Origin of the sequence: Collinsella tanakaei (assembly GCF_016902615.1) — a bacterium.
In the GTDB taxonomy this organism is placed as follows: Bacteria; Actinomycetota; Coriobacteriia; order Coriobacteriales; family Coriobacteriaceae; genus Collinsella; species Collinsella tanakaei_A.
The window spans coordinates 57,672-114,838 of sequence record NZ_JACJMB010000004.1; the positions used below are offsets into that span (position 1 = coordinate 57,672).

The window sequence follows — 57,167 nt, forward strand, 5'->3', positions numbered from 1 at the left end:
GGGCGCACCCTGTTCGGCGCCCCGCCCTGCAAGGGCCAGGAGCTCGAGGAGCACTACTTCGGCGCCATCCGCCCGTCGGTCTCCAAGTACATGAAGGCGCTCGACGACGAGCTGTGGGCGCTCGGCATCCCCGCCAAGACCAAGCACAACGAGGTCGCTCCCTGCCAGCACGAGCTCGCGCCCGTCTACACCGAGCTCAACGAGGGCATCGACAACAACATGCTCGTCATGGAGAAGATGAAGCTCGTGGCGTCGCGCTTCGACCTCACCTGCCTTCTGCACGAGAAGCCGTTCGAGGGCATCAACGGCTCCGGCAAGCACAACAACTGGTCGATCGGGACCGAGGAGGAGAACCTCATGGATCCCGGCGACACGCCGCTGGAGAACCTGCAGTTCGTGGTCTTCCTCACCGCGGTGATCGAGGCGGTCGACAAGTACCAGGACCTGCTGCGCATGTCCGTGGCGAGCTGCGGCAACGACCATCGTCTGGGCGCCAACGAGGCGCCTCCGGCGATCGTCTCCATCTTCTTGGGCGACCAGCTCACCGAGGTCGTGCAGAAGATCATGGACGGCAAGGCGTCCGTTCACGCCACGCACGGCGTGCTCGACCTGGGCGCCGACGTGCTGCCCAACCTGGAGCAGGACAACACCGACCGCAACCGCACCTCGCCGTTCGCCTTCACCGGCAACAAGTTCGAGTTCCGCGCCGTGGGCTCCGAGGCCAACCCGTCCGACTGCAACCTCGTGCTCGACACGGCGGTCGCCGAGTCGCTGAAGGAGTTCGCCGACGCGCTCGAGGGCACGCCCGCCGAAGACTTCCAGCAGGCCGCGCTCGAGTACTGCAAGAAGACGCTTAACGAGCACCGCCGCATCCTGTTCTCCGGCGACGGCTACTCCGAGGAGTGGACCGAGGAGGCCGAGCGCCGCGGCCTGGCAAACCTGCGCACTACGGCCGACGCCCTGCCCGCGATGGTCTCCGAGAAGAACCTCGCCCTGTGGACCGGCATGGGCGTGCTGTCCGAGACCGAGGCGTTCAGCCGCTACGAGGTGAAGCTCGAGAAGTACAACAAGCTCATGAACATCGAGGCCACCACGATGATCCGCGAGGCGCGCCGCACCTACCGCCCGGTCATCACCGCGTACGCCACCAAGGTCGCCAAGGGCTTGGAGGCCATCCGCGCCGCCGGTGCCGAGGCCGCCATGGAGTGCGAGCAGAACACGCTGAACAAGCTGTGCTACGGCATCACCGAGATCAACGATTCCATCAAGTCGCTCGATGCGGTGCACGCGAAGGCCGAGGGCCTGGTCGACGCGCAGGAGCAGGCGAACTGCTATGCGCACGAGGTCGCGCCCGCCATGGAGAAGCTGCGCGCCGCGGTCGACGCCATGGAGGAGATCGTCGCCGCCGACTACTGGCCGGTGCCGACCTACGACGACATTCTCTTCTACGTCTAAACCCGCCGTCGCATCCGATGCATGCACAGAGGGCTCCCGTGCGGGAGCCCTCTTTTTTTGGCTTGGTTGTCCTTGTCTCCCCTGGGGACGGGGCAGTTTGGAGACAAGGGCCGATGCGCGCCTACGCGCGCTCGATCACGAGCTTGCCCTGGCACCACACCTGGCGGATGTTGTCCGGCGTTGCGAGATACAGGATGCGCGCCAGCCTATCGGCCGGCTCGTTGAAGATGCCGAAGCCGGTGAGGTCGGCGAAGGCGCGGCGCGTATCGATGATCTGCGCGTCAAAGGCGCGCCCGACCTCGAAGGAGCCGGTCGGAAGGCCGAGGGCCTCGGCGCCGCCCTTCGTGGCGAGATAGAGGGCCTCGGGTGCGGAGATGCGCGCCGGGTAGCCCGCGCCGCGCCGGGTCGCGTCCACGAGCGCGTCGACGCCCTCTTCGAGCATGCGCGACGCCATGACCGCCTGGCGGATGTTGTCGTACATGCTCGGTGAGAACCCGCCGGAGATGTCGGTTCCCAGGCCGATGTGCACGCCGGCCTCGTGCATCCGACGGACCGGGCAGGCGCTGTTGGCGAAGTACGCGTTGGAGATGGGGCAGTGCGCCACGACGGTGCCCGTCTCGGCGAACAGGCGGGTGTCGCCTTCGCTCATGAACGTGCAGTGCGCCATGATCGACTTGGGCCCGAGCAGACCGAAGGAGGCGAGCGCCTCGGCATCCGTCTTCCCGAAGCGCTCGATGGCTACGCTGTGCTCCCATTCGCCCTCGTTGCAGTGCGACTGGATGTAGGCGTCCCGCGTCCGGGCGATCTCGCCCAGGCCGGCGAGGGCCTCGTCGGTGCAGCTGGGGATGAAGCGCGGGGTGACGGCTCCAAAGGCGCCGGCGAAGCGGGGGTCGTCGGCGCGCCGCGCGGCATCGAGTGCCGCCACGCGGTCGAGGAACGTCTCGGTGTCGGCGAGCGCCTGGTCAGGCGTCGCATCGCGGTAGAAGTCGTGGTTTGCTGCCGGGTCGTCCATCACGACCTTGCCCACGATGGCGCGCTGGCCCGCGTCGGCGCAGGCGCGCGAGACGGCGAAGCTGCCGTCCAGGTGCGCGCTCGCGAAGTAGAGCACCGTCGTGGTGCCGCGGGACAGGAAGGTGCGCGCGAGGTCGTGGCCCACGGCGTAGGCGAACTCGGCGTCGGCGAAGCGCGCTTCGAGCGGGAAGGTGCGCTCGTCGAGCCAGACGTTGAGCGGCTCGTCGAGAGCGACGCCGGCCTGGGGCCACTGCGGCGCGTGGACGTGCAGGTCCACGAAGCCGGGAAGGGCTACCTCGTTGGCCCCGAGCTCGAGATACGCCCCGGGCTCGGCGGCGCCTGCCGCACGCGCGGCGGCGACGCGCTGCTCGAAGTCGGCATCGCCCGCGCGCGTGATGCGGCAGATGGTGCCCGCATCGTCCAGCTCGACAAGAGCGTGCTCGAGCAGCTCGAACGCTCCGTAGGTCGGGGTGTGGAAGAACGATCCCAAGACCGCCTTCAGGTTCGCGATCGTAGTCATGGCAGGTCCTTTCGTGATCTGGGGGTCCGGGGTGCGCGAGCGGGATGCCGCCGCTGCGCCTCGGTCCTCTCAACTCAGGCTGAACGCTCGCGCTACCGCTCTGCGTGCGCCGAGGGGTCCTCGGGCAGCAGCAGATTGAGCACGACGGCGATGATGCCGCCGACGGCGGTGCCGCTGCTCACCAGGTACTGCAGCATGACCGGGAAGGCGGCCTTCACGTCGGCGGACAGCACGAGGCTCGCCACGGTGAAGATGAGCGACAGGCCGATGACGAGCATCTTCTTCTGGTCGAGCTTGGAGTTGACGATGATGCGCAGGCCGTTCACCACGAGGATCTGACACACCACGAGCAGCACGCCGCAGATGGCGGCCTCGGGCACCGAGGAGATGACGGCCATGAGCTTGGGGCACATGCCCAGTACGATCAGGATGACGCCGGCGCACATGACCACCGTGCGGCTCGCGACCTTGGTGATGGAGATGATGCCCGCGTTGGTGGAGTAGCCGGTGAGCGGGGTGCCGCCGAACAGCGAACCCACGAGGCACCCCAGGCCCTCGCCGATGACGGCGCGGTTCAGGCGCTCGTCGGTGAGCTCCTCGTTCGTGACGTCGCCCACCGTGAACCACACGCCGGTGGTCTCGATGAGCACGATGAAGTAGATGAACGTCATGAGGACGATGGAGGGGATATCGAAGACGGGCATGCCGAAGTGGAAGGGCAGGGGCATGCCGAACCAGTCGGCGGTCAGTACGCCGGAGAAGTCGAGGACGCCCACGAGGGCGGCGGCGACGCAGCCCACGGCGAGCGAGCACAGCACCGACAGGACGCTCACGAGGTGATGGCGGTAGCCGGTCTTGTAGGCGATGACGTTCATGATGATGAGGGTGATCATCGCGGCGAGACCAGGCGCGAGGTTCGCGGCGAGCCCGCCATCGATGCTGAAGACGCCGCCGGCGGCGGTGGGGGTGAGCGACAGGCCGACGATCACGATGATGAGGCCGCCGATATAGGGCGGGATGCAGCGGCGCACGATCTTGGCGAACAGCTTCGTGACGCCGAGCAGCACGAGGATGATGGCGCCGGGGATGATGCTGCCGACCATCATCGCCATGCCGCCGTTCGCGCCGATGGTCGCGAGCGCCGAGAGCGCCACGAAGCTCGCGCCCTGCACGACGGGTAGCTTGATGCCGAACCCCGTTTGGATGAGCGTGGCGATGCCCGCGGTGAAGAAGCAGATCTGGATGAGCTGGTTGGTGCCCGCCGTGTCGAGCCCGAGCATCGTCGCCAAGACGATGGGGCACACGTAGAGGTCCATTGCGAGCACATGCAGAAATGCGAGGCCCACCGCCTTGAGGGGCTCGACGCGGTCGTTGACGCCGAGCACGAGGTTGTTTTCCGTTGCCATGCGATTCCTTTCGATAGCGCGCGTACATGACTCCCTCAGCATAGCGGAGTATGCGCCCTTTCGGCGGCATCTGAGTGGGGCGACAGCGGAGATGTGCCATTGGGGCGGAAAGGGTGCGAGGGCCCGCGGCGGTCGCATGGGGTCGCCGGCCCTGCCGGATGCCGTGCGGCATCCGGCAGGGCCGGGTATACTCTCCTCGACGGGAATGCGGCGACTGCCGCTGGAAGGAGGTTTTCCATGAGGTTCGTTTTGTCCGGCGATTCCGATTGCCCGATCGCCCGCATCGCGCTCGGTTACGGTGAGTCCGTGAGGATCGAGAGCGGGAGCATGGTGTACTCGCGCGCCGTCGAGATCGCCGGCGGCCTGAACTCCCGGAAGAAGGGGCTGGGCGGTGTGCTCGGCGCCATCGGGCGCAGCATCACGAGCGGCGAGTCGATGTTCGTCACGACGGCGACCGGCACGGCGGATGGCGGCGAGATCGCCGTCGCACCTCCGATCCCCGGCAAGATCGTCGAGCTCACCGTCGACGCCTCTTCGCGCTACTGCCTGAATACCGGCGCGTTTCTCGCCTGCGACGGGACCGTCGACTACACGATGGTGAGCCAGGGCATCTCGAAGGCGCTGTTCGGCAACACCGGCGGCCTGTTCGTGATGGAGACGAACGGCGCGGGCAGCCTGCTGGTTTCGGCATTCGGCGACATCCTTGCGCTCGATGTCGTGCCGGCCGAGCCGCTCGTGGTCGACAACGAGCACGTCGTCGCTTGGGACGCGACGCTCGACTACCGCATCGAGGTCGCGAGCGGCATGTTCGGCTTCACGACGGGCGAGGGCCTCGTCAACACGTTCACGGGTGCCGGCCGGGTGTACATCCAGACGCGCAACCTGGCGAATCTGGCCCAGGCGATGCATCCCTACCTGCCCACCGCGTCGAACTAGAGGCTGCGCGGCGACCGGTCCGCGGCCGGGAAACAAAAAGGCCCGGCCACCGCGAGGATGGCCGGGCTTTCAGCTCGGATGGTGCCCCCAACGGGACTCGAACCCGTGTCGCCGCCTTGAAAGGGCGATGTCCTAACCGCTAGACGATGGGGACGGCGGAGTCGAGTATACCAGATTCGTCAGGGATGCAAACCGAGGGTGCACTTCTTCTGCACCGCTGCACAGACTGCGCGCAGCGCGAATGCGCGGTCCCCTATAATGGGCGGTGGTTCAGACCACCGCCCAGAGAGGATTGCCACATGAACGTACAGCAGCTCGCCCGAGCGGGCGTCTCGGTCGCCCTGCTCGCAGTCGCCGCGTGGGTGACGGTGCCGATCGGTCCGGTGCCCTTCACCCTGCAGACGATGGCGCTCGCCATCCTGCCCGCGGCGCTCGACCGCAAGACCGCGTGCGCGGCGGTGGCGGTTTACCTGCTGCTCGGGGCCATCGGGCTTCCGGTCTTCTCCGGCTTCGGCGGCGGCATCGCCTCGATCGCGGGCCCGACCGGCGGCTTTTTGTGGGGGTTCATGCTCGGCACGCTCGCCGGGACGACGGTCGAGTCGCTGCTTCCCGCGCGCGTGCCGCTGTTCGCGCGCTCCCTGGCGGCGAGCGCGACCATGCTCGCCGTAAGCTACGCCTGCGGCGCCGTCCAGCTCATGATCATCGGGTCGATGGACGCCGCGGCCGCGCTCGCGGTCGCCGTGCTGCCGTTCGTCATCCCGGATGCCGTGAAGCTCGCGGTCGGCACGAGCATCGGGTGCTCGGTCGCCCGCGCCACGGGCCATATCGCCCAGCACGCGTAGCGCGGGCGACGCGCACCGATATCGATACGGCTCCGTCTCGCTTGCCGAGGCGGAGCCGTTTTCGGTTCGGTGTGCCGCGGCAAAGGGGTCGCTACCGGCACGCCGCGCGCCGCGCGCCCGCGCGCTCGGCGGGGGACATGCGGGCGCGCGGGGTGTAGATGACCCGCGTGCGGCAGTAGTTGCAGCACAAATCGCAGCCGGCGCAGCGCTCGGGGTCGACGGTGTAGACCGGCGGCGCGAAGGAAAGCGCGGGGCACGCGGTGATCTGGAAGCAGCGATGGCAGCCAACACACATGTACGGGTCGACCTCCACGGGGTCGAGCGGGTGCGCCCGCTGCAGCTGCGTGCAGGGCGAGGCGAAGATGACGCCGTGCACGCCGGGGGTGTCCAGCAATCCGGCAAGCTCCTCGGCGCAGCGGGCGGCGTCGAAGGGGTCGAGCACCGCGACCGTATCGGCGCCGAGCTCGAGCATGCGCGCGCCGAGCTGCTCGATGGCCTCGCGCGCAAGGAAGCGCTTAGACGAGGCGAGGGCGGCGAGAATCGTCACCTCTCCCTCGCCGGCAAGGTTGCCGAAGCGCTCCGGCGCGTCGTCCGTGGCGATCTCGACATCGCTCGCAAGGTGCACGCAGACCGGGCGCGCCGGAGCCTCGGGCGCGCCGTCCGCGGGCACTTCCTGGCGGTACCGGGGAAGCAGCTTCTCCATCCCGCCGGGGCAGGTCGCCGCGGCGGGGTACATCTCGCCGGTGGCCGTGCAGCCGACATTGCCGCAGATCACGTGCCCGCGGCGACGGCGCGTGGCCTCCTTCAGGGCAAGGTAGGCGGCGCGATGCGGGCAGCCGGCGCACAGGATGCCGCGCTCAGGGCTATGCATGCGCCTCACCGCCTTTGTCGGCGGCCTCGGGGACATAGGGCTCGCGGCTCAAAAGCTCGATCTCGAAGTTGAGCGCGCAGCCTGCCATCGGATGGTTGAAATCGAAGATGGTGTCCCCGTCGTCCTCCACCTTGACCACGCGGGCGAGCTGCTGGTAGCCGTCGGAGTTCATGAGGTAGATCATCTCGCCGACCACGAGGTCGTCGTAGTTGGGGATCTGGATGGTGGGCATGTAGTACACGAGCGCCGCCGAGCGCTCGCCGTAGGCGTCCTTGGGCTCGAGATGGACCTTTTTGGTCTCGCCCGGCTCCATGGACATGACCGCCGCCTCGAATCCGGGCACCACCTCGTGGTTGCCCTCGACGAACGTGAGGGGCGTGCGCCCCCGTGTGGTGTCGAACACCTCTCCGTCATCGAAGCTGCCGGTATAGTGCACGGTCACGACATGCTTGAGAGAAAAATCAGCCACAGATACCGCCTCGGTCGGATGACCCCGCCGCCCGATGGGCAAAGGTCATGTATGGGCAAACATATGAACTGTAGCACGTCCGGGCGCATCCGGAGGGCCGGTCTGAGGCTTCCTACCCGATATCGACAGGGGTGCGTGCTGCCCGAGGCGGCGGCCGCCGCGTCCGCTAGAACCCGTAGCGCGCGGCGAAGCGCTCCGATGCGTCCTCGATGCCCTCGATCGATGCGGCCCAGCCGACGAAGTCGGGCGTGTCGACGATGATGCCATCGGCCTCCCAGACCGCCTGGTGCGTAAGCTCCCACGCCTCGCGCACGGGCGGGCGCACCGGCAGGTAGGGGGTCAGGTAGGTGGGGTTCAGCAGGAAAAACGCGCCGCCCTCGCACCGGGAGGAGAAGTCGCGCAGCGCGCGGCGCGCGTTCTTGCGGCGTCCGAGCTTGTAGAGCAGAAGCGTGCGCGCGAGCAGAAACCACGGGGAGTCCTCGACGGCGAGCGCGGGGTCGGCTTCGCGGACGCAGGCGAAAAAGCCGTCCTCGTCCTCCAGGCGGGCGAGTGCGAGCAGCACCGTGCCCACCGCGAAGTTCGTGTAGCCGCGGGCGCGCATGACGCGGCGCGCATACTGCGCCGCGGCGCGATACCGTGAGCTGGCGAGCGAGAGCTGCGCGATGGCCTCGAGCGTGTGCAGCCAGCCGATCATCGTCGGGTCGGTGCGGGTGCGCTCGGCCTCATCGATCCCCTCGAGCTTCTGGGGTGTCCAGAAGGCGGGCGCCTCGTCATCGAAAGCGGGCTGCGCGCGCAGGTGGTCGTGCACGCTGTCCTCGAGCTTCATGAGGTCGTTGAGGCAGGAATCGATGGGGACGTCGGCGAGCATGATGTCGAGCAGCTGCGCATCGACGCACAGCCTGTCGTCGCGCACGAGCTCGTGCAGCGCCAGGCGGGTCTGGCCGAACAGCTGCTCGCGCCGACGGTCGAACTCCTCGTCCGACAGGTCCTCCATGCGGTCGAGGGCGCGCATCATGCCCTCGTGGATCTTGGCGTAGGAGAGAAGCGCCCGCGCGTGCGGGGTCGTAGCGTACTGCGTCGGGTTGCGCGCGATCTGCTCGTGGACGAGTTCGCGGGCTGCGGCCGTGAGCTTTGCGTGCGAGGCCAGGTACTCGTGCTCGAGATAGGCGGGGATGTATTCACGCGGGTCCATCAGTTGTCCCCTCCCGTGTCCGCGTGCCCCACGGGGCCGGGGACGCGGCGCGTATGGTTCTGCAGGGCGCGGCGCACCAGCTCGTGATTGGCGATCCAGCTGGCAAACGACGCGTTGTCGGGGGCGCCGATGCCCTCCTGGAGCAGCGGCGTCGCCTCGCTGATCGCGAGGATGAGCTCATCTTGGCTCCCCGGCAGGATGTTCACGCGGGCAAAGAGACCCTCGGGAAACTCCGCCTGGTAGTAGAGCGCCTCCGCCGATTCGGGATAGGTGCGCATGAGCTGGTGGAGCACCCGGTCGGCGCCCTTGTAGTCAAACGAGCGGTACGCGGCGCTCATCTCGGCGATGAGCGTCCAGGCGTCGAGCGTTTTTTCGGCCATATGGTGCCGGCGGCGCAGGGGTCCTGCGGTCTGGTAGGAGATGGCGTGGCGCCGGCGGTACTGCTTGAGCTCGTCGGCCGTCGCCTCGAGCTTCGCCAGCGCGAGCATGCCGGTATGACGGATGCCACCGGGGTCGGCGGGCGCGTAGGCGAGGCTCTCCTCCACGACGTCGAGCGCCAAGCGGTACTGGCCGGCGATGAGCGCGTGGGAGGCCGTGGCGGCAAGCCAGCGCAGGTACGGACGGCGCGCGAGGTCGTCGGCGAACTCGCGGCTGTAGACGTCGTCGGCTGCCTCGATGGTGGCGATGAGGTCCTGCTCGATGGCCGCGCGGTTGTCGAGCAGGTAGCTCACGTAGGCGTCGTTGCTCGGGGCGTCGAGCGCCACGAGCATGCGGCGGGCGTCCCAGTTCGAGGCGTCGAGCTCGACGGCCTCGTGCAGGTGGTTTTCGGCAAGGGCTTCCTGGCGGTCGATCTGCGCCTCATCGGTCAGGAACGGGACGCGGTAGTCGAGGATCTCGGTCGCCTTGGCCATAAGGTGGAAGGAGCGGTCGCGGTCGCAGGCGATGAGCTGCGAGGGGTTCTCGCGGAAGCGCTCCATGGTGCGCTCGATGTAGGGAGCGTCATCGAGCGGGTAGATGCGGTCACGCCGCATCGATTCCAGGATGAGGCGCAGGCAGTCCTCTTGTATGGGGTCGAAGGCCATGGCGCCTCCTCTCGTCTCGAGATATAGATGCTATGCAGTGTAGCGCGCGGGCATGCGTCGCGTCTATGCAGCGGATATGGAACGCAAAAGGCGCCGCTACGAGAGCTGCGTGGCGTCCTGCTCGTCAGCGAGCACCTCGATGACGACGCCGTGCGGCAGGCACACGATCTGCTCGTCGACCGCATCGATCGGGTCATGGTCGACGCAGACCTGGTTCGAGCAGTCGGCGGAGGTGACGTCGACGGTGCCCTGCGAGATGCGCACGCGGTTTTCGCCGGCGGCCGTGCCGGGGGCGGAACCCGAGACCTCGACGGTGTAGGAGACGTCCGCCGAGAGGGGATCGGCGCGGTAGAACCCGTCGCTCGACTGGCAGACCACCACGGCCCCCGTCGGCTCGGCGCCGGTCGTGTTCGAGACGACGAACCAGATGCCGAAGGCCGCCAGCAGCGCGGCGATCATGATGATGTCAGCACGCACGGTGCGTTTCATACGGTCCTTTCGTCGACCTGCGGCATTTAGGCCATACATTGTCGCATATCACGCAGGTGCGTTCATGTCGACGAGATCGCTGCCGTTACCGCGGCATGAAAAAGGTCAAAATCGACACCATACAACGCACATGTCTATGAACATTCGGTTACAAAACCGCTAGAATAGCTATGTCTGCAGACACGGTTCACAGACGGCCGCACCCGGGTGCGCCCGCGGTGCGAATGTGGTCCTACGCGGGGCCGAAAGGCGACCCCGCAGTCACTGCGCCGCGCTGTTCGGCGCACGAACTTTTGGAGGCACAAAATGGGACGTTTTACTAATCCTCGCGATCTGTATTACGGTGAGGGCGCCCGCCATGAGGTGAAGAACCTCAAGGGCTCCCGCGCCATGATCGTCACCGGCGGCGGCTCCATGCGTCGCGGCGGCTTCCTGCAGGACGTCGAGGCTGACCTCAAGGAGGCCGGTTTCGAGGTCCAGATCTTCGAGGGCGTCGAGTCCGATCCCTCCGTCGAGACCGTCAAGCGCGGCGCGGCTGCCATGACCGAGTTCCAGCCCGACTGGATCGTCGCCATCGGCGGCGGTTCGCCGATCGATGCCGCCAAGGCCATGTGGCTGTTCTACGAGTATCCGGAGGAGACGTTCGAGGAGGCTATCGTCCCGTTCAGCTTCCCGACCCTGCGCACGAAGGCTAAGTTCTGCGCCATCGCCTCCACCTCCGGTACCGCGACCGAGGTCACGGCCTTCTCCGTCATCACCGATTACGAGAAGGGCATCAAGTACCCGCTGGCCGACTTCAACATCACCCCTGATATCGCCATCGTCGACCCCGAGCTCACCTACACCATGCCGCAGAAGCTCTGCGCCCACACCGGCATGGACGCGCTGACCCACGCCATCGAGGCCTACGTCTCCACCGCGAGCTCCATGTTCACCGACGCCAACGCGCTGCACGCCATCCGCGAGATCGTCGAGTGGCTGCCGAAGTCCTATACGGGCGACCATGAGGCCCGTCAGCACATGCATGAGGCCCAGTGCATCGCCGGTATCGCCTTCTCCTCCGGCCTGCTCGGCATCGTGCACTCCATGGCCCACAAGACCGGTGCCGCCTTCACCGGCGACCACATCATCCACGGTTGCGCCAACGCCATGTACCTCGGCAAGGTCATCCAGTTCAACGCCAAGGACGCGCGCGCCAAGAGCCGCTACGCCTACATCGCCAAGGAGGTCCTGCACCTCGAGGGTGAGACCGAGGACGAGCTCGTGGCCGCTCTCGTCCAGGAGATCCGTGACCTCAATGACAAGCTCGACATCCCGCAGGGCATCAAGAACTACGGCAAGGGCGGCGTGAAGGCCGAGGAGTCCATCATCGACTACGCCGAGTTCGAGGCCAAGAAGTCCGATGTGGCTGCCAACGCCATCCTCGACGCCTGCACCGGCTCCAACCCGCGCCAGCCGACCCAGGAGGAGATGGAGAAGCTCCTCGAGTGCGTCTACAACGATCAGGACGTCGACTTCTAATCTGCTTGGCTGGGCACGTGCTTCTACCGGAAGGCCCTCGGGGATGTCCTCGAGGGCCTTCTTGTTTTTGTGTTTGTCTGGCACATAGCGCCTGTCTGTGACATCCCATCACAGACGGTTTTGGAGATAATCCCTAAACCCGGGAAGGGCAAACGCGAATATGCCGGGACGGGTCTCCTCGATCACGCCAGCTTCGAGCAGGCGCTTCTTGTAGGTAGATATATAGCTTGAGCTGCGTCCAAGCCGCTCGGCAAGCACGGATCTATCCGTGATTACCTCATCTGCTGCCATTGCTTGAAGAAACGCGATGTCGCCCTTTGAGAGTTCTGCTATCGTGGCGTCGAACACGCGGTGCTCAAGCTCCTCCTGAGCTAAGCGAATACCACGACGCATCGATTCAATGCCGATAACATCGTCTGTCCCCGTTGCGTTCCATGCGCGGTATCCCACAAGTTGCAGCATGAACGGGAAGCCATCGATGGCATTGACCGCTTCTTGCAGCGCCCCATCATCGATATGCTTGCCGCCCGACTCAACGGTGAGCCGAAATGTCTCTTCTACTTCATAGCGGGGAATCGGGCCAAGATTATGGCGTGCGGCTCGGCGCAGAAACGATGTTGCGCGACCGGAAAGCAGCCGGGACACGCGATGCGGCAGTCCCGCCATGAGCAGCATCGTGCGCTTGCCCTCTTCGACAAAATGCTGGTATGTGGTGATGAGCTGCACCATCTCTTCAAACTCTGGGTCGACTTCGTCCACACAGATGATGATGCCCGTTTCAGTGTTTTCTAGGGTGGAGAACAACTCGTTCATGCGCGTTCTCCAGTTTGCGGGCGCTTCCCGTGCAGTTTCCCAGTACACGCCGCCAAGCGGAGCAATCTCGATGCCGCTGAGATGCCGTGCTGCCTGGCTATCCAAAAGATGGGCTGCCGACTCATGCAGCCGTTGCACGATATCTTCGAGCATGCCTGGTGCTGCGGTGACTCGTGCGGATATCCAGCCTTGTTGTTCAGCCTCATTCGCGAGATAGGTGAGCAGTGAGGTTTTTCCCGTTCCGCGTGCGCCCACGAAAAGAGAACAGATATCAGGACTGTTGCCGTTCGAGACAAGCGCAGCGGCAATGTCGTGTATGACTTGTTCGCGCCCCGCCATAAAGGGAGGCACTTTCCCGAATACCGGGGTGAACGGATTGGCACGCACGGTCTCTTCGAATGTCATAACCACTCCTCTCTTATGTGCCAGTATACCCAGAGTCGTTAATCTCTTTGATTTCTGTTGACTTTTTTGATTTGCGTTGATTTACTTTGAACGCTGTCGGTATGAGACGCCACTTCTGAGTTTTCCGCTCATCATGGGTATGGCATCAGATCAGCTGCGGAGAAAGCCGAACAATTGTTATTGACACATCGCCGGGCTGCCTGCTAGACTTCATTAGTCTAAAATCGCGTGGACTTTTCTGGGCGAACTTGTCACCTTTTGCCACGCAACCGAGGGAATCGGTTGCGTGGCTTTTTCATGTCGTGGCAACACGCCGGCATGCGCTTCCGACCGATCTCTTGGATGTCAGCGGGGATCGGCCCCATCGAATGATGGGCAGAAAGGGGAGCGTTATGGAACAGATAGCGTGCAAACAGGGCGTGCAGGCGAAGGGGAGCCATCGGCAGCTTGTAGCGGCGCTACAGGTGTTTGCCGGCGGCGCGTGCTACGGAGCAATGGCCACCACCTACAAGCTCGCCTATGCGTCCGGATTCACCTCGAGCCAGGTCGTCGCAAGCCAGGCGTGGTTCGGCTGCCTCTTTTTTGCCCTCGCGTTTGGAATCCATTGTGCGCGCGGTGGCCAGTGGGAGCGCATCGGCATCAAGCGGGGGCTGAAGCTGATGGGACTCGGCGCGCTTACCTGTCTTACCTCCATTTTGTACTGCTACGCCATGAGTGTGCTGCCCGCGCCAGTTGCCCTTACCTTGCTGTTCCAGTTCACCTGGATGGGCCTCATCTGGCAGACCATCATGACGCGCCGTGCGCCCAAAGCCCTAGAAGTTGTTTCCGCTCTGGTCATCTTGTGCGGGACGGTGTTCGCGAGCGGCGTCTACAAGACCGGCCTTGCGGGCTATGACCCGATCGCGCTGCTCTGTGCGCTCGGCGCCGCGGTGAGCTGCTCGCTGTTCGTCACGCTGTCCGGCCGCGTGAAGGTCGAGTGCTCCAACGAACAGCGCGGCATGATCGTCTGTGCCGGCTCGATCGCGATGTCGCTTACCGTTTGCCCCGACTACATCATCTCCGGCGTGCTCGCCCAAGGCATCCTGCCCTTTGCGGTGATTGCGGGCTTTTTCGGCCTGCTCTGCCCGGTGTTGCTCTTCGGCCTGGGGACGCCTTATCTGCCCGCGGGCCTCTCCACCGTCATGGCGGCCGCCGAGCTTCCGGCGGGCCTTCTGATCGCCATGATCGTGCTCGGCGAGCCCTTGGGCGTCATCGAGTGGCTGGGCGTGGCGGTCATCCTGTTCGGTGTGTGCCTGGCGCAGGTGCCCGGCTTGCTCCAGGGCCGTATGGTCGCGGTCGAACAGTAGCGGACATCGCATATTCGGTCAGATAGGCGAGAAGCGGCCCAAGTGTGCTGTTGTGCGGGCGCCTTCGAGATTGCTTCGTTTACGTATGAAGGCAGCGTGCGCCCGCAACGAGGGCGTGCGACCGATAGATAGGAGGAACCATGCCGTTTCCCGAAGGCTTCCTGTGGGGAGGCGCCACTGCTGCGAACCAGTGCGAGGGGGCGTATGACGAAGGCGGGCGCGGGCTCGCCAACGTCGACGTCATCCCTCACGGTCCAGAGCGAAACGATGTGAGTCGCGGTTTGCGCCGCATGCTCGATTTTGAGCCCGGGTACTACTACCCGGCTCAGACGGGCATCGATTTCTACCATCATTATCGCGAGGATATCGAGCTGTTCGCCGAGATGGGCTTCAAGGTCTTCCGCCTCTCGATCGCGTGGACCCGCATCTTCCCGCACGGCGATGAGGAGACGCCCAATGAGGAGGGTCTCGCTTTCTATGAGGATGTGTTTCGCTGTTGCCGCGCACACGGGATCGAGCCGCTCGTTACCATCACGCATTTCGATTGTCCCATCCATCTCGTGAAGGAGTACGGCGCTTGGCGCAACCGCAAGCTGATCGACTTCTACAAGAAGCTCGTGCGCGTGCTCTTCACCCGCTACAAGGGCTTGGTGCGTTGGTGGATCACGTTCAACGAGATGAACATGATCTTGCATCGTCCGTTTATGGGTGCGGGTATCGTGCTCGAGCCGGGCGAGAATCCGCTTGCGGCGGAGTATCGCGCTGCGCACAACGAGCTTGTGGCAAGTGCGTGGGCGGTGAAGATCGCGCACGAGATCGACCCGGAAAACAAGGTGGGCTGCATGCTCGCCGCGGGTAGCTACTTCCCTACTCCTGCAGGCCTGAGGACGTGCGTGCCGCCCAGCTCAAAAATCAAGAGAACTATTTCTTTGTCGATGTTCAGAGCCGCGGGTACTACCCGGGCTACGCGGCCAAGTTCCTCGAGCACGAGGGCATCGACGTCGGAATGACGGACGAGGACGAGAAGATCCTGGCGGAAAACACCGTCGACTTCATCTCGTTTTCCTATTACTCGTCGCGCTGCATTGCGGGCGACCCTTCTATCGCCGGCGGCGTGGCGGAGGGCAACGCCTTTGCGGGCGTGGAGAACCCGTTCGTCCGCACGAGCGACTGGGGCTGGATCATCGACCCCCTGGGCTTCCGCATCACCATCAACGATTTGTGGGACCGCTACCAAAAGCCGCTGTTCGTGGTGGAAAACGGCCTGGGCGCCTACGACGAGGTGAAGCCGGACGGCTCCATCGACGACGACTATCGCATCGAGTACCTGCGCGAGCACATCGAGGCCATGCGCGACGCCATCGAGGAGGACGGCGTCAAGATGCTCGGCTACACCACGTGGGGCCCGATCGATCTGGTGAGCGCGGGCTCGGGCGAGATGGAGAAGCGCTACGGCTTTATCTACGTCGACCGCGACAACCAGGGCAGCGGCACCCTCGCGCGCAGCAAGAAGAAGAGTTTTAGCTGGTACAAGCAGGTCATCGCAACAAACGGCGAGGATCTGGGCTAGGGGCTCATACGGGTCGCAGGCATCCTGCGGCCCGCAGCATCGATTTCTTAAGGAGGGACCATGGCAGGTAAGTACGACGATCTGGCGCGCGCCATAGTCGACAACGTCGGCGGTCGCGACAACATCACGAGCGTGGCGCACTGCATCACGCGCGTGCGCTTCAAGCTGAAAGACGAGAGTAAGGCCAACAAGGATGCCATCGAGGCGCTCCCGAGTGTCATCCAGGTGATTCAGGCAAACGGTCAGTACCAGGTGGTCGTGGGCAACATCGTGGAGGACGTCCACGCCGCGGTGCTCGAGGTGAGCGGTCTTGCCGACGGCGGTGCCGTCGAGACCGACGAGGGCCAGCCGGGCGAGAAGAAGACGGCGGCATCGGTGATCATCGACCTCATCTCCGGCATCTTCCAGCCGATCTTGGGGCCGCTTGCAGCTGCGGGCATCATGAAGGGCCTGCTCGCGCTTATCACCTTCTTCATCCCCGAGTTTGCAAACGACGGCCTCTACACCCTTCTGTACACGGTGGCGGACGGCTTTTTCTACTTCCTGCCCGTGGCACTCGCCTACAGCGCGGCGCGCAAGTTCCGCATGAATGAGTTCACCGGCGTCGCCATCGGCGTGGCGTTGCTGTACCCCACCATGGTGGCGCTGACCTCGGGCGAGGTCCTCGGAAGCATCGATCTGGGCGTCGCCGGCACGTTTTCGTGGTATGCCACGGCGCTCGGCATCCCCATCATCATGCCGGCCTCGGGCTATGCGAGTTCGGTCATCCCGGTGCTGCTCATGGTGTGGTTCGGTTCTCTGGTCGAGCGTTGGCTCAAGAGCTGGATGCCCGCAGCAATCAAGATGTTCCTCGTGCCGCTTTGCACCATGACGCTGGCAATCGTGCTCGGTTATCTCGTCATCGGTCCTGTGGCAACGCTTATCACCAATCTGCTGAGCGCAGCGTTCTCCTTCATCTTCGAGTTGCCGATTGTCGGCTCCGTGTTCGGTAGCGCGCTGGTGGGCGGCCTGTGGATGTGCCTTGTCATCTTCGGTTTCCACTGGAGTCTCATCCCGATCTCCATCATGAACCTCAACACCATCGGGCACGACTACGTGCTGGCGGCCACCATCGCTCATGGTTTTGCTCTTGGTGCAGTGGTTTTTGCGATGTATCTCAAGAATAGGGATGAGAAGTTCCGCGGCATTGCCCTGCCCGCCATGGTATCGGCCTTCTTCTTTGGCGTGACGGAGCCGGCGATCTACGGTGTGGCGCTGCCCAACAAGCGGGCGCTCGTGGTGGCATGCCTGAGCTCAGCGGTAGGCGGTGCCATCGTGGGCGCTACCGGCGCGTTCATGTTCATCTCGGGCGGTCTGGGCGTCTTCAACTGGTTGAACTTCATCGACGAGACGCCCGGTGGATACGGCATCTCGATGATGCTCTGTGCGATTATCGCCTCGCTCGTGGCGGCCGTGCTGGCCTTCGTCGTCGAATTCGTCACGTACAAGCCCGAGGAAAAGTAAGGCAGTTTCGTCCAATCGAGTGTGGGGGTCCGACGCGCGATAGGCCGCTTCTGCCAAGTGCGTCTTCCCATACCGAGCGGTGCCCTTTCGAGCAGGGGAGGAGGGGCGCCGCTCGGCTTTTTCGACTTCAAGAACCTTCTGCTCCGTTTGAGCTGCGTTTATGTGGAGGTGTCGAAGGTGGGTCTTCCCACATGGAGACGCGCCTACCCGCCATTATCTCCACCTCCGGCACCGCGACCGAGGTCACCGGTTCTCCGTCATCACCGACTACGAGAAGGGTATCAAGCACCCGCCAGCCGACCCAGGGGGAGATGGAGAAGCTCCTCGAGTGCGTCTACAACGATCAGGACGTCGACTTCTAAGTCACGCGGCAAAACCAAGCCATCAAAGAGCCCTCGCCCCGGCGGGGGCTTTTCATGACAGTTAGGACGGGGCCCAGTGTCATGAAAACCGCGGGCTGTCGACAAGTTTGTACCTGGCACCATCTTGTCGCTCAAATAAAACGGCCTTCCGCCCGCAGGGGCAGAAGGCCGCAAAAGCATGACAGTGGACCCCGTCCTAACTGTCATCAATCGATGGGGGCGCGGTAGAAGTTGCCGAAGAAGTTCTCCGTGCGGAAGACGTTCACCACAGCGCCGCCGTCGTGCACACGGATGAGGTGCATGATGTCGTCGACCTCGTAGGACGACACGACGGTGGTGATCATCCAGTAGCGCTTGCGGCTGCGTCCGCCCATGATCTCCACGACCGACGAGCCATGCTTGTGGATCTCGTTGTAGTCCTCGAGGATCTGCTCGGGGCGCGTCGTGGTGATCTGCAGCGTGACGCGGTCGTAGCGGGTGTAGAACATCTCGATCGCCTTGGTGGAGATGAACTGGAAGATGATTGAGTAGGCCGCCGCCTCCCAGCCGAACAGGGCGCCGAAGATGAGGAGCACCACGCAGTTGCCCGCAAAGATGAGGCCCCAGATGGATTGGCCGGTCTTGTTGGACACCATCAGCGAGATGAAGTCCGTGCCCGCGGTCGAGGCGCCGCCGCGCAGGGCGACGGCGATGGCGAAGCCGTACAGGAAGCCGCCGAAGATGACCTGGAGCATCAGGTTGTCGATGATCGGCTCGAAGGTGAACACGCGCAGGAAGAACGAGGCCAAAAACACCTGGATCATCGAGAAGACCACGAAGCGCCGGCTGATGGACCTCCAGCAGATGAGCGCCACGGGGATGTTCAGCGCCACCATGCCCACGAAGGTGGGGAAGGAGAAGCCGAACAGCGAGGTGATGCGGTCGATGAGGATGGCCACGCCGGTGAATCCGCTGGAAAGCAGATTCGCGGGGTTCACGAACGCCTGGATGGTGTAGGCCTGGATAAGGGCCGAGAGCACCACCGAGGCGAGCGTCATGCAGCGGCGGATGAGCACGAAGCGGCGGAGGTTCTTCAGGCGCTCCATCTCCGCCTTGAGGTCGACCTTGACCTCGGGGAAGGTGAAGAGGGGATCCTCGGGAACCTCCTCGAGCTGCTCCATGACGGCCGCCTGCTTGGCGGCGCGCTCCTCGTGCAGGTGCTCGACGGCACGGCTGCGCTGGGCGCGCCGCCGCTCGCTCGAGACCTCGTGGGCGCGGCGGCGCCTGTCCTTGGATGAAGAGGTCTTGGGATCAGTCATCTTAGAAGCATGCCTTCTGCTTGAGCTCGGTGGTGTCGGTGCCGTCGACGAGTGCCTTGGCGACGAGGCACATGTTCTTCAGGGACTCGTTCAGGCCGGTGCCGCCCTTCTTGGGGGTCTTGACGATGAGGACCTTGTCCTTGTACTTGGCGATGGCGTCGGTGTTCTCCTGGCTCACCGCGGCGATTGCGTGAACCTTGCCGCCCGCCTCGAGGTCGGAGGCGATGCGGCATGCCATCTCGGCGTACTCGGCGTAATTGAAGGTGGGGCCGCACATGACGACGTCGGGGTTGATCTTCACGCACATGGCCTCGAGCTTGCGGGCGACCTCGTCGGGGTTGTCCGCATAGGTGCCCCAGCCGCAGTAGAGCGTGGCGACGACCTTGCCGCCGACCTGCTTGAGCAGGTTCTCCATCATGACTGCGGGGCCGACCGGCTCCTTCAGGATGCCGAGCGGCAGGTTGCGGTCGTCCTTGGCGCCGAGGCCGGACTGGATCTGGTCGTAGATCATGACGATTTTCATAGTGGTTTCCTTTCGTTTCGATGCTATGTCGTGCAGGACTTCGGGGTGTGCGATGGCGTAGGACATGAGGCCTTCTTCTGCGTTATCGCTCGTCCTTGTCGACGAGGGCCACCTTGGTGTCCCCGATGAAGTCGTGCAGGCAGCGATGGTCCTTGCGGACGAGGATCATGATGCAGCTGACGAGCGTGAGCGCGAAGCCCGCGTACATGAGCGGGTGGACGAAGTTGATGCCGGTCGCGATGGTGAGCATCTGGTGCCAGATGGCGCTCGCGTTGGCGATGACGCCCTCGATGATCGTCACGCCCACGATCTGGCGGAGCGCCAGATGGGCGAGGTCGACGGGGGCGCCGTCGAAGCGCACGATCTTGATGCCGCACAGGCGCTTGCCGGGAGTCTGGCCCGGCCAGACGAACAACGGGATCGCGATGTAGTACGCACAGGCGAACAGCAGCGCGAGCGCGCCGGCGACGATACCGAACGGGGAGGGGAAGTCGGTGAGGTACTGGTTGGTCATGTCCCCGGTCGTCTGGTAGGCGATGATGGAGATGGGGATGGCCGTGCACAGGGCGCCGACGTACCAGTCGATGAGGTAGGCGAAAAAGCGGCGCGTCACCGGGGCGGGGGCGCCCGCGCGGTCCGTGAGCTTCGTGACCGTCCTGGTCGCGCGCGAGACCTCCGCTTCGGGTGCGGGTGCTGCCTGCTCGGCTGCGTGATGGCGCTTCTTCTTGTGCTTCTTGGAGCTCATATCACATCCGTTCGGATCGGGGGTCTGTCGCCGCCTGCGGGAGGTGCGCGCCTCCCGCAGACGTTGTTGTGCCTAGCGCGAGAGTAGGTAGAGGCTCAGCGCGTAAATCTTGGCGTTGGTGATGATGTCGGCCACGTCCATCCACTCGTTGGGCTGGTGCCCGATACCCTTCTGGCCGGGGAAGGAGGGGCCGAAGGGGACGATGTTGGGCATGAGCTTGGCGTAGGTGCCGCCGGTGGTGGTGACGGGCGACCCGTCGGCGCCGGTGACGTGCTCATAGGTGTAGACGAGCGTGCGCACGAGGCGGCAGTCCTTCTCGAAGCGCACGGGGTTGAAGTTGCCCGTGACCTCGAAGGAGAGCTGCTGCTCGTCGGCGACCTTGCCCAGGCGCTCCTCCAGCTCCTGGGCGGTCGTGGCTGCCGGGTAGCTGATGGCGAACTCGACGGCGGGCGCGCCCTCGTGCATCACGAGCTTGTAGTTGCGCACCTCGGTGATACCGAACTCGGGATCGGTGCAGTCGACGCCGAAGCGCTCACCGTTCGGCTTGGCGTTCAGCACGTACTCGTTCATGAACGCGAAGAAGCGCGCGAGCAGGGCCTCGCGGTCCTCGCCCTCGCGCGCCTGCGCGGTCATGCGCACGCCCATGCGGCCGCGCTCGGCGTACACGACGGGGTACTTGCAGTCGGGCGTGAAGCCCATGACGGGGGCGGGCTCGTGCTCGAGGTAGTAGCGCAGATCGCCGAAGCCGGTCTCCTCGTTGCAGCCGAAGATGATGCGGACGTCGCGGCGCGGGGTGAGGCCCAGGTGCTTCAAGGCCCACAGCGCGTAGAGGCATGCGTAGATGGGGCCCTTGTTGTCGAGGACGCCGCGGCCCGTGATGCGGCCGTCCTCCAGGTGCGCGCTGTAAGGCGGGACCTTCCAGCCCGTCGTGCCCTCGGGCACGACGTCCAGGTGGCCGAGGGCGCACACGTAGCCGGGGAGGACCGGCTCGCCGTTCGGGCCGGGCTCGGCCTTCCAGGTGGCGTAGCCCATGTAGCCGTCGACGTTGCAGGTCTCGAAGCCGAGCTCACGGCAGAGCGCGAGCGTCTGGTCGAGCGCGGCGCGCACGTCCGTGCCGAAAGGCGCGCCCTCGGTGGGCTCGCCCTGGACGCTCTTCTGGCGCACGATGGCGCGGATGGCGTCGATCATCTCGTCCGAGATGGTGTCGACCTCAGCGAGGATGCGCTGCTCGAGTTCGGCGTCGATAGCGATATGTTCCTCGTTCTCAAGGCAGTCGGTGCTGCTCATGATAACTCCTTTACGGATGGAAACGATATGGCGGCGGAGGTGCTGTCGGATTCCGCCTGGTCGGCGGCGGCGCCGGGGGAGGTGCTAGGTCAAAGGAGCCATGCGGGAGCGCATGTACTCGTCTTGCCACTCCTGGCTCGCGACCTCGTGCGTGCAGGTTCCGTCGGGCTGCGGGTGCGCCAGGTACACGCAGGCAGGCTCGGTCTCGGTCTCGACGACGAACGAGAAGCCCTCGATGTTGCTGGCCGCGCCCCAGCGGCCCTGGGCGTCCATGGCCACGAAGCTGATGTCGCCCGCATGTCCGCGCTTGCGGTTGAGCGTCGCGGTGAAGGCGGCGATCGCCTTCTCGCAGGCCTGCTGCGGGTGCATGCCCTCGCCCATGAGGCGGACGATCTCGTAGCCCACGCAGCCCTTCATGACGTCCTCGCCCAGACCCGTGGAGGCCGATCCGCCCGCGTCGGAGTCGGCGTAGAAGCCGGCGCCGGGGATGGAGGAGTCGCCCACGCGGCCGGCGTGCTTCATGAACAGGCCGCTGGTGGACGTGGCCGCCGTGATGGTGCCCGTCGCGTCCAGGCACACCATGCCCACGGTGTCGTGGCCGCAGGGATCGGTGCCCTCCTGGTCGATGCCGGGGCGGCATTCCTTCTCGGGCATGGCGCCACGGGCGGTCTCCTGCTCGGCCTCGGGTTCGCCCAGCACGCGCGCGGCGTTGGGAAGGCGGCCGCCCTCCTCGGCCACGCGGCGGGCGTAATGGATCTTGGCGCGGTCGGTGAGCATGTTCTTGCGCTCGAAGCCCATCTCGTCGGCGAACTTCTCGGCGCCGGCGCCCACGAGCAGGTTGTTGGCGTCGCCGTGGGCGAGCGCGCGGGCGACGCTCACGGGGTTGGCGATGTTTTTCGCCGCGCCCACGGCGCCGAACTCGAGCGTGTCGCCGTTCATGAACGAAGCGTCGAGCTCGACCTGCATGTCCTCGTTGGGAAGGCCGCCGTAGCCCACCGACTTGTAGTACGGGAAGTCCTCGACCTCGCGTACGGCCATCTCGATGGCGTCGGCGGCGTTGCCGCCCGCGGCGAGGGCGGCCGCGGCCTTCTCTACGCCCTCTCGTGCCATCCTCCAAGTTGCGATGATGCCCCACATGACTACTCCTTGCCTCTGTAGGGGTTGCGCTTGCGGATGCGGACCGATGCGGCCCGCATCGAAAACCGCCCGCGTATCCGTCGGCATTGCCGAGGAAACGCGGGCGGCAATGCTCAGAAGAGCAGATGCGCGCGGTCGCCGGGGCCGGGGACCCCGGCGCGCCCGTGCATCTTACAGGTCGTCGAAGGACAGGTCGTCGAGGTCGATGTCATCCTCGTCGGGCTCGTTGGCGGCCTGCTCGGCAGCCAGCTGCTCGTCACGCAGGTACTGGTTGTCGATGGTCTTGATGAAGGGCAGGTAGATGAAGACGCCCATGATCAGCAGCAGGATCTGAAGGACGCCGCCCACCCAGTTGGTGGCCAGCAGGCCGGAGATGCCGAGCGGCATCGTCCACGGGATCTGGACGCCGGAGCAGATGGGCACGATGCCCCAGTCCATGGCGAAGTAGGAGATGATGATGTTGAGCGTCGGCACCAGCACGAACGGGATGATGATGACCGGGTTCATGACGATGGGCAGACCGAACACGATGGGCTCGTTGATGTTGAACACGCCGGGGATGAAGGCCAGGCGGGAGAGCTGCTTGATACGCGCGGACTTGCAGAACAAGATCATGGCGATTAGCAGGGAGAGGGTGGAGCCGCAGCCGCCGAAGGTGGCGAAGAGGTCCTGGAACTGCTGGCAGATGATGTGGCCCTCGCCGATGCCGGTCTTGAAGAACTCGAGGTTCTCAGCGGCGAGCGTCTGCAGGATGGGGTTGAACACCGCGCCGACAACGGAGCCGCCGTTGATGCCGAAGAACCAGAAGGCGTGCAGGAACAGGTAGGCCACGATCATGGCGCCGAGCGTGTCGCCCAGGCCCAGCAGCGGGGTCTGCAGGAACGTGAAGACGATATCGAACACGTTGGTGCCGAACAGGCCGAAGACCACGTTGATGACGAAGAAGATCGTCATGGTGACGGTAATCGGGATCAGCGAGGAGAACGACTCGGTGACCGTGGGCGGCACGCCGGCGGGCATCTTGATGACCCAGCCGCGGTTCTTGACCCAGGTGTAGATGGCGGTCGCACCGAAGGCGCTGAAGATGCCGACGAAGATGCCCTTGGCGCCGACCCAGCCCAGCGGGATGCCGGAGAGCGCGACGTCGACGGCCTCGCCGCCGACGTCGACCGAACCGGTCACGGTGTAGGGCATGATGAGGAACCAGGCCATGAGCGCGGCGGCGGCGCAGAACAGGGAGTCGCTCTCGATCTGGCGCGCATAGCTGTAGGCGATGCCGAAGGTGGCGAAGATGGCCATGATGCTGAACGTCGCGTCGGACGGCTTGGACAGGTAAGTCGCCAGCGTGCCGTCGGCGATGGGGATGCTCGCCACCCAGTCGGAGAAGCCGGGGATGGGCAGGTTGGCGATAACCAGGAAGATGGAGCCTGCGATCAGCAGCGGCGTGGAGATGAGGAAGCCGTCGCGGATGGAGACGAGGTACTTGTTGTTGCCGATGGCCTCGGCGAGAGGCATCAGTACCTTCTCGAGCTTATCAAACACAGTGTGCCTCCTTGCGTGCTCGAAAACACGGGGGTATCGGTCTTACTTCTTGTACGTCTTGATGAGCTTGACGGCGTACTTGAGGGACGCCTCGCCGTCCATGAGGCCGTACGCCTGCTGGTCGAGGATGCCGACCGGGATGTCGAACGTGCCCTCGATGCGCTTCTTGGTCTCCTCGTACTGGTGGTGAACCTGCGGGCCGAGCAGGACGCATGCCGGATGCTCGGTCTCGGCGATTTCGTCGACCTTGCCGATGGGGAAGGCGCGAACCTCTACCGGCAGGTTGTGGGCGTCGCCCACCTGCTGCATATTCTGGGCGAGCATGCTGGTGGACATGCCTGCACTGCAGAACAGGTAGATCTTCTTCTTGTCTGCCATTGTCCCTTCCTTTCAGTCTTACGGCCCTATCGGCCGTGCGGACATACACCATGCGGACGCGCGTCCGCATGGGGAGCAGCACATGAGGTGCTTGCCTACTGCGCCAGACGGCGGTAGACGTCGATGAGCTCGGTGGCGACGATCTTGAACGTCTCGGCCGCCATGAGCTGATCTTCAGCGTGGGTGATCATGAGGGTCATATTCACGGGGTCGCCGCCGGCCTCGCGCTGGATGAGCGAGGTGTGGGCATCGTGGCCGGCAAGGAAGCTCTCCTCGCCCTTCTTCATGAGTTCGTCGGCGCGGTCGAAGTCGCCCTTCTTGGCGGCGTCGACGGCCTCGACGTAAGAGCTCCGGGCACCGCCGACTGCAGCGATGATCTGGAAGCTAATGCGAACCAGCTCGTCCATTTATTCTCCTTCCAATTCGCTCAGAAGCACATCGAAGCGCATGTCGCTCGTGAGCTTCTGAATGGCTGACTGCTGGGTGAGCAGGCCCCCGATGGCGCGGTAGAACGCCTCGAGGTCCGCCCCTGCGTCGCGGGCGACGCAGACCATGAACACCGCCTGGACGGGCGTGCCGTTCCAGTCGACGGGGTCATCGAGAAGAGCCACCGCCACGAAGGTCCGCGTGCTCACGGCCTCGTAGGGGTGGGGGAGCGCGACCATGTTGCCGAACGAGGTCGCGGCGGCGCGCTCGCGCTGCCAGACGAGCTCCTCGAAGTTGTCGGGGAGGGTGTCGTATGCGGCGCAGGCGGCGCACAGGTAGGAGATGATCTCCTCACGGGTGCGCAGCGCGAGGTGCGGGAAGAACAGATCGGGCGAGAAGTAGGTCTTCACGCTCGCGGTGCTGTCCTGATCCAGGGCGCGCTTCACGTCGCGGCGGCTCGTGTCGTCCAGAAACAGGCTGATGTGGACGACCGGGATACTGACGCGGCGCGTGAGCGGCACGGTGGTGAAGATGTAGTCGATGCCGGTGAGGTCGCGTGCCTCGAAATCGGAGGCATCGCAGGTCTCGACATGCTCGAAGTCGGCGCTGAAGTCGCTTTGCAGGCGATAGGCCAAAAGGCGCGCGCTGCCGGCGCCCGAGGCGCAGACCACGAGCACGCGCTTCTTGGCGTGCGCGGTCTTGGTGCGCTCGAGGGCGAGCGCGAAGAACAGGGCGACGTAGCCGATCTCGTCATCGGAGACCGTGGTGTCCAGGCGGTCCGCAAGCAGGCTCAAGGCGTCGGCCGCCATGGAGAACGGTAGCGGGTAGCGGGCCTTGATGTCGGGCAGCAGGGGGTTCTCGAGCGCCATGTTGTAGCGCAGGCGCACGATGAGCGGCATCGTGTGGCGCGCGAGGTTCATGCGCAGCTCGGCGTCGTTCCTGAAGTCGAAGCGGAAGGCGCGCCAGACGGTCTCGAGCATCTCGGCGGCGAGGTTCCACGCTTCGTCGGTGATCTCGAGGTTGGCCTCCTCCCCGCTCTGGATGCTCGTAGGGCTGCCGCCCTCGACGAGGTGCTTGCTCGCCAGGTGGATCGCGATGTAGGCGATTTCCTCCTCGGGCAGGTCGATATCGAAGCGGCGCTCGATCTCGCCGGCGACGGTGCCGGCGACGGCGTACTCCCGCGTGCCGCGGACATGCTCGAGGTGCGCGGCCTCCATGGGCACGTAGCACTCCTTGCGGATGCGCGCGATGGCTATGGCGATATGCACCACGAGGTTCTGGTGCGACACGGGGTTGATCTTGTACTGCTCGGCCTCGAGCGCATCGCTCACGCAGGCGCCCACGGTGTCGAGCATGTCGGGGGAGATGGCCCCGGACAGCTCGTCGTCGGCCAGGCGCGTGTCGACGGCGATGCTCGCCAGGCAGATGCGGCGGTTCATCTCGTCGCCCGCCACGCGGATGCCGTAGCGCGGGCGCTTCTCGATGGTGAGGTGGAAGCGCTCGAGCACCTGCTCGATATGGCGCAGGTCGCTCGAGATCGTGGAGCGCGAGACGAACAGCAGGCTTGCGAGGTCCTCGAGGGTGATCCAGTCGGAACGCGACAGGAGGTCCTGCAGCAGGTAGTCGGCGCGCTCCTGCGGGGTGGAGGGCAGGCGGTCGAACGGGTCGCGCAGGGCGGTCCCCTCGAGCCACGACTTGAACGCGCGCTCGTCGGACACCTTCACGACGTAGCCGCCCGCAGCGCGGCTGTAGGCGATGAGGGCGGAGCCCCCCATGGCATCGTTGGCGTGCCGGATGCGGTCGCGCATCGCACGCTCCTTGGTGCCCAGGTAGGCAGAAAGATCAGTCGGGGCGATTCCCTCGTGCTTGAGGATATGTCGCACCAATCGGGTATCCTGCATGCCTTCACCATCCCTTCACATATCAGCCTATATGCAACGACGAGAGGTCTCAAAACGCTTTTATGCCGGTTTGCGCGGCAGCGGCTCTGGACGAGTTTTCGAGGTTGCGATCGCATGGGCTATGGCCTGCGGCGATGTTGCGTGATACGGTGATGTGCGGGCGCATCGGCGCCGGGAAGGGCGGGTTTTCCGGCTCTGTCAGAGAAACTGCCGCCATGCCCAACGGTTCGTTTTCTGGGCTGGACGGCTCGTCACGATGCACGATCATTCCTCCGCGGGGCTTACGCGACCTTTACATGCCGGCAGATTATAACGGACAAAATCGACAACTGTCGCGTCATGTGGAAGGTCGCCGCGCCCTAACGGCGGCGGCGCCGCCTCCTTGAGGGAGACGGCGCCGCCGTGGGAAGGGAGGTGGCGATGGATGCCCTGTGCTCGGCCGCTATGCGCGCACGAACGCGAAGGGGTGCTCGCTTCCGATGTAATCGAGCAGGAAGAGCTCCTCGGCGGGGATGCGGCCCACGAGGTTGCGCGTGCCGTCGTTGGGCATGTCGCGCAGGGCAACATGCAGCTCGCCGCGGTAGTGCGCCAGGTTGTCGTTCACCACGAGGACATCGCCGCGATGGAAGGTCTCGGGCGCGGTGCGCGCGGGGATGCTCGTCTCGCGGAAGTCCATGCGCGGCCAGCTGGAGCGCAGCATGTAGGCGGAAGAATCGGGGCGCTCGGTGTGGTCGTAGCCGTACACGACGCGCAGTTCCTCTTCGATCGCGCCCTCGTCGAGCACGAGGCGCATGGTGGTGCGGGTCATGTCGACGGCAGCCATGGCGGCGAGCTCCTCGGCGGAGGCGAAGGCGTTGCCGATGATGATGTCGTCGATGAGGCCGGTGGCGATCATATGGCGCACCTGCAGGTCGATGGGACGATGGCGGTCGTCCTCGCAGGTGGGCAGGCCGGCGAACACGGGCCAGGGGCCAAAGGTGTTCTCCTGCTGGCTCGACACGAACGCCGCGGTCTGGAACCCCAGGCTCTTGTACTTGTGGGTGAGCTCCCAGAAGCGCTCCTCGGACATGCCGGTGTAGGGCTCGGGATAGAAGTTCGCGCAGGTGACCATGTTGCGCTTGTCCGCGCCGCGCTCGGCGAGCAGGTCGATGGGCAGGTTCGCGCTGCCGTTGAACTCGATCTGGATGCCGTCGCTGTTGCGGGTGAGCGCCATGTCGCCCATGTCGCCGAAGTGGCCGTCGAGGCGGATGATGTCGACGCCGAGCTCCTTGAAGGGGGTGAGGTCGGAGGGGGTGGCGCCCAGGCGCTCGAAGACCTTCTCGTTCGTGTCGACGGCGACGATAAAGCCGAGCTCATGCGCCTTGGCCATGAAGCCGCCGAACTCGGCGATGGTGCCCTCAGCGTCCTTCTCCACCGAGAGCAGGCAGGTGAAGATGCGGCTGAAGCCGTTCATCGCCGCGAGCTCCATGTAGGCGTAGTCCTTGTCGGGGGTAGAGTGCTCGGGGTAGAGCGAGATGCCGAGACGATGCATAGGGGATCCTTTCTCTTTTATGGCTCCGGCGGCTGCCTGCAGCCGGATGCGGCCGGTTTGCGCGCGCCCGCGCCATCGCGAGGAGCTATTTCGGGAGGTGCGACGGCGCGGGCGCGATGGGGGTGCGGGCGCGTGCCCGCGTCGGTGCTAGCGGTTGATGGAGCGGGCCATGCGCAGGTAGGTGTGGCGCTTGCCGCGGATGGCGATGCTGTAGGCCATGAGGTTCTCGGGATTCAGGCCGCCCACGCCGGCGTCGCCCACGTGGTGCAGGTCGGTGCCCGTCATCTTGCACATGAGCGCGATCTGCTCGATGGTGGCCGCGCTCGCGCCCTCCTGCGAGGTGCCGATGGCCGTGAGCGAGAGCTTGCCCAGGCTGTGGATGTAGGAGACCATGTCGTGCACGAACTCGAAGGTCACGCCCGGGACGGTGCCGGGGGCGGGCAGCAGGATGACGTCGGCGCCGGCATCGGCGAACGCGCGGACCATGTCCCGGGAGACGATGTTCTCGCCCGCCTCGTCCTTCGAGCCGGCCGCGTGCATCTTGCCGGCGAAGATCATCATGGTGTCGCCCACCGCCTCGTGCATCTCGCGGGTGGCCTTGAGGATCGCCGCGTTGTCGACGCCCGTGCCGGGGTTGCCGGTGAGCAGGATGAAGTCGAAGCCGAGGTCGCGGGCGCGCAGGGCGTTCTCGACGGTGCCGGCGCGACCGGTGGGCATGTCCTCCTGCTCGCCGAGCATGGCCGAGTCGCCTACCGGCTCGAGGTTCAGGCCGACCAGGCGGCCGGTGTAGCGCTTCAGGGTGCGGATGGTCTCGGCCGGCTCGCAGTCGATGCCGGCGATGTGCGGGTGCTCGCAGTCGAAAGCGTTCAGCAAGATGAGGTCCGCACCGAACGCGCAGGCGATCTCCGGATCGGAGATGGGCTCGAGCATCATGGTGTTGCGGAACAGCGAGAGCTCCTGGACGATCACGCGCCCTTCGCTCGCCTCGATGGCGTCGAGGCGCTCCTGGCGACTCATGCGCGCGAGGTCGGACGTTTCGCAGTTGAGTAGACGCTTCATAACACGGCCTTTCTCTTGCTGCCCGCGGGGCGCGGCGTGCACTGCGGTCGCGGTGCGGGCATGCTCCCCAATATCTATATATGCTAATGGCGGAGGATGGGCGACTCAATCGGATGAGATGCCGCCCGTCTGCGTGCGAGACGGCAGCGAAGGTGAACGTAGCGCGGGGTTGCCGCGCACCGGCCCGGGTATACCATCACGGATAGGGATATGCGCCGCTGCCGGATGCCGCGGCGCGACGGCGATAGGAGGAGCCATGGCGTTGCTGAGGGAGTTCTGCGCGGAGAACATGGAGCGGGTGGGCGCTGCGGTCGCGGCCGGCGCGGGCCGCATCGAGCTGTGCGACAACCTCGCCGTGGGCGGCACGAGCCCGAGCGTCGGCGTCATCCGCGCCGCCGTCGCCTTCGCCGGCGAGCACGACGTCGCCGTGATGGCCATGGCCCGCCCGCGCGGCGGGAACTTCGTCTACACGCCCGAAGAGGAGCAGATGATGCTCGACGATATCGCCTGCGCGCGCCGCCTGGGCACGACGGGCGTGGTCTTCGGCTGCCTCACGGCCGATCCCGCGACCGGCGAGGCCGTCATCGACCGCGCCATGACGGCGAGGCTCGTCGAGGCGGCGAAGGGTGACGCGCAGGAGGCTGACCCCGTGCAGGTCACGTTCCACATGGCGTTCGATGAGCTCGCGATAGACCGCCAGCTCGAGGCCATCGACTACCTGGCCGAGCTTGGCGTCGAGCGCATCCTCACCCACGGCGGGGCCGCGGGGACGCCCATCATGGGCAACGTCGAGCGCCTGCGCCGCCTGATCGACCACGCCGCGGGCCGCATCATCATCCTGCCGGGCGGCGGCATCACCTACGGTAACGTCGAGCAGGTCGCCGAGGCCCTGGGCGTATCCGAGGTTCACGGCACGAAGATCGTCGAGCTCTAGAAGGCGCGAAGAGGAGCTGTTGCCGGGCGGGCCGGGCGGGATCATTCCGTCCGGCCCGCCCGCGCATATGGGCCTTGGCTCCCGCAGGCATCGCCATGGCATCGGCACATATCGGCGCCGCGGCGCCCGCAATGGCCGAAACGGTGCTACGATGGTTTTGCTGTTTCAGGGCGGGGTGGAATTCCCCACTGGCGGTGAGTCGGCCGGACGCGCGTCCGGGCGCCGGGCGTCAAGGTCCCGTGTGCTGCCGACAAGCCCGCGAACCTCGTAGGTGTTGGGTCATCTGCAGGCCGATCCGGTGGAAATCCGGAGCCAACGGTTACAGGCCGGATGAAAGAGGCAGGTGATTCTCATGGCTGAACAGTCCCGTCATATCCATGTTGAGAACACGAATAGGTGGAGCACCAAGCAGCTCGTGACCATGGCGCTCATGTGCGCCGTGAGCGCGCTGTTCATGTTCGTGCAGATCCCGATCATTCCCGCGGCGCCGTTTCTCACGTACGACCCCTCGTTCGTGCCGGCGATGGTCGCGGGCTTCGCCTACGGGCCGGGCGCGGGCGTCGCGGTGGGCGTGCTCGCCGCGGTCATCCATGCGCTGATGACCGGCGACTGGGTCGGCGCCCTTATGAATATCGTCGCCTGCGTGTGCTATGTCGTGCCGGCGGCGCTCATCTACCGCCGTCGCCATACGTATACGGGTGCCATCGTGGGCCTCGTGCTCGGCATCGTCGCCGCGACGGCGGCGTCGGTCGTGGCGAATCTCACCATCGGCGTATGGTTCTGGTACGGAACGCCCGATGCCATCATGCCGCTCATGGTGCCGGCGGTCATCCCGTTCAACCTCGTGAAAACCGCGCTCAACTCCGTGCTGACGCTCGTGGTCTATAAGGCCGTCTCGAACCTCATCACGCCCGAGAAGGATCGGGTGCAGGGGCGCTCATGATCTCGTGCGAGCATATTCGCTACACCTATGACGGGGCGACCTACGCGCTCGACGACGTGAGCCTCACGATCGCCGACGGCGAGTTCGTGTGCCTGCTCGGCGGCAACGGATCGGGCAAGTCGACGCTTGCCAAGCATCTGAACGCCCTGCTCGTGCCCGACGAGGGGCGTGTCACGGTCGACGGTATGGATACCGCCGATACCGAGTTCACCTACGACATCCGCTCGACGGTGGGCTATGTGTTCCAGAATCCCGACGACCAGCTCGTTGCCACGCTTGTGGAAGACGATGTGGCCTTCGGCCCGGAGAACCTGGGTGAGGAGCCGGACGCCATCGCGCGCGCGGTCGCCGAGGCCCTGCGCGACGTGGGCCTCATGGATTTCGAGCGCCACGAGACCCACGCGCTGTCCGGTGGGCAGAAGCAGCGGGTCGCCATCGCCGGCGTGCTCGCCATGCGCCCGCGCGTGCTCGTGCTCGACGAGGCCTCGGCCATGCTCGACCCGCGCGGCCGCGCGGGCCTGCTGCGCGTGTGCCGGCGGCTGCATGAGGCGGGCATGACGATCGTCATGATCACGCACTATATGGAGGAGGCGACGGCGGCCGACCGCGTCGTGGTGCTCGACGCCGGCAAGATCGCGCTCGAGGGCACGCCGGAAGACGTGCTCACGCAGGTCGAGGTGCTCGGGCGCCTGAACCTCGAGGTGCCGGCCTGCTGCCAGCTCGCCCTGGCGCTGCGCGAGCGCGGCGTCGCCTGCACGCCGCGGGTGGACGAGGGCGCCATGGTGCGCGCGGTCGCCGAGCTTGTCGGGGCGTGCGCGGGCGATGGTGCCGAAGATCCGTGTGCGCCTGCCGACGACGATGCGGGCGCGCCGGTGTCGGCGGGGAGCAAGCCCCTCATCTCCTTCGAGCACGTGAGCTACAGCTACGAGCCGTCGGTGCGCGAGCGCGCCCGGCGCCGCAGGCTGCCGCGGCGCAAGAAGGCCGCCGCGTGGGGGAGCGACCCGGAGGCCATCTGGGCGCTTCACAATATCGACCTTGCGATCCGCCCCGGCGAGTTCTTGGGCATCGCCGGCCATACCGGCTCGGGCAAGTCGACCCTTATCCAGCATATGAACGGCCTGGTGCATCCGACGATGGGGCGCGTGGCGGTGTGCGGGGAAAACCTTGCGGACCGGCGCGCCGCCGACGAGGCGAAGACCGTCGTGGGCGTCGTCTTCCAGTATCCGGAGCATCAGCTGTTCGCGCAGACGGTGTTGGAGGACGTGGCCTTCGGCCCGAAGAACCTCGGGCTTTCCGCCGATGAGGTGGACGCCCGCGTGCGCGAGGCGCTCCGGCTCGTGGGGCTTTCCGCCGACGTTGTGGGGAGCAAGAGCCCGTTTGCCCTCTCGGGCGGCCAGCAGCGTCGCGTCGCCTTTGCCGGCGTGCTCGCCATGCGACCGCGGGTGCTCGTGCTCGACGAGCCGGCGGCGGGCCTCGATCCGGCGGCGCGCCGGGAGTTTCTGGACCTCGTCGCCCATCTGCACGATGAGGGGCTGACGGTGATCATGGTCTCCCACAGCATGGACGACCTGGCGGAGCTTTGCGACCGGGTGGTCGTGCTGAACGAGGGCGCCGTGCTCATGGACGGCACGCCGCACGACGTCTTCTGCCGCCCGGATGAGCTTCGCCGCGTCGGGCTGGACGCGCCCGCGGCGCAGCGCATGGCGATGGGGCTGCGCGCGCTCGGCGTGCCGCTTGCGCATGGGCGCCTCTATACGATCGAGGGGCTCGCCTGCGCGGTGGCGGCGTTGGTGCAGGGAGGTGCACGCTAGTGGAGGCGTTTTCCTTCGGCAGCTACTATCCGGGCGACAGCGTGCTGCACCGGCTCGACCCGCGCACGAAGCTCGTGGGCGGCCTGGCGTTTCTCATCGTGTCGCTGCTCGCGCGCAGCTTCGCCGGCCTGGCGGTCATCGGGCTGTTCACGGCGGCGCTCTACCTGGTCGCCCGCATACCGGCGGGGCGCGCCCTGCGCTCGCTCGCACCGCTGTGTGCCATCATCGTCGTGGTCGCCCTGCTGCGCCTTTTCACCGATGACGGCGGGCGCCTGCTGTTCGAGCTCGGCTTCATCCGCATCTACGAGGGCGGCGTGTACGCGTGCGTCTTCACGTCGGTGCGCATGCTGTTCATGATGTGCGTCATGAGCCTCGTGACCATGACGACGATGACGCTCGACCTCACGCATGCGGTGGAGCGCCTGCTCTCGCCGCTTCAGCGCTTCGGCGTGCCGGCGCATGAGCTCGGCATGATGCTCGGCATCGCCCTGCGCTTCATGCCGCAGTTCGCCAGCGAGCTCCAGACGACCTATCGGGCCCAGGTGAGCCGCGGCGCCCGCGTCGCGTCCGGTCCGCTCGGGGGGATCCGCATGCTCTCGAGCGTGTCCATCCCGCTGTTCGCGAGCATCTTCCGCCATGCCGATACGCTGTCGGCGGCCATGGATGCCCGCTGCTACCACGGCGAGCAGGGCAGAACGCGCCTGCACCCGCTGCATTTCGGCACCCGCGACGGCGTCGCCGCGGCGCTGCTTGCCGCCCTGGCCGCTGTCGTGATCCTGGTCGGCTAGCTTCGCGCGCCGCCCATCATCTCACCAAAAGAGGAGGTTGCCATGACCGATTCCTGTGCACAGACCGCCCCGGAGGGCATCGCGCTGGTGCTCGAGTACCTGACGTCCATACCGGCGTGGTATCTCGCCACGAGCGTGGACAACCAGCCGCACGTGCGGCCGTTCTCGTTTGCCGCCGAGCAGGACGGCAAGATCTGGTTCTGCACGGCGACCACGAAGGACGTGTGGGAGGAGCTGCTGCAAAACCAGCGCATCGAGGCGACGGCCTGGTGGCCGGGGCACGGCTGGCTCATCCTGCGCGGCCGCGCGGGGCTCGAGGACCGTGCGGCGCCGGCGCTGCGCGAGGCGGGCTGGCGCCATCTCGAGGGGCTGGGGGAGCACTACGCGGGGCCGGACGACCCCACGCTCGTGTTCTTCAGCGTCGAGGAGCCGCAAGCATGGATCTGCAACCATGACGCATGGGTGCCGGTTGCGCTCCCGTAGCGGGGTGGCTGCCACATCAGAACGGAAGGGCCCATCCGGCGGCGCGCGCTGCGGTACCGCACCGGCGCTGCCGGATGGGCTCCGATACGAAAGGAGACCGCATTCCATGGATGAGATCGTCTCGTACCTGACGTCGATTCCCGCCTGGTATCTGGCGACGATCGACGAGAACGACCCCGAGCAGCCGCGCGTGCGGCCGTTTTCGTTCGTCTGCGCGGACGCGGGGCGCCTGTGGTTTTGCACCTCGCGCGACAAGGACGTGTGGCGCGAGCTCGCGGCGCATCCCAAGTTCGAGCTTTCCGGATGGAAGCCGGGCGCGTTCTGGATCGTGCTGACCGGCGAGGCCGACCTCACCGCCGACGCGAGCGCGAGCGAGGCGGTGCGCCAGGCGGGCTTCGCCCACATGGTGGGCATCGGCGAGGAGCACGCATCCGCCCGTGATGGGCGCCTGGCGTTCTTCAGCGTGCGGGCGGCGCAGGCGCGCTTCCGCGATATCGACGGCAGCGAGCGCGTCGTCGAGCTGTAGGAGCGCGGCCGCATCGGCGAATCTGCGCACCTGCGCCCATGTTGCGAGACTATGTCGCGAAAAAAAGAAGGGCGCAAGCTGCCCGTTGCGTGGTACTCTCTCATGCTGTTCGATATTGAAGGTCCGAACATGCGAATTTATGCATTCTCGAACCAATCGCATGCATTTTGGAGATGAGGTCATATGGCCTACAAAGTGGGAGTCGTCGGCGCTGCGGGCTATGCGGGCATCGAGGCGGTGCGTCTGCTGCTCAACCATCCGGTGTTCGAGCTCGTCGTCATCACGTCGAATGCGGACGCGGGGCAGCCGCTCGCGAGCGTGTATCCGGCGTTCGCGGGCGTGAGCGACCTGGTGTTCTCGACGCACGACGACCCCGCGCTCACCGAGTGCGACGCGGTGTTCCTCGCCGTGCCGCATACCGCCGCGCTCGCCGCGGTGCCGGGGCTGCTCGCCGCGGGCGTGACGGTCATCGACCTGTCCGCCGACTACCGCCTGTCCGACCCCGCGGTCTACGAGCGGTGGTACAACACGCCCCATACCTCGCCCGAGCTGCTCGCCACGCGCGCCTTCGGCCTGCCCGAGCTCGCTGCCGACGACCTGGCGGACGCCGCGGCGCGCCATGCCGCGGGCGAGGCGGTGCTCGTCGCGTGCGCCGGCTGCTATCCCACCGCGACCTCGCTCGGCGCCTATCCCGCCATCGATGCGGGCTGGCTCGCCGAGGGGGCCTCTGTCGTGGTGGACGCCATCTCGGGCGTGACCGGAGCCGGCAAGTCGGCAAACGCCCGCACGCACTTCTGCTCGGCTGACGAGAACGTCGAGGCGTACAACGTCTGCCGCCATCGCCACACACCCGAGATCGAGCAGATCTTGGGCCTTCCCGACCGCGTGGTCTTCACGCCGCATCTGGCGCCGTTGCGCCGCGGGCTGCTCTCCACGGTGAACATCCCGCTTGCCGCGGACGTCGCCGCGACGCTCACCGACGAGGCGGTCATCGAGCGCTATCGGGCGTTTTACGAGGCGCGCCCCTTCGTGCGCGTGCTCGACGCCGGCCAAAATCCCAAGACGAGCTCGGTTGCGGGCTCGAACGCCTGCCAGATCGGTGTCGCCGTCAACGCGCGGGCGCGCATGCTCGTCGTGACGAGCGCGATCGACAACCTCTGCAAGGGAGCTGCCGGCCAAGCCATCCAGTGCGCTAACATCGTGTTCGGTCTCGATGAGCGCTGCGGCCTGCCGCTTGCCGCCATGCCGGTGTAGGCGCCCATCCGCTGTCACACAAGGAGGAAAGGCTCCCTTATGGATATCGATGCGTTTGATTCGAAGCTTCGCGCCGTACCCGACGGCGGGGTCACGAGCGCGCGCGGCTTTACCGCCTGCGGCCTGCACGCGGGGTTCCGCGCCGAACCCGAGCGCGCCGACTTCGCGCTGCTCGTCGCCGACGAGCCGGCAAGCGCCGCGGGCGTGTTCACCACGAACCGCTTCTGCGCGGCGCCCGTCACGGTGAGCCGCAAGCACCTGGGCGGTGCCGAGCGGGGTTGGGGCACCGTGCGCGCGGTCGCGGTCAACTCGGGCAACGCCAACGCCGCCACCGGCGAGCCGGGGCTGGCGGTTGCGCGCGAGACCTGCGACATCGTCTCGCAGGTGGTGGGATGCGAGCCCGAGCAGGTGCTCGTGGCGTCCACGGGCGTCATCGGCCAGCAGCTCGACATCACGCCGTTCGAGATGGGCGTTCCCGCTGCGTTCGAGCAGCGCTCCCGCGCGGGCGGAGCGGCTTTCGCCCGCGCCATCATGACGACCGACACGCACCCCAAGGAGTACGCCGTCACCTACGAGAGCGGCGTGCTCGAGTACGTGGGCTGCACGTTCACCGTGGGCGGCTGTGTCAAGGGCTCGGGCATGATCATGCCGAACATGGCGACCATGATCGCCCTGATCACCACCGACGCGCCGGTCGCGCCGAGCACGCTCCACGGCATCCTGACGGCATGCGTCGCGCAGACGTTCAACAAGGTGACGGTGGACTCCGACACCTCGACGAACGATACGTGCATCATGCTCGCCTCCGGTGCCGCGGCGGTCGATGCCGAGCCCATCTGCGAGGGGACCGAGGCCTACGAGGAGCTCTTCTACGCGGTCAGCGTGGTGTGCGAGAGCCTCGCCCGCGCGATTGCGGCCGACGGCGAGGGGGCCTCGCGCCTCATCACCGTGAACGTCACCGGCGCGCCGACGGACGACGATGCCGACACCTGCGCCCGCGCCATCGCCAACTCGCCGCTCGTGAAGACCGCCGTGGCGGGCCACGACTGCAACTGGGGCCGCATCGCCATGGCGCTCGGCAAGTGCGGCGTGGCGTTCGACCAGCGCGACGTCGCCATCGACATCATGGGAATCCCCGTGTGCCGCGACGGCTTGACGGTGCCCTTCGATGAGGCGGAGGCGAGCCGTCGCTTCGAGGCGCCCGAGATCACCATCTGGGCGGACCTGGGTGCCGGCGAGGGCGAGGCGACCGTTTGGACCTGCGACCTCACGCACGAGTACATCGTCATCAACGGCGACTACCGCACCTAATCGCGCCGCTTGTCCACCCCTCGACAAACATCACGATTCATGTCCAAAAAGTAAGAAGGAACCATGAAGTACGCACGCGACTCGCGTCCCTCGCGTCCAAATGAAGAAACCGCGAAGCTGCTGTTCGAGGCGCTCCCGTGGATCAAGAACCTCACCGGCAAGACGGTGGTCATCAAGTACGGCGGCGCCGCCATGGTCGATCCGAAGCTGCGCGCCGACCTCATGAGCGACATCGTTCTGCTGAAGATCATCGGCATGCGCCCCGTCATCGTGCACGGCGGCGGCAAGGACATCAACGCCGCCCTCAAGCACTACGACATCCCCGTCGAGTTCAAAGACGGCCAGCGCGTCACGAGCGAGGAGGCCATGGAGGTCGTGCGCCAGGTGCTTGTCGGCAAGGTGAACGAGGAGCTCGTCGCCTCCGTCAACGTGCACGGCAACCTCGCGGTGGGCGTGTCGGGCGCGGACGCGGGCACCATCATCGCCCGCCAGCTCGATAAGCGGCTGGGGCGCGTGGGCGAGATCGTCCGCGTGAACGCCGACTTCCTGAACAGCCTGATGGACAACGACTACATCCCGGTCGTCGCGACCGTGGCCCAGGGCGAGGACGGCGGCTTCTACAACATCAACGCCGACGTCGCCGCCGGGCACATCGCCGCCGCGGTCCATGCGCACAAGGTCATCTTCCTGACCGATGTCGACGGCCTGTATGAGGATTTCGACGACAAGGATTCGCTCATCTCGAACCTCACGCTCGAGGAGACCGAGGCCATGCTCGCCTCGGGCGATATCGACAGCGGCATGATCCCGAAGCTCCAGAGCTGCGTGTACGCCCTGAAAGCCGGCGTATACCGCTCGCACATCATCAACGGCACGACGCCGCACGCGCTGCTGCTCGAGCTGCTGACCGATTCAGGCGTGGGCACGGTCATGCACTCGACGCAGGTCGCCTACGAGAACGATACGCATCCGCACCCGCTCACGCAGTTCGCCGCGCGCCTTGCGGAAAACATCTAGCCGCCTGCGCGCCTTCCACACACATCGCATCCGGGGCCGCGCACGGAATGGCGCGGCCCTGCCACATCGAAAGGAATCCCCATGTCGCTCGAAATCCAGAAGACCCTCGAGTCGTCGTACGTGATGCACACCTTCGGCCGCTCCAACGTCGATTTCGTTGGCGGCCATGGCATGACGCTCGTAGATGATGCCGGCCGCGAGTACACCGATTTCCTCGCCGGCATTGGCGTGTGCTGCCTGGGTCATGGGCACCCGGCGCTCGTCGAGGCGGTGCGCGACCAGGCCGAGCGGCTCATGCACGTGTCGAACTACTTCTATATCGAGCATCGCGGTGAGGTGGCGGCGCTTCTGTCCAAGCTCGCGAACGACGACATGGACGGCGCGCGCATCCTGGCCGACGCCATCGTGGCGGGCCACGCCGACGAGGTGCGCGCCGCTGCTGCTCCCGCTGCAGATGAGCAGGTGTGGGAGACGTTCTTCGCGAATTCCGGTGCCGAGGCGAACGAGGGCTCGATGAAGCTCGCGCGCCTGTACGCGCATCGCACGGGCAACGGCGGCAACACTATCGTCTGCTTGCGCGGCGGCTTCCACGGGCGCACGCTCGAGACCATCGCCGCGACCATGCAGGATTGGCTGCAGGACAGCTTCAAGCCGCTGCCCGGCGGCTTCGTGGCGTGCACGCCCAACGACATCGACGAGCTGCGCGCCATCTTCGACAAGCTGGGAAGCGAGATCTGCGCCGTCATGGTCGAGCCCATCCAGGGCGAGTCCGGCGTGCACCCGCTGACGCGCGAGTTCATGCAGGCGGCGGCCGACCTCGTGCACGGCGTGGGCGGCCTGCTCATTGCCGATGAGGTCCAGACGGGCATCTTCCGTTCCGGCAAGCCGTTCGCGTTCCAGACGCTCGGCGTCGTGCCGGACATCATGAGCCTCGCGAAGGGCATCGCCGGCGGTGTGCCCGCGGGCGCGTGCATGGCGCGCCGCGAGGTCGCCGATGTGTTCCGTCCGGGTGACCATGGCTCCACGTTCGGCGGCAGCTGCCTGGCGGTGGCGGCGGCCGAGGCGGTGCTTTGCGAGCTCGTGCGCGGCGCCTACGACGAGCATGCGGCCGAGGTCGGTGCGTATTTCGCCGAGCGGCTGGCCGCCCTGCCGCACGTGGACGAGGTGCGCGGCGCGGGCCTTATGGTCGGCTGCGATCTGGACGAGGAGGCGGGCGATGCGCACGACGTGGTCGCCGCCCTGCTCGATGCCGGCTTCGTCATCAACGCGACGGGCGCCCATACGCTGCGCTTCCTGCCGCCGTTGGTGTGCGAGCGCGAACACGTCGATGCGCTCGTGAGCGCCTTGGCTGACGTGTTGGCGTAGTCTCAGCCGGGGTGTCCTCATCGGGGACGGGGCAGTTTGGTGCCACGGGGGCGCGCCACGCCCCCGTGGCACCAAACTGCCCCGTCCCCGATGAGGACACCCTAACGGCGAAGCCCCTCGGAGGGAATCCAGGTTCTGTGCATGAAGCGGTTGAACATGCCCTCGACAGGCAGCGCCGCGCAGAGCGCGCAGACGGCGAGCGAAAGCGCGACGATGATGAGCGTCCCCCACAGGGGATCGAGCAGCACGGGCAGGTCGTAGAAGGGCGTGCGAAACGTGAGGGCTGCCCGGATGAGACGGTGGATCACGTAGACCTGCAGCGTACGGCGCCCGAGCTCGCCGAGTCTCGCCCGGGGCGCATCGGGTACGAGACGGATGAGCGCCAGCGAGAAGATGCAGGCTGCGGACATGGCGACGAGCTTCTCCGCCACGCCCGACAGGAAGCCCGTCAGATAGGGTGTGTCGCCATAGACGCGCTGGAAGAACCAATCGTAAGCAGAGGGGTCGACGAGCCGCGCGCCCGCGATGAGGGCGGCCGCGGCGACGGCGATCCACAGGCGTCGGTCCATATGGAGCGCGGCCACGCGGGAGGGCGCGAGATAGTAGCCGCAGGCGAACCACGGAAGGAACGCAACCGTCCGGCTGATGGCGAGAAAGCCGTTCGACAGATCGACCGATCCCCATGCGAGCGCGGCCAGCAGGCTGATCCCCATGCCGCGCGCAGGGCCCAGGCGTGCAAGCAACGGCGTTGCGGCGTACCACCAGGCCATGGCGATGAGATACCACGGGGCGGAGGCGAACAGGAAGAGCCTGGGGAAAAGCGGGATGCCCGTGATGAGGAGCAGAAGCGCCTGGTAGATGAAGCCGAGCAGCAGGTAGGAGATGATGCGGTTGATATCGAGCCTGCCGTCACGATACGCACCCTTCGCGAACAGGCCTGACATGAAGACGAACAGGGGCATGTGGAAGAGGTAGATGATGTCGAACACGGCGCTGAGCGCAGGGTTGTCGTTGTGGACCGGGTGCATGAAGTGGCCGATGACGACGAGGATGATGAGGACGCCCTTGATGTTGTCGTACAGCGGGATGCGGGGCGCGCGGACGGTGGTCGATACGGTCACGGGTCGGTCTTTCCGGTCATGTCTCTCCAAAGATGCCAAAAGCGGCCCCGTTGCCGGAGCCGCTTGCGAGTCGATGGTGGGCGATGAGGGATTCGAACCCCCAGCCTTGTGCGTGTAAAGCACCTGCGCTAACCGTTGCGCCAATCGCCCATGGGCGTTTAGTATAACGGAAAACATGGGAATCGGCATCTCAATCGGGCAAATGGGTGTCGAAATCCCGGGGTCTTGGGAGCCTGCGCGAACCGGCGTCTGGCATTTTGGTCGCGCGGCAAGAACAAGGGGTGATGCTCCTATGGCGCAGCAGGTCGGCTATGGCGACGTGACGCACGATGGGCAAGATGCCGTAGAGGACGACGGGCGACGGGCCGCCGCCTTCGTGCCCGCTTCCGATAGCGAAGGGGCAGACGGCCGGACGCAGGGCGGCTCGGGCGACGGGACGTCTCGCACCGAGGCCCCAGGGCGGACCGTGGCATCCGATGACGAGAGCGCCCTCTTGCATATGCTGCCCCCGGAGCCCGAGGGCTTGGCCGACGGCAACGAACCCATCGAGAAGCTGCCCTCCATCATCGCCTGGGTCATCGCATCGTACTACGCGAAGAATTATGAGCCGTTCTTCATGCGCACCACCGAGGACTGCTCGTTCATCGGCGCCGGCAACATGTCGTATTTCAGCCGTGAAGAGATGCTCGGCGTACAGGAAGCTGAGGAGATGACGCCCTTCGTGATCGTCCGCAACGCGCGGCTTCGCGTCCTCGACGAGGCCGAGCCCGTTGCAAGGAGAGCGATCGTGTACGGCACCTACGACCTTTTCACGGGCTTGCGGGATGAGATGCTGACAGCCGTGCACCAACGTGTCACGGCGTGCTGCCGCCTGACCGATGAGGGATGGAAGGCCTATCACATCCACAGCTCGAATGAGTGGCGCGAGCTGGTGGACGGCGAAACATTCCCCGTTCAGGTGAGCATGGACACCTATCGCTATGTCCAGGGCATCCTCAAGGCGAGCCGCCGTACGGGCAACGGCGACCGTGTGATGCTGCGCGAGACGAACGGGTCGAGCCGCATCATCATGCCGGCTGCGATCCTGTATGTCGAGGCGGCGGGAAAGCATTCGATCGTCCATGAGCTGAACGGGAGCTATGAGCTCAACATGCTGCTGAGCGATGTCGAGCATCAGCTCGGTGACGCATTTCTGCGCGTGCACCGCAGCTACCTCGTGAATACCGATGCCATCAGCTCGGTGAGCCACGGGAAAATCGAGCTGATCGGGGAGGGGTTCGTGCCCGTACCCGAGCGGCGGTCCGCCGAGATTCGACAGGAGATCATGCGGCGACTCGACCGGACGAAGAAATAGCCGCTTCGCGCGCAGCGTGCGGGGTGCCTTTCGAATCCGAGCCTGCCCGCTGCGATGCGCATGCGCAGCGCGCTCCATCCACTCGTCTGCGGTGACCTATCTGTGTCAGGGCGCCTCGGCATTCATGCCGAAACGGGCGCATTCATGCTCAGATATGGTCTTCCGGATCGGGTGCTCCTCCGCCTGAATGCATAATTGGCCCATCGTCGACACTGCGCCCGATTGGCGCGGCGCATCCGCCTGCATGACGTTTCCTGGGAGGTCACATGCTGTCCGATCGATTCTCTCGCTGTGCGACCGGGCTGGTCGCGTCTGCCGCCCTCGTGCTGGGGATGCTGGGGTTCTCGGCGACACCGGCGCACGCAAGCGCCTCGGTGTCGTCGCCCTGCATTCCCACCGAGGAGCAGCTGGCAACCTACGAGGCGGACGGCACGCTCGACGAGCGCATGGCCCATGCCGAGGAGCTGGATCTCGGTAGCCCATCGGAGAGTCTGATCGCGCAGGCCAAAGCGCGCGAGGCGGGCATCTCGGCGCAGGCGAACTTCGTGCCGGTGTCGTGGCGAGGCGGTATGCCCACCGAGGGCGAGGCGCACGTGATCGCGCTCTATGTCGATTTCCCGGCAGGTGAGAACGAGAGCGCCTATACCTTCGGGGAGGAGGACACCTTGGAGGCGCTCGACGCGCTGATCGACGGCAGGGGCGGCTTCTATCCCTACGAGGACCTGTCCAGCTACTACTATCGCTCCAGCTACGGGGCGCTCGAGATTTCAGGCGATGCGTTCGCCTACACGGCCGCGCATCCGCGGAGCTATTACGAAACGAAGGGGCTGAATGCTGTTGACGGCCTGTTCGGCGAGGCTCTCCGCGCGCTTGACGATAAGATCGACTACGCCGACTACGATGGTAACGACGACGGCTGCATCGATGCGATCTACCTGCATTTCGCCGGGCCAGATGACGGCTGGATGTCGACATGGTGGAGCCAGACGTTTACCTTCAGCAGCGATGCGCCGACTTTCGACGGCGTCCGGGCATCCAAGTGCGTGCTGCTCCACAACCCCTCGAACACCGAGGCAGGCGCCTCCACCATCATCCATGAGACCGGTCACGTGCTCGGCCTGCCGGATTACTACAGCGCTGCCGCCCAAACGGGGTCTGGGTTCACGTGGCCGACGGGCATCATCGGCTCGGACATGATGATGGACAACGTGGGCGACCATAACGGGTTCTCGAAATGGCTGCTCGGCTGGCTGGACGAGGATGACATCACGCATGTTGCGGCGTCTGTGGAGGGCATCGAGGTCACGCGCGGCGGCGAGGTGCTGGCATCCGTCGCGCCCGGCGAGGACGGCACGTCGGCCACCACGCTCGACCTCGCGCGCTTCGTTGTCGACGACCCGATCGCGACCGGCGGTGTCATCGTCGTCTCAAATCGCAACGGGGGGATCTTTTCCGACTACTACGTGCTGCAATACGACGGGTATGGCGGCAACCAATCGCTCTTTACGGGTGCTATGGATGGCGGGTCGGGCCCACTGCCCAGCGGCTTTCGCATGTACCGCGTGCGCGCCGAGGTCGATGAGGATGCGATCGACTTCATCCATACCAACCTTAACGGCCGGGTGAACGACCAGCTGATCGAGTTGATTGACCCCGATATCGACCGCGCCCATATGCTGGGTTCCGGAAGGACGCTCGCTCATGCCACCTCGGGGGCATACGGATGCTTGCTCGCGGAGGGTGACGAGGTGACGCCGGATACCTATCCGTCGACGAATTTCTACGAGGTGCCGGCAATCGGCTACACCGGCATCGGCGTGCACATCGATGCCTGCGGGCAGGATAGCGGCACGGTCACGATCTCCCATACCGGCAAGGCGGCGCCCGAGCTGCCCGCGTTCTCCGTTGAGCTTGACGAGGGCGAGCGGCTTTGCAACGCGGGCACGCTCCACCTCACAGCGAGCAGTGCCACGCGTGCCACGAACCGGACGGAGCCGGTGCTGCTCGTGGGCGGCGAGCGCGTGCCGGTACGCCTCACGGTCGACCGAGAGCGCATCGCGGTCAAGTACCGCTTCGATGCGTTGCTGCTGCATGGCGCCGAGACCTGCGAGCTGCTGTTGCCGGCAGATACCTTCGAGATCGGCGAGGGGCTGACATCACCGGAGATCCGCGTGTCCCTTGCGGTCGGGAATGTCGCGCCTATCGACGATACCGGCACCTACTCGATCGAGCGGGGAGCTGGCATTGCGGGGCTGGCAAGCGATGTGGTGGACGTGGGGGACGGCAGGCATGTCGTTTTCCACGCCACCGTCGAGGGAGTGGAGGCGGTCGCGATCGCTGCCGACGGCACCGGTTCCGACCCTGTGAAGATCGAGGGGCTGGGACTTCCCGAAACGGAGGCGACAAGATTATCGGCGGTATCGCTTGACGACGGGAAGGTCGCATTGTGCTTTAGCGGCATCGGGAACACCGTGGCCGTAGTCGATACGTCGACATGGACGGGGCGCGTAGTCCACGTTGATGAGGATACGTCGGCGCCGGAGGTCATCGGAGTCAGAGAAGGCCTGATAATGGTGAGGGGCGCCGTCGCGGAGCTCATCACAGGCGCTTCCGACGGAAGCGCTTCGTATCACTATGGTTTGGTTGCTGCGGCATCGCAGCTCTTTGCGGGTGATGGTCACCTGGCATGGGCGGAGGTTGAAGGCGGTGGAGCAGAGGGCGCTGCCGATTATGTCTGCTATGCGACGACGGCTGAGGCCTTTGCCGATGCGCTGCGCACCTGGGGGTCTTCGAGCATTGACGAGCTTGATGTGAATGGCTCCACGATGCTCGATCGGCTCCCCGCGGATAAGGTCATCACGCTCGATACGCGCGGCTATCGCGACCTGCGTGGTGCCGATGCGTGCGATGGGTCGTTTGCGCTGCTCTTTGCCGATGCCGATGCTGCGTCGCAACATGCTGACGGCTACGTGCTGACGCTCGATGGGGACGGGACGCGGACCGGTTGCTGCAAGGTCTCGTCTTCCCAGAATCATGATTCGGACGCGTGGAGCTATATATTCACGCACGTGAGCCTTGGTTCGAACGGCGCTGTTGCCGTATCCCGGGTGGGGTCGACAGCCGGTACGTATACCGAGCACGAGATTGTGCTCTGCTCGCAAGAGGCGCTTGCGGGGGCGGCGGATGCTTCTGCATGCGTGCGGCTTTTCGTGAACGGAGCGATGGAGGGCGCGTGGCTGGAGAGCGGCTCATGGCTCGCGATCGGCTGGCCCCTCGATACCCTCCAGTTCCCTGCGGGCACACCGGGCGTTGCAGGCGACGCCCAGCCGGATAAGGACCCGGATTATCTGCGGTACTACGTGACGAAGCCGATCGGGTCCGCATCTGGCGGCGATTCCGGCACCGACGAGCCGACGCCGGGCGAACCCGGTGACCAGGATGTTCCCGACGAGCCGGATGAGCCTGCCGACCCGGATGATCCCACGGATCCAGACGATCCTACTGGTCCCGAGACGCCCGACGACCCAACCGATCCGGATGAGCCCGACGATCCAACCGACCCGGACGCGCCTGACGATCCGGACGCGCCTGACGAGCCGATCGATCCGGCCGTGCCCGACATCCCCTCGGGCGGCGCAGGGCAGGAGGATGCCGGCGAGGCCGACGCGAACCGCTCTCCCGCGGGCTCGCAGGCGGGCGCAGCCCAGCGTGCCGAGCGCGCGTCCTCGCTGCCCGCAACGGGTGATGCCGGCATGCTTTCGGCGGCCGCGTGCGCCGCGCTCGGCGCGGCTGCAGTGTGCGCAGGTGTGGCCGTGCGGCGCCGCATATGTGCGCATGCGTCCAGGTAAAGGCGGCGTTCGTCCGGTCGCCTCGTGCCGTCTCGTCCGGTAGGCGGGGTATCCGGTAAGGGATATCTTGACACGCGCCTGCTGCTGCGGGCCCATAACGCTGCGAGCGGGTCGGTGCCCCGTGCTGGTGATGCTGCGATGTAGATGGTTCGGGTGCAGGCAGACAAGCTACAATGGAGCGCAACCGAACGGGGGCGCGCCGATCGCGCCCCCTGCATCGAAGGAGTGCCCATGCCCCATACCGTGCTGCCCGATGTCCCCACCGGTGAGCTGCGTGAACGCCTCGCTCGCATCCGTTACGTGTTCACCGACCTCGACGGCACCATGCTCGCCCCCGGGTCGTGCGCGCTCTCGGATGCCGCGGGCAACCCGAGCCTCGAGCTCGTCTCGACGCTCGTCGACCTGAAGCGCGCGGGCATCGAGGTCATCCCGTGCTCGGGGCGCAACCGCTCCATGTTGCACGAGGATTCGCGCGTGTTCGGCCTCAACTCCTATATCGGCGAGATGGGCGGCCTGCTCATGCTCGACCGCGGCGAGAGCCGCTGGGAGTACTTCTGTGCCGACATGCCGTTCAACCCCATCTGGGGCTACTCGCCCCATGAGTGCATCGAGGCCACGGGCATCCTGGAGGAGTTCTCCAACCGCTGGCCCGGGCTGCTCGAGTACCACAACGACATGTCGACCGGCTACAAGCACCGCGAGGTCACGGTGGGCCTGCGCGGCGAGATTCCCGACGAGGAGGCGCGCGACATCATCCGCCGCTCCGGCGCCGAGCTCGACTGGGGCGACAACGGCTTTCTGAACTACATCTCCGCCCCCACGACGCTGAAGCTGCCCGAGGGCGTGAAGGGCCGCGCATTCAACATCATGCCGCGCGGTCTCAACAAGGGCCGCGGCATCGAGCGGTTCTGCGAGCTGCGTGACATCGACCTCTCGGAGACGGCGGCCATCGGCGATGCGACCTCGGATTTCCTTATGGCCGATTACGTGGACACGTTCTTTTTGGTGGAAAACGGCCTCAAGAACCCGACGGCCGAGGATTTCCTCAGCACCCACGACAACGCCTTCGTGACGCGCGGGCGCATCGTGGACGGCTGGGTGCAGGCCATGCGCTGCGTGCTCGCGGCGCGCGGGTAGGAAGGAGCGGTCGATGGCATTCGCAGCGGAGCCGGTATCCGAGAACGGCCGGCCCATCGGCGTGTTCGACTCCGGCCTGGGCGGGCTGACGGTGGCGCGCGCCATCGCGTGCGCCCTGCCGCACGAGTCGATTTACTACCTGGGCGACACGAAGCGCTGCCCCTACGGCGTGCGCACCGAGGACGAGGTCCGCACCTTCGTGCTCCAGGCGGGCAGGTGGCTTGCCGCCCACGACATCAAGATCATGATCATCGCCTGCAACACGGCGACGGCGGCGGGCCTGCGCATCGCCCAGCAGATGCTGCCCGTTCCGGTCATCGGTGTCATCGCGCCCGGTGCGCGCGCGGCCATCAACAGCACGCGCACGCGCAAGGTCGGTGTGCTCGCCACGCCGCTGACCGTGCGCACGGGCGCTTACACGCAGGCCATCCGCGCGCTCGACGCCGGCGTGTCGGTGTACGGCTGCCCGGCGCCGAGCTTCGTGGAGATCGTCGAGCGCGAGCTCGCGACCGGGGCGCACCTGCAGGAGCGCTGGCTGCAAAACGGCGATGTGTTCGACACGCCCGAGATCTGCGCGGAGGTCGCCCGCACGCTCGATCCCATCGTGGCGTCGGGGGCCGACGTCGATACGGTCGTGCTCGGCTGCACGCACTTCCCGCTGCTCGTCGGTCCCATCCGCAAGGCGCTGGGCCCCGGGGTGCGCGTCGTGTCGTCTGCCGAGGAGACCACGCGCGAGCTGACCGACATCCTGCAGCGCCGCGAGCAGCTCGCGGGCGATGATGTCGAGCCGCAGCACCGCTTCGCGACGACCTCGGACAACATCGCCGAGTTCGCCGCCGCCGGCAGCTTCATCTTCGGCCAGCCGCTGAAGAGCATCGAGCACGTGAGCTTGGAGGAGCTCAAAGAGCACTGACATGTGGCGCTGTGTGCACCGTTTCCCCGTCATTGAGGAGTGAGATATGGATCGGATCGAAATCAATCGCGCGAACGGCCGCGCCGCGGACGCCCTGCGCCCGGTCAAGCTGACGCGCGAGGTCATGAAGCACGCGCTCGGGTCGTGCCTTGTGGAGTTCGGCGATACGCGCGTGCTATGCGCCGCCACCATCGAGGAGGGTCTGCCCGCCTGGCGCCGCGCGAGCCGTGCCGGCTGGGTGACGGCGGAGTATGCCATGCTGCCCGCCTCCACGAACCGCCGCAGCCGCCGCGAGACCGGCCAGCGCAAGGGCCGCTCCATGGAGATCGAGCGCCTCATCGGCCGCAGCCTGCGCACGGTCACGAACCTGCGCGCCCTCGGCGAGTACACGGTCACGGTCGACTGCGACGTGCTTCAGGCCGACGGCGGCACGCGCACCGCGAGCGTGACGGGCGCCTGGGTGGCCCTCCACGACGCGCTCATGGCCTGGGTCGACGCCGGTAAGATCTCCCGCTTGCCGCTCATGGGGCAGGTCGCGGCGGTGTCCATGGGCGTGGTCGACGGGGCCGAGCTGCTCGATTTGGACTACGCCGAGGACTCGCGCGCCGAGGTCGACATGAACCTCGTGGCGACCGACACCGGCGAGATCGTCGAGATCCAGGGCACCGGCGAGCGCATGCCGTTCGGGCGCGAGCGCCTGGGCCGCCTGCTCGATCTGGGCGACGCCGGCATCCGTCGGCTGATCGATCTGCAGAACCAGGTCACGGCATTTCGTGACGACGACGAGGAAGGGATGGACGCATATGGCGCTTGAGAAGATTGACATCGACGAGCTCGATCCGGCGCGCACCATCGTGGTGGCGACGGGCAACATGCACAAGCTCGTCGAGATCGAGACGATCCTGTCGGGCGTGTTGCCCGACGTGCGCTTCATCGCCTTGGGCCAGCTCGGCGATTTCGACGATCCCGAGGAGACCGGCACGACGTTTCTGGAGAACGCGCTCATCAAGGCAGAGGCCGCCGTCGAGCAGACCGGCCTTCCCGCCATCGCCGACGACTCCGGTCTCGTGGTGGATGCCCTGGACGGCGAGCCGGGCGTCTATTCGGCGCGCTATGCCGGCGTGCACGGCGACGACGGGGCGAACAACGCGAAGCTTCTCGTCAACATGGTCGATGTGCCCGAAAAGGAGCGCACGGCGCGCTTCGTGAGCGTGGTCGCCCTGATCGACACCGACGGGTTGGTGACCTACGGCGAGGGCACCTGCGAGGGCCTGGTCGGCTTCGAGGGCCGCGGGACCAACGGCTTCGGCTACGACCCGTTGTTTCTGCCGGATGACACCCCGGGCAAGACCATGGCGGAGCTCACGCCCGAGGAGAAAAACGCCATCAGCCATCGCTTCCATGCGCTGCAGGCGCTCGCGGCCAAGCTTGCGGGTGAAGACGAATGAGGGCGGTCGTCCAGCGCGTCATGCGCGCGAGCGTGACGATCGACGGCGCGGTGACGGGTTCCATCGGTGCCGGTTACCTCGTGCTGCTGGGGGTCGGAGCCGCCGATACGCGCGCCGAGGCCGACAAGCTGTGGGGCAAGCTGCGGGGCTTGCGCATCAATGAGGACGACGAGGGCAAGACGAACCTCTCGCTCGCCGACACAAACGGCGCGGTCCTCGTGGTGTCGCAGTTCACGCTGTACGCGAACTGCCGTCGCGGCCGTCGCCCCTCGTTTACCGACGCCGCGCCGCCCGAGCTCGCCCGCGAGCTCTACGAGTGCTTCGTGGACCTTGTGCGTGCGGATGTCGAGCACGTGGCGACGGGAACCTTCGCGGCGAACATGCAGGTCGAGCTCGTGAACGACGGTCCGTTCACCATCCTGCTCGATACCGACGAGCTGTAAAGCATTCCGCAACCGCTTGTCCTCTCGTATGGTGACCCTGTGCTTCTCAACAGGCACTTCTGCGCACCCGTGCGCCATATCGTGCACGAACGCGTTTTGGCTGCTATACTTTCGAGCGTTTGATTATGTTGGGGCCATTCTATGCATACGAAGCGAATGAGCGCCCCTGTTTCGCGGGAGGCGATATATGGAAGAGCTCGAGGTCAATCACGTCGACGAAATCCACGAGAAGCTGGTCGAGATGGTCGGCCAGCGCGTCAAGGTGCGCGCCAACATGGGTCGTACCCGCGTGGTCGAGCGCATGGGTGTCATCAAGACCGTGCACCCGTCCGTGTTCATCGTCGAGGTCGATGAGCGTCGCGGCCGCAAGTCTCGTCAGTCCTATCAGTACGTCGACGTGCTCACCGGCACGGTCGAGCTGTTCGATGCCGAGAGCGGCGAGCGCATCTTCACGCCGCTCGGCAACCAGCTCGAGGAGCACTAAGCATGCCGGACTCCAGGTTCATCTTGGTCACGGCGCCCGCCAAGGTCAATTTGTATCTCGGCGTTCACCCTGAGCGCGACGAGCGGGGGTACCACCTGGTCGACACCGTCATGACGACGCTCGACCTTACCGACACCCTTGCTATCGCCCCGTCCGACCACCTCATGGTGCGGACCGTACCCGAGGCTGATTTCCCTATGGAGGAGAACACCGCGTGGCGCGCGGCGACGGCGATGGGGGAGGCGTTCGGTCGCGAGCCGAACTTCTCCATCCTGATCGACAAGCACATCCCGGTGCGCAGCGGCCTCGGCGGCCCCTCGACCGACGCGGCCGCCACGATCATGGGCATCTGCCGCTACTGGGGCATCGACCCGACCGATGCGCGCATCGATGCGGTCGCGCGCTCCATCGGCGCGGACGTGCCGTTTTTCCTGTACGGGCCGCCAGCGTACTTCACGGGCGCGGGCGACGCCATGCAGGAGATCTACCGGCCGCTCACGGGTACGCCGGTGGCGCTCGTGAAGCCGCTTGACGGCGGTGTCTCCACGGCGGAGGCCTATGCGCGCTTCGATGCAAACCCCCAGGAGCTGCCCGAGCTCGAGGGCATGCTCGAGGCGATGCGCACCCACGATGAGCAGCAGATCTTCGCACACGTGGCGAACAATCTCGCGGCTGCCGCCTGCGAGCTGGCGCCCGAGGTCGCCGAGATCCTCACCTGGATACGCGAGCAGCCAGGCGTGCGTGCCGCCGACGTATCCGGCTCCGGTGCTGTCGTGTTCGCGGTGTGCGATACCCAGATGGCCGCCGAGGCCATCGCCCTGTCCGCCATCAACGATCACGGTTGGTGGGGCCAGGCGGCGAAGATGGGCGAGGGCGGCCCGGTTATCGCTGTCGGGTAGGCGTGCCGTCGGTGCCGGTGCGCGGCGCCGGCACGAGTCCGCCGGCGCGTGCAGGGTGTGTAGCCCCACCCAAAGCGGCCGATTTGGCTGGCCGCGCGCCAAGGGGGCATCGCCGGCGCGCCCAGGGTCATTCGGCGCTCTGCCGGGTTTCTCAAATTCGTTTCGATTTTCTTCTAGCAAACCCGAAAAGAGTGTGTTAGGATAATTGAGCTTTCGGGTTGTGGCTCAGTTTGGTAGAGCACCGCGTTCGGGACGCGGGGGTCGCTGGTTCAAATCCAGTCAACCCGACCATTGCACGATAACAGGCCAGGGCGGTGACGCCCTGGCCTGTTTTGTTGTGTCGGTCCGCCTTCAATGCAACGGGTTGCGCCCAGCTTTCGTGCGTCGTCGCATGCGGGTGCGTCGATTTGCATCGGGCGGCCTGGCGCGGTGGAGGCTGCGGGCCGTGCAGGTGCTACTCTACGACGGTATTAGGCGCCTGGCTACCAGACGGGTGGAAAGCCGCTCTGATCCGGTGTCGCCCATCAGGGGTTTTGGTCTCATGGGGGTGCCGTTTTTCCGGGTGGCCCCGCGCGGGGACCTAATATCGGAAATGAATAGCAGCGAGCCGGTGCGAGGCGGCCTCAGGCAGCCTGCCCCCCTTAGGGATACGGGGGAGATGCGTCACGATTGTCGGTCGGGCCCGTGAGATGGGCGCCGAACCCGCCATAACGTGGTCGGCGCTGCCGGAACAACGGGGCTGCAGTGTCCATGTCGCCGACCATCTCGGCGCTGAGTTCCGGAGGCGTCTCGCCCAGCGCGCACATCGGCGCTCGTCGCTGTACTCGCGTGTATAATATGGCGGAGTTGTTCGGTCCGCACAGGCGCGGTATACTCTTTCGAGCTGGAACGCCTTGATAGCCTTTACGCGTTTCCGCTATGAACGTGCCATGTATCGTGGGAGGAAAGATATGTTCCCTAAAGGTTTCGAGTGGGTTGTCATCCTCATCGTCGCCCTGCTGATTTTCGGACCGAAGAATCTTCCGAAGCTCGGCGCTTCCCTGGGCAAGACGGTGAAGAACATCCGCGAGGGCATGTCCGGCGAGGATGCGGCCACCGAGGAGGAGCCCGAGAGCGAAGAGGACAAGGAGATCCGCGAGCTCGAGGCCAAGCTTGCTGAGGCCAAGGAGGCCAAGGAGGCTAAGACCAAGAAGGATGAGTCTCCCATCGATGAGGACTAGCCCATCGGCATAAAGGGCTGCACGATGACCGGCCGCCCGCAGGGCAGCCGGTCATTTTAGGTTTGTAGATAGCGGCGGCACCCATTGGTTCCGCCGAGAGCCAGACAGACGGTAAACGAGGAGTACCTGCATGGATGCAAGCGAGATCGTACTGACAGCCGACGGTCGCCAGAAGCTCGTCGAGGAGCTCGAGTGGCGCGAGGGCGAGAAGAGCCGCGAGATCATCGAGCACATCAAGGAGGCCCGTGCCTTCGGCGACCTCTCGGAGAACTCCGAGTATGATGCCGCCAAGGAGGAGCAGGCCAAAAACGCCGCCCGCATCGCCGAGATCCAGGCGATCCTGGCCAATGCGCGCGAGGTCTCGGCCACAGACCAGGGCCTGATCGTGTCCATCGGCTGCACCGTCTCGCTCGTCGACGGCGACGGCGTTGCCACCGAGGTTACCCTCGTGGGTACCACCGAGACCAACTCGCTTGAGCACAAGATCTCCAACGAGTCCCCTGTCGGCCGCGCGATCATCGGTCGCGCCGCGGGCGAGACCGTCGAGGTCGTGACGCCGTCCGGCAAGACGCGCCTGTACACCATCACGAAGATCACGCGGTAGCATCTGGTCCCGCGCGAATACGGACAACCTCGCTCCCTGGGACCATCTGGCCTCGGGGAGCGTTTTTGCTTTTGAGGAGGAACCCATGGCAGAAACCCCTAACGACGCCTCGACGCTCAACGACGAGCGCGCCCGTCGCCTGGCCGACCGCGCGGCGCTCTACGCCGCCGGCAAGAACCCCTATCCCGAGCACTCCGATGTCGAGAACCACGTGGCGGACATCGAGGCCGCCTACGCCGACCTCGAGGCTGGCGCCGACACGACCGACGTCGTGAAGATCGGCGGTCGCGTGGTCGCCAAGCGCGGCCAGGGCAAGATCGTGTTCGTGGTCCTGCGCGACCCGACCGGCGACATCCAGCTGTTCTGTCGCATCAACGACATGCCCGCCGAGGCCTGGGAGCTGCTCTCCGAGCTCGACCTGGGCGACATCATCGGCGCCGAGGGCGTCGTCGTGCGCACGAAGCGCGGCCAGCTCTCCGTCGCCCCGACAAAGCTGACGCTTCTGTCCAAGGCCGTGCGCCCGCTGCCAGAGAAGTTCCACGGGCTGTCCGACAAGGAGACCCGCTATCGGCAGCGCTACGTCGACCTCATCGTGAACGCTGACGTCCGCGAGACCTTCGCCAAGCGCTCCCGCATCGTGTCGGCCTTCCGCCGCTACATGGAGGACAACGGCTACATGGAGGTCGAGACCCCCATCCTGCAGACCATCCAAGGCGGCGCCACCGCGAAGCCGTTCATCACGCACTTCAACGCGCTGAACCAGGAGAACTACCTGCGCATCGCCACGGAGCTGCACCTGAAGCGCCTGCTCGTGGGCGGCTATGAGCGCGTGTTCGAGCTCGGTCGCATCTTCCGCAACGAGGGTATGGACCTGACGCACAACCCCGAGTTCACGACTATGGAGGCCTACCGCGCCTACTCCGACCTCGAGGGCATGAAGGAGCTCGCGGAGGGCGTCATCAAGGCCGCGAACGCCGCCGTGAACGACTCCGAGCAGATCGAGTATCAGGGGCAGACCATTGACCTGTCCGGCACGTGGCCGAGCCGTCCCATGACCGAGATCGTCTCTGAGGTCATGGGTCGCGAGCTCACGCTCGATACCCCGATCGACGAGCTGCGCGCCGCTGCTGCCGAGTGCGGCATCGAGGTCAAGCCCGAGTGGGGCGCCGGCAAGCTTATCGCCGAGATCTATGACGAGAAGGGCGAGGAGAGCATCGTCAACCCGACGTTTGTGTGCGACTACCCGGTCGAGGTCAGCCCGCTCGCCAAGCGCCACGAGGACGACCCGCGCCTCACGCACCGCTTCGAGCTCGTGATCGCCGGCCATGAGTACGCCAACGCCTTCTCCGAGCTGAACGACCCGGTCGACCAGGCTGAGCGCTTCGCCAAGCAGATGGAGGAGAAGGCTGGCGGCGACGACGAGGCCATGGAGTACGACGAGGACTACGTGCGCGCCCTCGAGTACGGCATGCCTCCGGCGGGCGGCATCGGCATCGGCATCGACCGCGTGGTCATGCTGCTCACGAACCAGGCGTCCATCCGCGACGTGCTGCTGTTCCCGCACATGAAGCCCGAGCGCGGCAGCGCGAACGGTGCTGCGGCGGCCCGTGCGGCCGAGCGCGACGCCGAGCAGACCGCCGGCGTGAGCATCGCTGAGAACAAGATCCCGACCATCGACTACGACAAGGTCGCCGTGGAGCCGCTGTTCGAGGACATGGTCGATTTCGACACGTTCAGCAAGTCCGACTTCCGCGCCGTGAAGGTCAAGGCCTGCGAGGCGGTGCCCAAGAGCAAGAAGCTCCTGCAGTTCACGCTCGATGACGGCTCCGGTGCCGACCGCGTGATCCTCTCCGGCATCCATATGTACTACGAGCCCGAGGACCTGGTGGGCCGTACGCTCATCGCCATCACGAACCTGCCGCCGCGCAAGATGATGGGGATCGACTCGTGCGGCATGATCATCAGCGCCGTGCACAACGAGGGCGACGAGGAGCGCCTGAACGTGCTGATCGTGGACGATGCCATCCCTGCGGGAGCAAAGCTGTACTAGGCTTATCGCCTTTTCATGCTTTACCACAGCAATGGGGCCGCCCGGATCTACCGGACGGCCCCATGTTCATGCAGGCGCTACGTCGCGAATGGCGCGCATCGCTCCTACGGCAGGATCTCCGAGCTATAGGCGTTCATGAGGATCATCGCCGCCTGCTCGCGCGTGACCGCGCCCTGGGGGCTGAGCGACCGCGTGCCGTCGCTGTTCTGGGAGCCGTTGATCAGGCCCGTATCGACCGCCCAAGCCATCTCGTTGGTAGCCCAGCTGCTCGTGGAACCGTGGTCGGGGAGCGCCTCGAACTTGGAGGTGTCGACAGCGGCAAGGTCGGCGCCCACATAGCGGGCGATGATGATGGCGAGCTGCTCGCGAGTGATGGAGAGGTTGGGACCGAACGAGACCGAGCCGTCGGCCTGCTCGATGCCGCTGATCACGCCGGCATCGACCGCCCAGTTGGCGGCGGCGGTGTACCATGCGCCATTCTCGACGTCGGGCATGCCGGTCTGGTTGTTCTCGGTGGCGTCTGCCTGGTCGGGCTCGGCGATGCGGTGCAGGACGGTGACAAGCTGCGCGCGGGTCATGACGTCGCCGATACCGAAGCGATCGGAATTCGAATAACCGGTCAGCAGGCCGTTGCTCGCGACGAAGTCGACCGCTTGCGCATACCACTGGTTCTCATCGACGTCGGAGAAGGGACTCTCGTCGCTCACGGTGATGTAGATATCGATCTGCAGGCCGCCTGAAACGCCGGTGATCGTGGCCTGTCCCGGAGCGAGCGCAGAGAGGTTTCCATCGGCATCGACTGAGACGACGTCCGTGTCAGACGAGGTCCAGGCGAAGCTATCGGATGCGATCGTGTAGCCTGCCGCCCAGCTGGCGTCCGCGTTGACGCCGCGCAGGACGATCTGGCTGCGGAAGCCGCGCGGAAGGATCGCGCTGGTCGCGCTGCTGCCGGCGCCGGGGATACTGACGGTGAGGCCGGGGTCGATATGACCGGTGTAGACGTCGACGGCATGTACGGCGTCGGTGTCGGCGGGCTCGCTTGCCGCCGCGGCGCTGCCGGGACCGAACAGCTGCACCCAGTAGGTGGAGCCGTTCTGTGCGCGGAAGGCGCCGACGCCGATACTCGACCAATTCGACCTCAGCAGGTTCTCACGATGGCCGTCGGAGTTCATCCACTGCTCCATGGTGGCTGCAGCGGTGACGCTGCCCGCGGCGATGTTCTCGCCCATGGCCTTGCTGGAGATCGTGAAGCACGTCGTGCCGTTCGGGCGCGTGTGGCTGAAGCTCACGACGCACTCGGCGGCGCGCTGCATGGCTGCTTCCATCAGGTCACGATCCATGGTGAGCGGCGCGCGGCCGAGCTTGGCGCGCTCCTGGTTGACGATGTCGACAACGTTGAAGGCCTCGCTATACAGCTCGGTACCGGGGATGTTGAGCGTCGTGTACGTGGCCTGAAGCTCAACGTCCGCATCTGATGCCTGATCGTCGGCCGTGCGTACGATCGGGTCGGCCAGCGCGGTGTCCTGGGGCTGCGCAAACGCGAGCGCAGGCGTGCAGGCTATCGTCGCCGCGAGGAACACGGCCATAATCCGTT

The 57,167-nt window shown here is 65.8% G+C and carries 51 protein-coding genes, 3 tRNA genes, 1 pseudogene and 1 riboswitch (2 of these 56 cut by a window edge); of the genes and pseudogenes, 31 read left to right on the forward strand and 24 right to left on the reverse strand.

Annotation, left to right across the window (positions count from 1 at the left end):
• A protein-coding gene (locus tag H6A21_RS02345) for a glutamine synthetase III (protein WP_204559985.1) crosses the window boundary here: on the forward strand, positions 1–1,455 show its 3' portion. Its footprint begins 642 nt before the window's first position; only the last 1,455 of its 2,097 coding nucleotides appear in the window; its start codon lies off the left edge, out of view; it ends in the stop codon at positions 1,453–1,455.
• Positions 1,456–1,576: 121 nt separating this feature from the next.
• Here the strand turns inward: H6A21_RS02345 and H6A21_RS02350 are convergent, their stop codons facing one another.
• Together H6A21_RS02350 and H6A21_RS02355 are read right to left on the reverse strand one after the other, a co-directional pair.
• On the reverse strand, positions 1,577–2,986 hold the full coding sequence (locus tag H6A21_RS02350) for an amidohydrolase family protein (RefSeq protein ID WP_204559986.1): 1,410 nt from the start codon (positions 2,984–2,986) through the stop codon (positions 1,577–1,579).
• Positions 2,987–3,078: 92 nt separating this feature from the next.
• A complete protein-coding gene (locus tag H6A21_RS02355; protein ID WP_204559987.1) occupies positions 3,079–4,392 on the reverse strand; it encodes a uracil-xanthine permease family protein in 1,314 nt (437 codons plus the stop codon).
• A 237-nt stretch (positions 4,393–4,629) separates the two neighbouring features.
• On the opposite strand from H6A21_RS02355, the gene H6A21_RS02360 reads away from it, so the two are divergent.
• On the forward strand, positions 4,630–5,328 hold the full coding sequence (locus H6A21_RS02360) for a TIGR00266 family protein (protein ID WP_204559988.1): 699 nt from the start codon (positions 4,630–4,632) through the stop codon (positions 5,326–5,328).
• 79 nt (positions 5,329–5,407) lie between these two features.
• On the opposite strand, the gene H6A21_RS02365 is transcribed toward H6A21_RS02360, so the two are convergent.
• A tRNA-Glu gene (locus tag H6A21_RS02365) sits at positions 5,408–5,482 on the reverse strand.
• A 145-nt stretch (positions 5,483–5,627) separates the two neighbouring features.
• Here H6A21_RS02365 and H6A21_RS02370 point away from each other — a divergent pair.
• On the forward strand, positions 5,628–6,170 hold the full coding sequence (locus H6A21_RS02370) for a biotin transporter BioY (protein WP_204559989.1): 543 nt from the start codon (positions 5,628–5,630) through the stop codon (positions 6,168–6,170).
• A gap of 91 nt (positions 6,171–6,261) precedes the next feature.
• Here the strand turns inward: H6A21_RS02370 and H6A21_RS02375 are convergent, their stop codons facing one another.
• The 5 genes from H6A21_RS02375 to H6A21_RS02395 all read right to left on the reverse strand — a co-directional run bounded on the left by H6A21_RS02375 (position 6,262) and on the right by H6A21_RS02395 (position 10,273).
• Entirely contained in the window at positions 6,262–7,041 is a 780-nt protein-coding gene (locus tag H6A21_RS02375; protein WP_204559990.1) for a hypothetical protein, read from the reverse strand.
• Positions 7,034–7,510 carry an FKBP-type peptidyl-prolyl cis-trans isomerase gene (locus tag H6A21_RS02380; protein ID WP_204559991.1) on the reverse strand — a complete coding sequence of 159 codons (477 nt, stop codon included), beginning with the start codon at positions 7,508–7,510 and terminating at the stop codon, positions 7,034–7,036. Before H6A21_RS02380 ends, H6A21_RS02375 begins: the two co-directional genes overlap by 8 nt.
• A gap of 166 nt (positions 7,511–7,676) precedes the next feature.
• Positions 7,677–8,702 (reverse strand): hypothetical protein, encoded by a 1,026-nt coding sequence (locus H6A21_RS02385; RefSeq protein ID WP_204559992.1) that lies wholly within the window; start codon positions 8,700–8,702, stop codon positions 7,677–7,679.
• Complete coding sequence (locus H6A21_RS02390) at positions 8,702–9,784, reverse strand: hypothetical protein (protein WP_204559993.1); 1,083 nt, start codon at positions 9,782–9,784, stop codon at positions 8,702–8,704. Before H6A21_RS02390 ends, H6A21_RS02385 begins: the two co-directional genes overlap by 1 nt.
• Before the next feature lie 96 nt (positions 9,785–9,880).
• Positions 9,881–10,273, reverse strand: a complete 393-nt coding sequence (locus tag H6A21_RS02395) for a NusG domain II-containing protein (protein WP_204559994.1) — start codon at positions 10,271–10,273, stop codon at positions 9,881–9,883.
• Between the two features lie 306 nt (positions 10,274–10,579).
• Here H6A21_RS02395 and H6A21_RS02400 point away from each other — a divergent pair, with 306 nt between their 5' ends.
• Positions 10,580–11,794, forward strand: a complete 1,215-nt coding sequence (locus H6A21_RS02400) for an iron-containing alcohol dehydrogenase (protein ID WP_204559995.1) — start codon at positions 10,580–10,582, stop codon at positions 11,792–11,794.
• A gap of 108 nt (positions 11,795–11,902) precedes the next feature.
• Here H6A21_RS02400 and H6A21_RS02405 read toward each other — a convergent pair whose 3' ends face one another.
• Positions 11,903–13,012 carry an AAA family ATPase gene (locus H6A21_RS02405; RefSeq protein ID WP_204559996.1) on the reverse strand — a complete coding sequence of 370 codons (1,110 nt, stop codon included), beginning with the start codon at positions 13,010–13,012 and terminating at the stop codon, positions 11,903–11,905.
• A 392-nt stretch (positions 13,013–13,404) separates the two neighbouring features.
• On the opposite strand from H6A21_RS02405, the gene H6A21_RS02410 reads away from it, so the two are divergent.
• The 4 genes and pseudogenes from H6A21_RS02410 to H6A21_RS02425 all read left to right on the forward strand — a co-directional run bounded on the left by H6A21_RS02410 (position 13,405) and on the right by H6A21_RS02425 (position 17,793).
• The gene (locus tag H6A21_RS02410) at positions 13,405–14,358 is read left to right on the forward strand and encodes a DMT family transporter (RefSeq protein WP_204559997.1); all 954 of its coding nucleotides are present in this window, start codon (positions 13,405–13,407) and stop codon (positions 14,356–14,358) included.
• Positions 14,359–14,498: 140 nt separating this feature from the next.
• Positions 14,499–15,928, forward strand: a pseudogene (locus tag H6A21_RS02415) (6-phospho-beta-glucosidase).
• 60 nt (positions 15,929–15,988) lie between these two features.
• Positions 15,989–17,431, forward strand: a complete 1,443-nt coding sequence (locus tag H6A21_RS02420) for a PTS transporter subunit EIIC (protein ID WP_204559998.1) — start codon at positions 15,989–15,991, stop codon at positions 17,429–17,431.
• A gap of 191 nt (positions 17,432–17,622) precedes the next feature.
• On the forward strand, positions 17,623–17,793 hold the full coding sequence (locus H6A21_RS02425) for a hypothetical protein (RefSeq protein ID WP_204559999.1): 171 nt from the start codon (positions 17,623–17,625) through the stop codon (positions 17,791–17,793).
• Between the two features lie 206 nt (positions 17,794–17,999).
• Here H6A21_RS02425 and H6A21_RS02430 read toward each other — a convergent pair whose 3' ends face one another.
• From H6A21_RS02430 to H6A21_RS02485, 12 genes are all read right to left on the reverse strand, one after another.
• Positions 18,000–19,091: a YitT family protein gene (locus tag H6A21_RS02430; RefSeq protein WP_204560000.1), complete on the reverse strand. Its 1,092-nt coding sequence runs from the start codon at positions 19,089–19,091 to the stop codon at positions 18,000–18,002.
• A gap of 1 nt (position 19,092) precedes the next feature.
• Positions 19,093–19,614 (reverse strand): GrdB-related putative oxidoreductase, encoded by a 522-nt coding sequence (locus tag H6A21_RS02435; protein ID WP_204560001.1) that lies wholly within the window; start codon positions 19,612–19,614, stop codon positions 19,093–19,095.
• A gap of 82 nt (positions 19,615–19,696) precedes the next feature.
• Positions 19,697–20,359, reverse strand: coding sequence for an RDD family protein (locus H6A21_RS02440; protein ID WP_204560002.1), 663 nt, complete (start codon positions 20,357–20,359; stop codon positions 19,697–19,699).
• 72 nt (positions 20,360–20,431) lie between these two features.
• Complete coding sequence (locus H6A21_RS02445) at positions 20,432–21,646, reverse strand: Sapep family Mn(2+)-dependent dipeptidase (RefSeq protein WP_204560003.1); 1,215 nt, start codon at positions 21,644–21,646, stop codon at positions 20,432–20,434.
• An 84-nt stretch (positions 21,647–21,730) separates the two neighbouring features.
• Positions 21,731–22,783 (reverse strand): N(4)-(beta-N-acetylglucosaminyl)-L-asparaginase, encoded by a 1,053-nt coding sequence (locus H6A21_RS02450; RefSeq protein WP_204560004.1) that lies wholly within the window; start codon positions 22,781–22,783, stop codon positions 21,731–21,733.
• A 171-nt stretch (positions 22,784–22,954) separates the two neighbouring features.
• On the reverse strand, positions 22,955–24,325 hold the full coding sequence (locus tag H6A21_RS02455; RefSeq protein WP_204560005.1) for a PTS transporter subunit EIIC: 1,371 nt from the start codon (positions 24,323–24,325) through the stop codon (positions 22,955–22,957).
• Between the two features lie 42 nt (positions 24,326–24,367).
• On the reverse strand, positions 24,368–24,703 hold the full coding sequence (locus H6A21_RS02460) for a PTS sugar transporter subunit IIB (protein ID WP_204560006.1): 336 nt from the start codon (positions 24,701–24,703) through the stop codon (positions 24,368–24,370).
• A gap of 95 nt (positions 24,704–24,798) precedes the next feature.
• Complete coding sequence (locus H6A21_RS02465) at positions 24,799–25,110, reverse strand: PTS lactose/cellobiose transporter subunit IIA (protein ID WP_204560007.1); 312 nt, start codon at positions 25,108–25,110, stop codon at positions 24,799–24,801.
• Positions 25,111–27,012, reverse strand: a complete 1,902-nt coding sequence (locus tag H6A21_RS02470; protein ID WP_342636035.1) for a BglG family transcription antiterminator — start codon at positions 27,010–27,012, stop codon at positions 25,111–25,113.
• Between the two features lie 67 nt (positions 27,013–27,079).
• Entirely contained in the window at positions 27,080–27,292 is a 213-nt protein-coding gene (locus H6A21_RS02475) for a hypothetical protein (protein ID WP_204560009.1), read from the reverse strand.
• A gap of 180 nt (positions 27,293–27,472) precedes the next feature.
• Entirely contained in the window at positions 27,473–28,561 is a 1,089-nt protein-coding gene (locus H6A21_RS02480; protein WP_204560010.1) for a DUF871 domain-containing protein, read from the reverse strand.
• Positions 28,562–28,708: 147 nt separating this feature from the next.
• Positions 28,709–29,620: a haloacid dehalogenase-like hydrolase gene (locus H6A21_RS02485; RefSeq protein ID WP_204560011.1), complete on the reverse strand. Its 912-nt coding sequence runs from the start codon at positions 29,618–29,620 to the stop codon at positions 28,709–28,711.
• Between the two features lie 256 nt (positions 29,621–29,876).
• Between H6A21_RS02485 and H6A21_RS02490 the strand changes: the two genes are divergently transcribed.
• From H6A21_RS02490 to H6A21_RS02535, 10 genes are all read left to right on the forward strand, one after another.
• Positions 29,877–30,554 (forward strand): copper homeostasis protein CutC, encoded by a 678-nt coding sequence (locus tag H6A21_RS02490; RefSeq protein WP_342636032.1) that lies wholly within the window; start codon positions 29,877–29,879, stop codon positions 30,552–30,554.
• Positions 30,555–30,711: 157 nt separating this feature from the next.
• A riboswitch (FMN riboswitch) is annotated at positions 30,712–30,900 on the forward strand.
• Between the two features lie 6 nt (positions 30,901–30,906).
• Entirely contained in the window at positions 30,907–31,497 is a 591-nt protein-coding gene (locus H6A21_RS02495) for an ECF transporter S component (protein WP_204560012.1), read from the forward strand.
• The gene (locus tag H6A21_RS02500) at positions 31,494–33,308 is read left to right on the forward strand and encodes an energy-coupling factor transporter ATPase (RefSeq protein ID WP_204560013.1); all 1,815 of its coding nucleotides are present in this window, start codon (positions 31,494–31,496) and stop codon (positions 33,306–33,308) included. Before H6A21_RS02495 ends, H6A21_RS02500 begins: the two co-directional genes overlap by 4 nt.
• Entirely contained in the window at positions 33,308–34,096 is a 789-nt protein-coding gene (locus H6A21_RS02505; protein WP_204560014.1) for a CbiQ family ECF transporter T component, read from the forward strand. The genes H6A21_RS02500 and H6A21_RS02505 overlap by 1 nt, the downstream gene beginning before the upstream one ends.
• A 42-nt stretch (positions 34,097–34,138) precedes the next feature.
• Positions 34,139–34,579 (forward strand): pyridoxamine 5'-phosphate oxidase family protein, encoded by a 441-nt coding sequence (locus tag H6A21_RS02510; RefSeq protein WP_204560015.1) that lies wholly within the window; start codon positions 34,139–34,141, stop codon positions 34,577–34,579.
• 106 nt (positions 34,580–34,685) lie between these two features.
• Complete coding sequence (locus tag H6A21_RS02515) at positions 34,686–35,105, forward strand: pyridoxamine 5'-phosphate oxidase family protein (RefSeq protein ID WP_204560016.1); 420 nt, start codon at positions 34,686–34,688, stop codon at positions 35,103–35,105.
• A gap of 183 nt (positions 35,106–35,288) precedes the next feature.
• On the forward strand, positions 35,289–36,359 hold the full coding sequence (gene argC, locus H6A21_RS02520; RefSeq protein ID WP_204560017.1) for an N-acetyl-gamma-glutamyl-phosphate reductase: 1,071 nt from the start codon (positions 35,289–35,291) through the stop codon (positions 36,357–36,359).
• A 39-nt stretch (positions 36,360–36,398) separates the two neighbouring features.
• A complete protein-coding gene (argJ, locus tag H6A21_RS02525) occupies positions 36,399–37,670 on the forward strand; it encodes a bifunctional glutamate N-acetyltransferase/amino-acid acetyltransferase ArgJ (RefSeq protein ID WP_204560018.1) in 1,272 nt (423 codons plus the stop codon).
• A gap of 63 nt (positions 37,671–37,733) precedes the next feature.
• Positions 37,734–38,687 carry an acetylglutamate kinase gene (argB, locus tag H6A21_RS02530; RefSeq protein WP_204560019.1) on the forward strand — a complete coding sequence of 318 codons (954 nt, stop codon included), beginning with the start codon at positions 37,734–37,736 and terminating at the stop codon, positions 38,685–38,687.
• 81 nt (positions 38,688–38,768) lie between these two features.
• A complete protein-coding gene (locus H6A21_RS02535) occupies positions 38,769–40,052 on the forward strand; it encodes an aminotransferase class III-fold pyridoxal phosphate-dependent enzyme (protein ID WP_204560020.1) in 1,284 nt (427 codons plus the stop codon).
• Positions 40,053–40,153: 101 nt separating this feature from the next.
• Here H6A21_RS02535 and H6A21_RS02540 read toward each other — a convergent pair whose 3' ends face one another.
• Both H6A21_RS02540 and H6A21_RS02545 read right to left on the reverse strand, forming a co-directional pair.
• Entirely contained in the window at positions 40,154–41,173 is a 1,020-nt protein-coding gene (locus tag H6A21_RS02540) for an acyltransferase family protein (RefSeq protein ID WP_204560021.1), read from the reverse strand.
• 74 nt (positions 41,174–41,247) lie between these two features.
• Positions 41,248–41,323, reverse strand: a tRNA-Val gene (locus tag H6A21_RS02545).
• A gap of 142 nt (positions 41,324–41,465) precedes the next feature.
• Here H6A21_RS02545 and H6A21_RS02550 point away from each other — a divergent pair.
• The 13 genes from H6A21_RS02550 (at position 41,466) to lysS (ending at position 55,573) form a co-directional block, all read left to right on the forward strand.
• Complete coding sequence (locus tag H6A21_RS02550; RefSeq protein ID WP_204560022.1) at positions 41,466–42,527, forward strand: LytTR family transcriptional regulator; 1,062 nt, start codon at positions 41,466–41,468, stop codon at positions 42,525–42,527.
• Positions 42,528–42,793: 266 nt separating this feature from the next.
• On the forward strand, positions 42,794–46,375 hold the full coding sequence (locus tag H6A21_RS10875) for a hypothetical protein (protein ID WP_239462585.1): 3,582 nt from the start codon (positions 42,794–42,796) through the stop codon (positions 46,373–46,375).
• Positions 46,376–46,606: 231 nt separating this feature from the next.
• Positions 46,607–47,512, forward strand: a complete 906-nt coding sequence (locus H6A21_RS02560) for an HAD family hydrolase (protein ID WP_204560023.1) — start codon at positions 46,607–46,609, stop codon at positions 47,510–47,512.
• Between the two features lie 13 nt (positions 47,513–47,525).
• Complete coding sequence (murI, locus tag H6A21_RS02565; RefSeq protein ID WP_204560024.1) at positions 47,526–48,425, forward strand: glutamate racemase; 900 nt, start codon at positions 47,526–47,528, stop codon at positions 48,423–48,425.
• A 46-nt stretch (positions 48,426–48,471) separates the two neighbouring features.
• Positions 48,472–49,239, forward strand: coding sequence for a ribonuclease PH (rph, locus tag H6A21_RS02570; RefSeq protein ID WP_204560025.1), 768 nt, complete (start codon positions 48,472–48,474; stop codon positions 49,237–49,239).
• The gene (rdgB, locus tag H6A21_RS02575; protein WP_204560026.1) at positions 49,229–49,873 is read left to right on the forward strand and encodes an RdgB/HAM1 family non-canonical purine NTP pyrophosphatase; all 645 of its coding nucleotides are present in this window, start codon (positions 49,229–49,231) and stop codon (positions 49,871–49,873) included. Before rph ends, rdgB begins: the two co-directional genes overlap by 11 nt.
• A complete protein-coding gene (gene dtd, locus H6A21_RS02580) occupies positions 49,870–50,316 on the forward strand; it encodes a D-aminoacyl-tRNA deacylase (RefSeq protein ID WP_204560027.1) in 447 nt (148 codons plus the stop codon). Before rdgB ends, dtd begins: the two co-directional genes overlap by 4 nt.
• A gap of 187 nt (positions 50,317–50,503) precedes the next feature.
• Positions 50,504–50,800, forward strand: coding sequence for a Veg family protein (locus tag H6A21_RS02585; protein ID WP_204560028.1), 297 nt, complete (start codon positions 50,504–50,506; stop codon positions 50,798–50,800).
• Between the two features lie 2 nt (positions 50,801–50,802).
• Complete coding sequence (gene ispE / locus H6A21_RS02590) at positions 50,803–51,699, forward strand: 4-(cytidine 5'-diphospho)-2-C-methyl-D-erythritol kinase (RefSeq protein ID WP_204560029.1); 897 nt, start codon at positions 50,803–50,805, stop codon at positions 51,697–51,699.
• Positions 51,700–51,913: 214 nt separating this feature from the next.
• Positions 51,914–51,990, forward strand: a tRNA-Pro gene (locus H6A21_RS02595).
• 659 nt (positions 51,991–52,649) lie between these two features.
• The gene (gene tatA, locus H6A21_RS02600) at positions 52,650–52,919 is read left to right on the forward strand and encodes a twin-arginine translocase TatA/TatE family subunit (RefSeq protein ID WP_204560030.1); all 270 of its coding nucleotides are present in this window, start codon (positions 52,650–52,652) and stop codon (positions 52,917–52,919) included.
• Between the two features lie 130 nt (positions 52,920–53,049).
• The gene (greA, locus tag H6A21_RS02605) at positions 53,050–53,523 is read left to right on the forward strand and encodes a transcription elongation factor GreA (RefSeq protein ID WP_204560031.1); all 474 of its coding nucleotides are present in this window, start codon (positions 53,050–53,052) and stop codon (positions 53,521–53,523) included.
• An 85-nt stretch (positions 53,524–53,608) separates the two neighbouring features.
• Entirely contained in the window at positions 53,609–55,573 is a 1,965-nt protein-coding gene (gene lysS / locus H6A21_RS02610; RefSeq protein ID WP_204560032.1) for a lysine--tRNA ligase, read from the forward strand.
• A gap of 104 nt (positions 55,574–55,677) precedes the next feature.
• Here lysS and H6A21_RS11110 read toward each other — a convergent pair whose 3' ends face one another.
• Positions 55,678–57,167 carry the 3' portion of an S-layer homology domain-containing protein gene (locus H6A21_RS11110; protein WP_204560033.1) on the reverse strand. It continues 10 nt past the right edge of the window, so 1,490 of the gene's 1,500 nt are visible here — the last part of the coding sequence; the start codon falls outside the window, past its right edge; its stop codon occupies positions 55,678–55,680.

Coding starts and splice junctions, on each gene's coding strand:
- H6A21_RS02460 (WP_204560006.1), bottom strand. CDS start 24,703: ATGGCAGACAAGAAGAAGATCTACCTGTTCTGCAGTGCAGGCATGTCC.
- H6A21_RS02425 (WP_204559999.1), top strand. CDS start 17,623: ATGGAGACGCGCCTACCCGCCATTATCTCCACCTCCGGCACCGCGACC.
- H6A21_RS02420 (WP_204559998.1), top strand. CDS start 15,989: ATGGCAGGTAAGTACGACGATCTGGCGCGCGCCATAGTCGACAACGTC.
- tatA (WP_204560030.1), top strand. CDS start 52,650: ATGTTCCCTAAAGGTTTCGAGTGGGTTGTCATCCTCATCGTCGCCCTG.
- H6A21_RS02490 (WP_342636032.1), top strand. CDS start 29,877: ATGGCGTTGCTGAGGGAGTTCTGCGCGGAGAACATGGAGCGGGTGGGC.
- H6A21_RS02390 (WP_204559993.1), bottom strand. CDS start 9,784: ATGGCCTTCGACCCCATACAAGAGGACTGCCTGCGCCTCATCCTGGAA.
- H6A21_RS02500 (WP_204560013.1), top strand. CDS start 31,494: ATGATCTCGTGCGAGCATATTCGCTACACCTATGACGGGGCGACCTAC.
- H6A21_RS02440 (WP_204560002.1), bottom strand. CDS start 20,359: ATGAGCTCCAAGAAGCACAAGAAGAAGCGCCATCACGCAGCCGAGCAG.
- H6A21_RS02395 (WP_204559994.1), bottom strand. CDS start 10,273: ATGAAACGCACCGTGCGTGCTGACATCATCATGATCGCCGCGCTGCTG.
- lysS (WP_204560032.1), top strand. CDS start 53,609: ATGGCAGAAACCCCTAACGACGCCTCGACGCTCAACGACGAGCGCGCC.
- H6A21_RS02350 (WP_204559986.1), bottom strand. CDS start 2,986: ATGACTACGATCGCGAACCTGAAGGCGGTCTTGGGATCGTTCTTCCAC.
- H6A21_RS02585 (WP_204560028.1), top strand. CDS start 50,504: ATGGAAGAGCTCGAGGTCAATCACGTCGACGAAATCCACGAGAAGCTG.
- H6A21_RS02360 (WP_204559988.1), top strand. CDS start 4,630: ATGAGGTTCGTTTTGTCCGGCGATTCCGATTGCCCGATCGCCCGCATC.
- argJ (WP_204560018.1), top strand. CDS start 36,399: ATGGATATCGATGCGTTTGATTCGAAGCTTCGCGCCGTACCCGACGGC.
- H6A21_RS02410 (WP_204559997.1), top strand. CDS start 13,405: ATGGAACAGATAGCGTGCAAACAGGGCGTGCAGGCGAAGGGGAGCCAT.
- H6A21_RS02405 (WP_204559996.1), bottom strand. CDS start 13,012: ATGACATTCGAAGAGACCGTGCGTGCCAATCCGTTCACCCCGGTATTC.
- H6A21_RS02465 (WP_204560007.1), bottom strand. CDS start 25,110: ATGGACGAGCTGGTTCGCATTAGCTTCCAGATCATCGCTGCAGTCGGC.
- H6A21_RS02480 (WP_204560010.1), bottom strand. CDS start 28,561: ATGCATCGTCTCGGCATCTCGCTCTACCCCGAGCACTCTACCCCCGAC.
- H6A21_RS02445 (WP_204560003.1), bottom strand. CDS start 21,646: ATGAGCAGCACCGACTGCCTTGAGAACGAGGAACATATCGCTATCGAC.
- H6A21_RS10875 (WP_239462585.1), top strand. CDS start 42,794: ATGCTGTCCGATCGATTCTCTCGCTGTGCGACCGGGCTGGTCGCGTCT.
- H6A21_RS02495 (WP_204560012.1), top strand. CDS start 30,907: ATGGCTGAACAGTCCCGTCATATCCATGTTGAGAACACGAATAGGTGG.
- H6A21_RS02515 (WP_204560016.1), top strand. CDS start 34,686: ATGGATGAGATCGTCTCGTACCTGACGTCGATTCCCGCCTGGTATCTG.
- H6A21_RS02550 (WP_204560022.1), top strand. CDS start 41,466: ATGGCGCAGCAGGTCGGCTATGGCGACGTGACGCACGATGGGCAAGAT.
- H6A21_RS02510 (WP_204560015.1), top strand. CDS start 34,139: ATGACCGATTCCTGTGCACAGACCGCCCCGGAGGGCATCGCGCTGGTG.
- H6A21_RS02560 (WP_204560023.1), top strand. CDS start 46,607: ATGCCCCATACCGTGCTGCCCGATGTCCCCACCGGTGAGCTGCGTGAA.
- H6A21_RS02450 (WP_204560004.1), bottom strand. CDS start 22,783: ATGTGGGGCATCATCGCAACTTGGAGGATGGCACGAGAGGGCGTAGAG.
- dtd (WP_204560027.1), top strand. CDS start 49,870: ATGAGGGCGGTCGTCCAGCGCGTCATGCGCGCGAGCGTGACGATCGAC.
- argC (WP_204560017.1), top strand. CDS start 35,289: ATGGCCTACAAAGTGGGAGTCGTCGGCGCTGCGGGCTATGCGGGCATC.
- murI (WP_204560024.1), top strand. CDS start 47,526: ATGGCATTCGCAGCGGAGCCGGTATCCGAGAACGGCCGGCCCATCGGC.
- rph (WP_204560025.1), top strand. CDS start 48,472: ATGGATCGGATCGAAATCAATCGCGCGAACGGCCGCGCCGCGGACGCC.
- H6A21_RS02370 (WP_204559989.1), top strand. CDS start 5,628: ATGAACGTACAGCAGCTCGCCCGAGCGGGCGTCTCGGTCGCCCTGCTC.
- H6A21_RS02355 (WP_204559987.1), bottom strand. CDS start 4,392: ATGGCAACGGAAAACAACCTCGTGCTCGGCGTCAACGACCGCGTCGAG.
- argB (WP_204560019.1), top strand. CDS start 37,734: ATGAAGTACGCACGCGACTCGCGTCCCTCGCGTCCAAATGAAGAAACC.
- H6A21_RS02535 (WP_204560020.1), top strand. CDS start 38,769: ATGTCGCTCGAAATCCAGAAGACCCTCGAGTCGTCGTACGTGATGCAC.
- greA (WP_204560031.1), top strand. CDS start 53,050: ATGGATGCAAGCGAGATCGTACTGACAGCCGACGGTCGCCAGAAGCTC.
- H6A21_RS02435 (WP_204560001.1), bottom strand. CDS start 19,614: ATGAAAATCGTCATGATCTACGACCAGATCCAGTCCGGCCTCGGCGCC.
- H6A21_RS02375 (WP_204559990.1), bottom strand. CDS start 7,041: ATGCATAGCCCTGAGCGCGGCATCCTGTGCGCCGGCTGCCCGCATCGC.
- ispE (WP_204560029.1), top strand. CDS start 50,803: ATGCCGGACTCCAGGTTCATCTTGGTCACGGCGCCCGCCAAGGTCAAT.
- H6A21_RS02430 (WP_204560000.1), bottom strand. CDS start 19,091: ATGACTGATCCCAAGACCTCTTCATCCAAGGACAGGCGCCGCCGCGCC.
- H6A21_RS02385 (WP_204559992.1), bottom strand. CDS start 8,702: ATGGACCCGCGTGAATACATCCCCGCCTATCTCGAGCACGAGTACCTG.
- H6A21_RS02485 (WP_204560011.1), bottom strand. CDS start 29,620: ATGAAGCGTCTACTCAACTGCGAAACGTCCGACCTCGCGCGCATGAGT.
- H6A21_RS02400 (WP_204559995.1), top strand. CDS start 10,580: ATGGGACGTTTTACTAATCCTCGCGATCTGTATTACGGTGAGGGCGCC.
- rdgB (WP_204560026.1), top strand. CDS start 49,229: ATGGCGCTTGAGAAGATTGACATCGACGAGCTCGATCCGGCGCGCACC.